Annotated in this window: 48 protein-coding genes, 2 tRNA genes and 1 pseudogene (2 of these 51 only partly in view); 27 read left to right on the plus strand and 24 right to left on the minus strand. The window is 65.3% G+C overall.

Features of this window, described 5'->3' with window-relative positions:
- From KF724_00875 to KF724_00885, 3 genes are all read right to left on the minus strand, one after another.
- Positions 1 to 1,086, minus strand: the 5' portion of a protein-coding gene (locus KF724_00875; protein MBX3354234.1) for a hypothetical protein. It extends 240 nt beyond the left edge of the window; only the first 1,086 of its 1,326 coding nucleotides appear in the window; the start codon lies at positions 1,084 to 1,086; the stop codon falls past the left edge of the window.
- 320 nt (positions 1,087 to 1,406) lie between these two features.
- Positions 1,407 to 2,330 (minus strand): phenylalanine 4-monooxygenase, encoded by a 924-nt coding sequence (locus KF724_00880; protein MBX3354235.1) that lies wholly within the window; start codon positions 2,328 to 2,330, stop codon positions 1,407 to 1,409.
- A gap of 101 nt (positions 2,331 to 2,431) precedes the next feature.
- On the minus strand, positions 2,432 to 3,058 hold the full coding sequence (locus tag KF724_00885; protein ID MBX3354236.1) for a hypothetical protein: 627 nt from the start codon (positions 3,056 to 3,058) through the stop codon (positions 2,432 to 2,434).
- Positions 3,059 to 3,099: 41 nt separating this feature from the next.
- Between KF724_00885 and KF724_00890 the strand changes: the two genes are divergently transcribed.
- The gene (locus KF724_00890) at positions 3,100 to 4,827 is read left to right on the plus strand and encodes a type I 3-dehydroquinate dehydratase (GenBank protein ID MBX3354237.1); all 1,728 of its coding nucleotides are present in this window, start codon (positions 3,100 to 3,102) and stop codon (positions 4,825 to 4,827) included.
- Positions 4,824 to 6,119: an MFS transporter gene (locus KF724_00895; GenBank protein MBX3354238.1), complete on the plus strand. Its 1,296-nt coding sequence runs from the start codon at positions 4,824 to 4,826 to the stop codon at positions 6,117 to 6,119. The genes KF724_00890 and KF724_00895 overlap by 4 nt, the downstream gene beginning before the upstream one ends.
- Before the next feature lie 4 nt (positions 6,120 to 6,123).
- Here the strand turns inward: KF724_00895 and KF724_00900 are convergent, their stop codons facing one another.
- A complete protein-coding gene (locus KF724_00900) occupies positions 6,124 to 7,515 on the minus strand; it encodes an ABC transporter permease (GenBank protein MBX3354239.1) in 1,392 nt (463 codons plus the stop codon).
- Between the two features lie 15 nt (positions 7,516 to 7,530).
- Positions 7,531 to 8,370, minus strand: a complete 840-nt coding sequence (locus KF724_00905; GenBank protein ID MBX3354240.1) for an ABC transporter ATP-binding protein — start codon at positions 8,368 to 8,370, stop codon at positions 7,531 to 7,533.
- A 243-nt stretch (positions 8,371 to 8,613) separates the two neighbouring features.
- Between KF724_00905 and aroC the strand changes: the two genes are divergently transcribed.
- Positions 8,614 to 9,723: a chorismate synthase gene (aroC, locus tag KF724_00910; GenBank protein ID MBX3354241.1), complete on the plus strand. Its 1,110-nt coding sequence runs from the start codon at positions 8,614 to 8,616 to the stop codon at positions 9,721 to 9,723.
- Positions 9,724 to 9,875: 152 nt separating this feature from the next.
- Positions 9,876 to 10,949: a hypothetical protein gene (locus tag KF724_00915; GenBank protein MBX3354242.1), complete on the plus strand. Its 1,074-nt coding sequence runs from the start codon at positions 9,876 to 9,878 to the stop codon at positions 10,947 to 10,949.
- Between the two features lie 37 nt (positions 10,950 to 10,986).
- Here KF724_00915 and KF724_00920 read toward each other — a convergent pair whose 3' ends face one another.
- From KF724_00920 to KF724_00930, 3 genes are read right to left on the minus strand one after another with little or no spacing between them, the layout of a single operon-like run.
- Positions 10,987 to 12,495, minus strand: coding sequence for a hypothetical protein (locus KF724_00920; protein ID MBX3354243.1), 1,509 nt, complete (start codon positions 12,493 to 12,495; stop codon positions 10,987 to 10,989).
- A complete protein-coding gene (locus KF724_00925; protein MBX3354244.1) occupies positions 12,492 to 13,418 on the minus strand; it encodes an ABC transporter ATP-binding protein in 927 nt (308 codons plus the stop codon). Before KF724_00925 ends, KF724_00920 begins: the two co-directional genes overlap by 4 nt.
- Positions 13,408 to 13,800, minus strand: coding sequence for a GntR family transcriptional regulator (locus KF724_00930; GenBank protein ID MBX3354245.1), 393 nt, complete (start codon positions 13,798 to 13,800; stop codon positions 13,408 to 13,410). Before KF724_00930 ends, KF724_00925 begins: the two co-directional genes overlap by 11 nt.
- A gap of 156 nt (positions 13,801 to 13,956) precedes the next feature.
- Here KF724_00930 and KF724_00935 point away from each other — a divergent pair, with 156 nt between their 5' ends.
- Together KF724_00935 and KF724_00940 are read left to right on the plus strand one after the other, a co-directional pair.
- Positions 13,957 to 15,498 carry a YdiU family protein gene (locus KF724_00935; GenBank protein ID MBX3354246.1) on the plus strand — a complete coding sequence of 514 codons (1,542 nt, stop codon included), beginning with the start codon at positions 13,957 to 13,959 and terminating at the stop codon, positions 15,496 to 15,498.
- A 599-nt stretch (positions 15,499 to 16,097) separates the two neighbouring features.
- Positions 16,098 to 16,280 (plus strand): hypothetical protein, encoded by a 183-nt coding sequence (locus KF724_00940; GenBank protein ID MBX3354247.1) that lies wholly within the window; start codon positions 16,098 to 16,100, stop codon positions 16,278 to 16,280.
- A gap of 168 nt (positions 16,281 to 16,448) precedes the next feature.
- On the opposite strand, the gene KF724_00945 is transcribed toward KF724_00940, so the two are convergent.
- Entirely contained in the window at positions 16,449 to 16,718 is a 270-nt protein-coding gene (locus KF724_00945) for a DUF2283 domain-containing protein (GenBank protein ID MBX3354248.1), read from the minus strand.
- Between the two features lie 2 nt (positions 16,719 to 16,720).
- Positions 16,721 to 16,981: a hypothetical protein gene (locus KF724_00950; GenBank protein ID MBX3354249.1), complete on the minus strand. Its 261-nt coding sequence runs from the start codon at positions 16,979 to 16,981 to the stop codon at positions 16,721 to 16,723.
- A gap of 198 nt (positions 16,982 to 17,179) precedes the next feature.
- Here KF724_00950 and KF724_00955 point away from each other — a divergent pair, with 198 nt between their 5' ends.
- Positions 17,180 to 17,452: a hypothetical protein gene (locus tag KF724_00955; protein ID MBX3354250.1), complete on the plus strand. Its 273-nt coding sequence runs from the start codon at positions 17,180 to 17,182 to the stop codon at positions 17,450 to 17,452.
- Between the two features lie 142 nt (positions 17,453 to 17,594).
- Here the strand turns inward: KF724_00955 and KF724_00960 are convergent, their stop codons facing one another.
- A complete protein-coding gene (locus KF724_00960; GenBank protein ID MBX3354251.1) occupies positions 17,595 to 18,122 on the minus strand; it encodes a DUF393 domain-containing protein in 528 nt (175 codons plus the stop codon).
- Between the two features lie 163 nt (positions 18,123 to 18,285).
- On the opposite strand from KF724_00960, the gene KF724_00965 reads away from it, so the two are divergent.
- Entirely contained in the window at positions 18,286 to 18,771 is a 486-nt protein-coding gene (locus tag KF724_00965) for a hypothetical protein (protein MBX3354252.1), read from the plus strand.
- Positions 18,772 to 18,902: 131 nt separating this feature from the next.
- On the opposite strand, the gene KF724_00970 is transcribed toward KF724_00965, so the two are convergent.
- The 5 genes from KF724_00970 to KF724_00990 all read right to left on the minus strand — a co-directional run bounded on the left by KF724_00970 (position 18,903) and on the right by KF724_00990 (position 24,454).
- On the minus strand, positions 18,903 to 19,391 hold the full coding sequence (locus tag KF724_00970; protein MBX3354253.1) for a GNAT family N-acetyltransferase: 489 nt from the start codon (positions 19,389 to 19,391) through the stop codon (positions 18,903 to 18,905).
- Between the two features lie 9 nt (positions 19,392 to 19,400).
- Positions 19,401 to 20,852, minus strand: a complete 1,452-nt coding sequence (locus KF724_00975) for a saccharopine dehydrogenase NADP-binding domain-containing protein (protein ID MBX3354254.1) — start codon at positions 20,850 to 20,852, stop codon at positions 19,401 to 19,403.
- Positions 20,853 to 20,916: 64 nt separating this feature from the next.
- Positions 20,917 to 21,483: an NADH-quinone oxidoreductase subunit C gene (locus tag KF724_00980; GenBank protein ID MBX3354255.1), complete on the minus strand. Its 567-nt coding sequence runs from the start codon at positions 21,481 to 21,483 to the stop codon at positions 20,917 to 20,919.
- On the minus strand, positions 21,480 to 22,259 hold the full coding sequence (locus KF724_00985; GenBank protein ID MBX3354256.1) for a hypothetical protein: 780 nt from the start codon (positions 22,257 to 22,259) through the stop codon (positions 21,480 to 21,482). Before KF724_00985 ends, KF724_00980 begins: the two co-directional genes overlap by 4 nt.
- A gap of 68 nt (positions 22,260 to 22,327) precedes the next feature.
- Positions 22,328 to 24,454, minus strand: coding sequence for a UbiD family decarboxylase (locus tag KF724_00990; GenBank protein ID MBX3354257.1), 2,127 nt, complete (start codon positions 24,452 to 24,454; stop codon positions 22,328 to 22,330).
- A 128-nt stretch (positions 24,455 to 24,582) separates the two neighbouring features.
- Between KF724_00990 and KF724_00995 the strand changes: the two genes are divergently transcribed.
- The 5 genes from KF724_00995 to KF724_01015 all read left to right on the plus strand — a co-directional run bounded on the left by KF724_00995 (position 24,583) and on the right by KF724_01015 (position 32,133).
- On the plus strand, positions 24,583 to 25,614 hold the full coding sequence (locus KF724_00995) for an ABC transporter ATP-binding protein (protein ID MBX3354258.1): 1,032 nt from the start codon (positions 24,583 to 24,585) through the stop codon (positions 25,612 to 25,614).
- Positions 25,611 to 26,672: an ABC transporter permease subunit gene (locus tag KF724_01000; GenBank protein ID MBX3354259.1), complete on the plus strand. Its 1,062-nt coding sequence runs from the start codon at positions 25,611 to 25,613 to the stop codon at positions 26,670 to 26,672. Before KF724_00995 ends, KF724_01000 begins: the two co-directional genes overlap by 4 nt.
- Before the next feature lie 22 nt (positions 26,673 to 26,694).
- Positions 26,695 to 27,501 (plus strand): hypothetical protein, encoded by an 807-nt coding sequence (locus KF724_01005; protein ID MBX3354260.1) that lies wholly within the window; start codon positions 26,695 to 26,697, stop codon positions 27,499 to 27,501.
- Between the two features lie 364 nt (positions 27,502 to 27,865).
- Positions 27,866 to 29,596 carry an ATP-binding protein gene (locus KF724_01010; protein ID MBX3354261.1) on the plus strand — a complete coding sequence of 577 codons (1,731 nt, stop codon included), beginning with the start codon at positions 27,866 to 27,868 and terminating at the stop codon, positions 29,594 to 29,596.
- Between the two features lie 77 nt (positions 29,597 to 29,673).
- On the plus strand, positions 29,674 to 32,133 hold the full coding sequence (locus KF724_01015) for a hypothetical protein (protein ID MBX3354262.1): 2,460 nt from the start codon (positions 29,674 to 29,676) through the stop codon (positions 32,131 to 32,133).
- 140 nt (positions 32,134 to 32,273) lie between these two features.
- Here KF724_01015 and KF724_01020 read toward each other — a convergent pair whose 3' ends face one another.
- The 4 genes from KF724_01020 to KF724_01035 all read right to left on the minus strand — a co-directional run bounded on the left by KF724_01020 (position 32,274) and on the right by KF724_01035 (position 39,485).
- Positions 32,274 to 33,080 carry a phosphoadenosine phosphosulfate reductase family protein gene (locus KF724_01020; GenBank protein MBX3354263.1) on the minus strand — a complete coding sequence of 269 codons (807 nt, stop codon included), beginning with the start codon at positions 33,078 to 33,080 and terminating at the stop codon, positions 32,274 to 32,276.
- Between the two features lie 22 nt (positions 33,081 to 33,102).
- Complete coding sequence (locus KF724_01025) at positions 33,103 to 35,988, minus strand: hypothetical protein (GenBank protein MBX3354264.1); 2,886 nt, start codon at positions 35,986 to 35,988, stop codon at positions 33,103 to 33,105.
- A 559-nt stretch (positions 35,989 to 36,547) separates the two neighbouring features.
- Positions 36,548 to 37,483, minus strand: coding sequence for a DUF4007 family protein (locus KF724_01030; protein MBX3354265.1), 936 nt, complete (start codon positions 37,481 to 37,483; stop codon positions 36,548 to 36,550).
- A gap of 586 nt (positions 37,484 to 38,069) precedes the next feature.
- Positions 38,070 to 39,485: a DUF1254 domain-containing protein gene (locus KF724_01035; protein ID MBX3354266.1), complete on the minus strand. Its 1,416-nt coding sequence runs from the start codon at positions 39,483 to 39,485 to the stop codon at positions 38,070 to 38,072.
- A 422-nt stretch (positions 39,486 to 39,907) separates the two neighbouring features.
- On the opposite strand from KF724_01035, the pseudogene KF724_01040 reads away from it, so the two are divergent.
- The 4 genes and pseudogenes from KF724_01040 (at position 39,908) to KF724_01055 (ending at position 43,376) form a co-directional block, all read left to right on the plus strand.
- Positions 39,908 to 41,109: pseudogene (locus KF724_01040) on the plus strand (IS3 family transposase).
- A gap of 290 nt (positions 41,110 to 41,399) precedes the next feature.
- Positions 41,400 to 41,651, plus strand: coding sequence for an IS66 family insertion sequence element accessory protein TnpB (gene tnpB / locus KF724_01045; GenBank protein ID MBX3354267.1), 252 nt, complete (start codon positions 41,400 to 41,402; stop codon positions 41,649 to 41,651).
- Positions 41,652 to 41,700: 49 nt separating this feature from the next.
- Positions 41,701 to 42,063, plus strand: coding sequence for a helix-turn-helix transcriptional regulator (locus KF724_01050; GenBank protein MBX3354268.1), 363 nt, complete (start codon positions 41,701 to 41,703; stop codon positions 42,061 to 42,063).
- Entirely contained in the window at positions 42,060 to 43,376 is a 1,317-nt protein-coding gene (locus KF724_01055) for a type II toxin-antitoxin system HipA family toxin (GenBank protein ID MBX3354269.1), read from the plus strand. The genes KF724_01050 and KF724_01055 overlap by 4 nt, the downstream gene beginning before the upstream one ends.
- Positions 43,377 to 43,517: 141 nt before the next feature.
- Here the strand turns inward: KF724_01055 and proC are convergent, their stop codons facing one another.
- Positions 43,518 to 44,363: a pyrroline-5-carboxylate reductase gene (gene proC / locus KF724_01060; GenBank protein ID MBX3354270.1), complete on the minus strand. Its 846-nt coding sequence runs from the start codon at positions 44,361 to 44,363 to the stop codon at positions 43,518 to 43,520.
- 77 nt (positions 44,364 to 44,440) lie between these two features.
- On the opposite strand from proC, the gene KF724_01065 reads away from it, so the two are divergent.
- The 3 genes from KF724_01065 (at position 44,441) to KF724_01075 (ending at position 47,552) form a co-directional block, all read left to right on the plus strand.
- Positions 44,441 to 45,421 carry an acetyl-CoA carboxylase carboxyltransferase subunit alpha gene (locus KF724_01065; protein MBX3354271.1) on the plus strand — a complete coding sequence of 327 codons (981 nt, stop codon included), beginning with the start codon at positions 44,441 to 44,443 and terminating at the stop codon, positions 45,419 to 45,421.
- A 254-nt stretch (positions 45,422 to 45,675) separates the two neighbouring features.
- Positions 45,676 to 46,914, plus strand: coding sequence for a TraR/DksA C4-type zinc finger protein (locus KF724_01070; GenBank protein ID MBX3354272.1), 1,239 nt, complete (start codon positions 45,676 to 45,678; stop codon positions 46,912 to 46,914).
- Positions 46,911 to 47,552, plus strand: a complete 642-nt coding sequence (locus KF724_01075) for a signal peptidase II (GenBank protein ID MBX3354273.1) — start codon at positions 46,911 to 46,913, stop codon at positions 47,550 to 47,552. Before KF724_01070 ends, KF724_01075 begins: the two co-directional genes overlap by 4 nt.
- Before the next feature lie 103 nt (positions 47,553 to 47,655).
- Here the strand turns inward: KF724_01075 and KF724_01080 are convergent, their stop codons facing one another.
- The 3 genes from KF724_01080 to KF724_01090 all read right to left on the minus strand — a co-directional run bounded on the left by KF724_01080 (position 47,656) and on the right by KF724_01090 (position 48,593).
- Positions 47,656 to 48,186, minus strand: coding sequence for a DinB family protein (locus tag KF724_01080; protein MBX3354274.1), 531 nt, complete (start codon positions 48,184 to 48,186; stop codon positions 47,656 to 47,658).
- A gap of 130 nt (positions 48,187 to 48,316) precedes the next feature.
- Positions 48,317 to 48,391, minus strand: a tRNA-Pro gene (locus KF724_01085).
- Between the two features lie 113 nt (positions 48,392 to 48,504).
- Positions 48,505 to 48,593 (minus strand) — tRNA-Ser (locus tag KF724_01090).
- 28 nt (positions 48,594 to 48,621) lie between these two features.
- Between KF724_01090 and truB the strand changes: the two genes are divergently transcribed.
- From truB to KF724_01125, 7 genes are all read left to right on the plus strand, one after another.
- Complete coding sequence (truB, locus tag KF724_01095; GenBank protein MBX3354275.1) at positions 48,622 to 49,359, plus strand: tRNA pseudouridine(55) synthase TruB; 738 nt, start codon at positions 48,622 to 48,624, stop codon at positions 49,357 to 49,359.
- A 177-nt stretch (positions 49,360 to 49,536) separates the two neighbouring features.
- Entirely contained in the window at positions 49,537 to 50,661 is a 1,125-nt protein-coding gene (locus KF724_01100; protein ID MBX3354276.1) for a bifunctional methionine sulfoxide reductase B/A protein, read from the plus strand.
- Positions 50,625 to 52,829, plus strand: a complete 2,205-nt coding sequence (locus KF724_01105) for a M28 family peptidase (protein ID MBX3354277.1) — start codon at positions 50,625 to 50,627, stop codon at positions 52,827 to 52,829. Before KF724_01100 ends, KF724_01105 begins: the two co-directional genes overlap by 37 nt.
- Positions 52,830 to 53,058: 229 nt before the next feature.
- Complete coding sequence (locus KF724_01110; protein MBX3354278.1) at positions 53,059 to 54,453, plus strand: PQQ-dependent sugar dehydrogenase; 1,395 nt, start codon at positions 53,059 to 53,061, stop codon at positions 54,451 to 54,453.
- Positions 54,454 to 54,473: 20 nt separating this feature from the next.
- Entirely contained in the window at positions 54,474 to 55,367 is an 894-nt protein-coding gene (locus KF724_01115; protein MBX3354279.1) for a cupin domain-containing protein, read from the plus strand.
- Positions 55,368 to 55,744: 377 nt separating this feature from the next.
- Positions 55,745 to 56,398, plus strand: coding sequence for a glutathione peroxidase (locus tag KF724_01120; GenBank protein MBX3354280.1), 654 nt, complete (start codon positions 55,745 to 55,747; stop codon positions 56,396 to 56,398).
- A gap of 20 nt (positions 56,399 to 56,418) precedes the next feature.
- Positions 56,419 to 57,671 carry the 5' portion of a hypothetical protein gene (locus KF724_01125; protein ID MBX3354281.1) on the plus strand. 529 nt of this gene lie beyond the right edge of the window, so the window shows 1,253 of its 1,782 coding nt (coding positions 1-1,253); the start codon lies at positions 56,419 to 56,421; its stop codon lies off the right edge, out of view.

Genomic DNA, 57,671 nt, shown 5'->3' on the forward strand with positions numbered 1-57,671 from the left:
GAGCATGATCGTGTTCATATCGCGCACGATGGCGTCGATGCGATCACGCACATCACCGGTGACCTCGGGCGATGCCAGCAACCTCGCGCCAAGCGCCTCCGCGGTCGAGGCTCGGAGCAGCCTTGGCACGATGGATCGATGGACCGATTGCATCCACGCATGCCGCGCCTCGGCCGACTCGAGAAGACCCTCGATTCGACTACCGGTGTCGAAGGCGTCTCGCGGCCATGCACCGCGCCGGCGCTTCAGCTCGGCCTTGAATGAGGCCAGGCCCCGCGACAGCTCCTCCATTGTTGTTGAGCGGAGCACTTGGGGAACACGGGTGAGCCGCAGTTGGTTGAGCTCCTCGCTCGCCACATCCACGCGCTGGACCCAGGCCAGGAGCACGGCGCGACGATCCTCCGAATGGCCGTTGGACACAGGAGGCGGCGAGAAGAGGCGCACCCTCAACGCGGAAAAGGGCCCGGAGTCACCGCCATCCGCAAGCCTGGCGGCCACCAGCTCCAAATCCACAACCGGCGCCACGAGGAAGCCGTGGGGCGGCGGAGCAAGGAAGCGTCGCCGGGCGAAGAATGCAGCGAGTGCCTCGGAAGAGTGTCGCGATGGTCCGGATGGGTCGATGCTTCGTTCCAATGATCGGAGCATCTGCTCGTCGCACTTCTCACAGGCCTCCCTGTATGCCTCCTGCGCACGAAGCTGTCTCTTGACGCTCTCAAGATTGACCATGTCGTGGTCTGTCGGCAACCCGCCTGCGGCAGCCTGCGACTCGGCCGCCGACAGCGCCGTGGCGCGGCAGCTTGCCCGCTCGTCCACGATGGAGTGGAGGGAGATCCGGTCATGCGGCGCGAGGCCGAGCGCCCACGCGAGCTCCACCGCGCCCCATCCACGCTCGCCGATCCAATCGGGGCAGTCCAGCGCCAGAGTGCGCCGAATGGAGTCCTGCGAGAGCGTCGATCGCGCCTCCGGGACGCTCGGTTCAGCCCCGCGGGAGTGGTGAACCTGAATCCCCTCGGCCGGCGTCGTGCTGACCGCTCCTGCCATCACGCTCAGTGCGGTGAGCCACTCGGCCGAATGCGTCGCGAACACTCAAACCCCCAATCATGGGCTGACGGTTCGTGTTGGAAAAGAGACAACGAACCGTCCTGGGTCGAGCCTTGTCACCGAGGACAACCGCGTAGATCCTAATCACTCCATCGGCGTTCCGAGCCGTGACGCCGAAATCACAGTGGGCAAAATCATCACGCGATGGGGGCGTTGGCAACCTTGCGCGCTTCGACACGAGCTCCTTGAGCCCACAGGCGGGCACGAGGCTTGAGGCGCCCGAGTGGCATGTCGATTGCTGACGGCGCTGGCGCCTCGCGTCGCCCAGCGCCCGGTCGGCGCTCGACGCCAGATTGTGGTGTTGCTCAGGCGCGATTGGCGGACTGACCGATCTGCACACCGACGCCGCGGCACATGCCGCCGCAGCAACCCTGCGCATGCTCATCGAGCAGGCGATCGGCATAGGTCATCATCGCGTCGCGAAGCTGCTCGAAACTGTCGAGCACATAGAGGATCGGCTGGTAGTGATCGATCTCGAACGAGGTATCGCACACGCGCTCGAGCTCGAAGGGGCGTCGATCGACTTCCTTTGACTCGAGGGCGTGACGGCTCTCGCCCGGGCTTGAGATCAAGCCGCTTCCATAGAGCTTGAGTTGCCCGCTCTCCCGGATCAGGCCGAACTCGACCGTGAACCAGAAGAGGCGTGCGAGGCGCTCGGTGTGCATCGGGTCGTTCGTCGTGAGCGCCGCCTTGCCGTAGGTCTGAAGGAAGTCAGCAAAGACCGGATCAGCATGCAGCGGCACATGGCCGAAGACATCGTGGAAGATGTCGGGCTCCGGCAGGTAGTCGATCGACTCCTTCGGGCGAATCACAATGGTCGTCGGGAACTCGCGCCGCGCGAGGCACGCGAAGAAGGCCTTGGCCGGGATGTACCCGGGCACCGCTCGGCTCTGCCATCCGGTGAGCTGGCGCAGGAAGGTGTTGATGCTCTTGGGACCTTCGAGATAGGGGATGTGATCTCGAACAAGTCGGATGCTTCGCGCACCGGAAAGGTAGACATCGCTCGCGCGCTCCGCGAGGAACTCCATCTGTCGGTCATAGAGGATGCGCCAGGTCTCCTGGTTCTCCTCGGTGTACCCCTCGTAGCGCTGATCGATGTAGACCTTCGTGATGTCGGTGTAGCCGGGTTCACCGAAGTGATTCGCGGCCTCCTGCGCGGCGTGCGCCTGCGCGTCATCGATCATGGCGGCATTCAGGCTTCCGGCGAACTTGGAGTTGGAGTCGGCCATGAGGAGGTCCTTGCGTTCAAGGGGCGTTCAATGCGAGTTCAATGTGAACGGCGAAATGTTCGGCGCGGTGCTCATGATTCGTCACCCGCGACAGGGGAATCCTACGACGAGGCGAGCGCCCGCTCCACCGATTCAGTCACCGACGCGACCGCATCGCCGCTGATACCGGACAAAGGCTCGGGAAAGGGAACCCGGACGACATCGAAGGCACGCCGGACATCGAGGCCACGGTCATCGATGCCCACGGCGACCGGCTGGCCTGCGGTGAGGTTCGCCGCCTCGCAGGCACGCTTGAGCAGCGTTCGGTCGCCCTGATTCAAACGCCGAAGGATCGCCGCTTCGTGGGTAGCCATCGGATTCGGAATGAGGAGGGCCTCGCCGTCGATGAAGTGTCCTTCGAAGCGGGCCGCGTCGATCGTCATGATGGCCCAGCGCACATCGGGAGGATCGCCGTGATAGATCCGCCAGCGATCGGCAAGGGCGCCGTGTTCGCCCTGTTCATCGAAGGCCACCAGTGAGACCATGAGGTGCAGGCTCGCTTCGTCATCATCAGGCATCTCGAGCACGGTCTCGATCGATTCGAGCATGGCCACCATCACCGGGGCCACCAGGCGCCCATCGGGCGCCACCACCACCTTGATCGCAATCGCATTGTCATCGAAGCGAATGCGACCGGAAAGGTGCGCGCGAAGGAAGGCATGCGCGCGCTCGATGACGGCGTCGGACATGGGGTCGCAGCGTACTCCACGGGGGCGATAGGATCCGCCGCGTGAATCTCGTGGCTGTCGCCATTCCAGTGGACGATGAGAGCGAGATCGAGGCAGCGCTCGCAGCGGCGCAGTCGGCGGTGACCGATGGAGCACGCTTGGTCGAGTGGCGCGTGGACGCGATGGTCGATCGCCTGCTTCCCAATGACGCCAGCGCGGCGCTCATGGCGGTCGAGCGCCTCTGCCGCGAGAGTCCGGCGCCGAGTGTGGTCACCATTCGCTCGGCTCGCGAAGGAGGTGAGTTCCGCGGCGAGGATCGCGATCGGCTCTCCCTCCTCCAGGCGATCGGCGCGAGTGATGCGCCGCCGCTCTACATCGATGTCGAGGAGGAGACCTTCGAGCGCAGCGCAAATCTGCGCCAGAAGGTCCGATTGGCGGTCGATCACGAACGGCAACCGAGGGGGCTGACCACTTCGCTCATTCTCAGCGCGCACGACTTCAACGGGCGCCCGGCGGCGCTGCAGCGGCGCCTCGCCACCATGGCGGCGGAGCCCGCCTGCGCGGTGATGAAGGTGGCGTGGCGAGCCCGATCGCTGCGCGACAACCTCGAAGCGTTCGAGCTGCTGCGAGACAGGCCTCGACCGATGGTGGCGCTCTGCATGGGCGAGTTCGGTCTGATGAGCCGAGTGCTCGCGCCGAAGTTCGGCGGGCTCTTCACCTTTGCGCGCGGCGCGACGACACCGGAAACGGCGGCCGGTCAGCCGACGGTGCGAGAGCTCTTCGAGCGATGGCGCTACGGGCGCATCGGGGCGGCGACGGAGGTCTATGGCGTCATCGGATGGCCCGTCGGGCACTCCCGTTCGCCAGATCTTCACAACGCGGGCTTCGACGCCATTGGCGCCGACGCGATCCATCTTCCGATGCCGATCGAGGGAAGTTGGGAGAGCTTCAAGGCGACGGTTGGTGCAATGATCGATCTTGCGCCCCTCGACTTCCGCGGCGCGAGCGTCACCCTGCCGCACAAGGAGCATCTGGTGCGCTTCGTGCGCGAACATGGCGGCACGCTCTGTCCCCTGAGCGAGGCGAGCGGGAGCGCGAACACGCTTCTGGTGCGACGAGCCGATGCAGGTGCGGAGCGAGCCCCGGCCGGTGACTTGTCCAAGCAGGCACGAGCAACACCTGATTCGCCGGGGCTTTCAGGGCGCCCCCATCTTGAAGCGGTGAATACCGATGCGCCGGCTGCGGTCGCAGCGCTTGAAGCGGTGCGTCCGCTGCGCGAGGCGCGCGTGGCGCTGCTCGGCGCTGGCGGCGTCGCCCGATCCGTTGCGCTCGGGTTGCTGCATGCGGGTGCCGCTGTGACGCTCTTCAACAGGAGTGCGGCGCGGGCGGAATCGCTGCTTGAGGCGCTTTCATCGGTGGCGCCCGGTGACGCGCGGTCGCGGCTCTCGATGGGCGGGACGCTCGAAGCTCTCGGCACTCGCGGGGCGGGGGAGAACTTCACCGTTGTCGTGAATTGCACGAGTGTCGGCCTCGTTGGCGGTGACGCGGCCGGAGCATCGCCCGTGCCCTCGAACTTCACCATGGGCCCGGGCATGATCGTGATGGACACCGTCTATCGGCCCCGCGAAACACCTCTCCTGCGCACAGCACGAGCCTCGGGCGCGATCGCCATTGATGGAAGCGAGATGTTCATCCGCCAGGCGGAGGCGCAGTTCCGACTCTGGACCGGGCGCGCGCCACCCGAGGGGCTCTTCCGCTCAGTGTTCGAGCGAGGCGCGAGCGAGCCATGAGTGCGCCTGAGTCATTGCGAAGTGCAGGTCGGCCCGCGATCGTCGCGCTCATCGTGCTCACCGGGCTCAACCTTCTCAACTATGTCGATCGCTATGTCATCTCCGCGCTCGTCACGCTTCTTGAGAAGCCGTTCGAAGAGGGCGGGCTGCACCTCAACGAGACGCGCATCGGACTCGTCTTCTCGGCATTCCTGATTGTCTACACGCTCACCGCGCCATTCTTCGGCGCCATGGCTGACCGCCTGCCGCGCCTTCACCTGCTCGCGATCTCCGTGGCAGTGTGGAGCCTGGTCACGGCGTCGTGCGGACTTGCGGCGGGTTTCATCTCGCTCTTGGTGCTGCGGGCCCTGACGGGCGTGGGCGAAGCGGCCTATGCGGCGATTGCGCCAGCAGTCCTCGCCGATCACTTCAAGATCGGCGTGCGCGGTCGCGTGATGGCCATCTTCAACGCGGCGATTCCCGTCGGAGCGGCGCTCGGCTTCATTCTCGGGGGGCTCGTGGGCGGGTGGTTTGGCTGGCGCGGCGCATTCCTCATCGTGGGACTTCCGGGCGTGCTGCTCGCGTTCATCATCTATGGATTGAAGGATCCGCCGCGCGGTGCGAATGACGCGCTCTCACCGGCCGAGGGGCGCTCGATGCGTCCGCCCGGCTTCCGGGCATCACTCGCGATGCTCTCGCGGCCGCGCTATGCCTTCGCTTCGCTTGGCTACGCCATGCAGACCGCGGGGTTCGGGGCCCTCGCGGTCTGGGCCCCCAAGTTCCTTGAAGCGGCGCATGGCCTCTCGCGCGAGAAGGCGTCGATGGGCTTCGGTGCCGTCATCGTCGTCACTGGACTTGGCGGCACGCTTCTCGGCGGGTTCCTTGCGGATCGCCTCTATCAGCGCACGCCTCGCGCGCACCTCCTGGTCGCTGGTGCAACGACCTTCCTTGCCGCGCCGTTCATCTTCATGGCCGGGCTCGTCGCGGGCGATGCCGCCGTGTGGGCGTGCATCGTCATGGGGAGCTTGATGCTGGTGATGTCCGTCGGCCCCATCAACTCGCACCTTGCCAACTTGCTCGGACCGAAGGAGCGCGGCACCGGCATGGCCCTCGCGATTCTTGTTCTTCACTTGCTGGGCGATGTACCGAGCGTGCCGATCATCGGCACCGTGGCGGGCGCGAGCGGATGGCCTGCGGCGATGGCTGTGACCGCCGCCTTCACCGCAGTCGGGGGCGTGATCTGGCTGCTTGGGGCGCTTCGAGAACCGGCGCAGCATGGCCCCGGCTCGCGAGCGCCGGAAGTCGTGGGCTGAGCGCTCACTCTTCCTGCCAGCGCATGCTGACGGTGCCGACAATGAAGCCGATGATGCCAAAGGCCGCGAGCACGGAGAGTGGAAGCGCCATCTCCTCGAGTGAGAAGGCGCGCCAGGTGTACCCGTCGATCGCGCGCACGGCCCACGAGAACGGACTGATCGAACTGAAGGTCTGAAGCCATCCCGGCATCAGGAAGATGGGAATGGTGCCCCCGCCGATCATCGCCAGCACCAGAACGAGCGCTCGGCCGAGCCCCTGAGCGCCACCCTCGGTGCGCGTGAGGCCCGCGAGCATCATCATGAGCCCGGCGAATCCGAGCGATGTGGTCAGCGTGGTGAGAATCATCAGTGGAACACTGCTGATCCAGATACTGAAGTAGGGCAGCGTGCCGAGCGCCAGCAGCATGCACTGGACGAGCATGCAGGCGGAGAACGCGGCGAGCGCCTTGCCGAGCAGAATCTGTCGTCGTCGGATGGGCGCCGTCCGCAGGCGAAGCAGCGTGCCGCGCGAGCGCTCCTCGGCGATCGACGCTCCGAACGCCGTCACGCAGCTCATCAGTCCCCACACCATGCCTTGTCCGAAGCTGATTTCGAAACTGGAGCGAGGTCGCTTGCGCTCATCGGTGACCTGGGAGACCTCGACGCGCAGCGGGCGCCACGCGAAGCCGGTGTCACTCTCGACAGTTGTGTCGGAGGCGTCGGTTCCAGCCGCTCCGCGAGCGTCATCGCGTGACGGGTCCGCATCGCCCTCGCCGGCTGCGGCGCCGGGTGCTTTGCCAGCCGCGCTCGCCTCCTCCAACGCTCTCGACTCGGCAAAGCGATCGAGTCCGCTGAAGACACTGGAGAGCGCCTGACGCTGCTCGCTGGGAAGTCCGGAGAGGAGAAGCGCGGCGCGCCCGACGGCGGTGGCCTCGCGCATCGCCGAGGTGTCCTGCATGAGCGAACTCAGTTGACGAAAGGCCAGCTCATTGAGTTTGCCTTCAAGCAGTCCGGCTTCCGCCGCTCGTGAAGGATCGACGACGAGGTGCAGCGTCAATCCACCTCCGGCAAAGAGCTGCATCATGCCGGTGTCGAAGCCGTTCGGGATCACCACGCAGGCCATCACGCGGCCGCGACGGACCAGCGTCTCACCATCGGCGCGGGACTCGAGGGTGGTGACGGCGACCGCCGAGTCGCGCTCGAGATCGCGGCGCAGCGCGAGCGCGCGAGGTCCGCCAGACTCATCGACAACCGCGATTGGAATGGCGCTTCCGCCTCCCGGACGCGAACCACCACCGAAAATGATTCCGAAGAAGAGCGCCACGAAGATCGGAAAGATGAAGACGAAGAACGCTGCGGTGCGATCGCGCAGAAGCAGCGAGATGTCCTTGCGAGCGATGGCGAGGATGGCTCCCATGGGGCTTGGCGACCGTCAGTCGCGCAGGCTCCTTCCTGTGAGAGCCAGAAAGACGCTCTCAAGGTCCGGTCGCTCGACGCGCACACCCGTGGCGTCGCCCTGCCCGAGCGCCGAAGCGATGACGGCGAGCGGATTCGAAGTCGTGTGCCGCTCGACCTGTTCGCCGCGCTCGACCACCACGGTCACCTGGCCGCCGAACTGCCGAAGCAGCTCATCGACCGTGCCCAGCGCGAGCACGCGCCCGTGATCGACGATCGCGACGCGATCGCAAACGCGCTGCGCTTCGTCCATGTAGTGCGTGGTGTAGACGACGGTGACACCGCTCGAGGCGAGGCGTCGGACCAGTTCGAGCAGGCTGGCGCGGCTCTGAGGATCGACGCCCGCGGTCGGTTCATCGAGGAGAACCAGTTCCGGCTCGTGGACGAGCGCGACGGCGAGATTCAGCCGTCGCTTCATCCCCCCGGAGAAGCCCTTCACACGATCACGGCCGCGCGAGGCGAGGCCGACGGTGTCGAGCAGTTCCGCGGCGCGCCGTCTCGGCGCAGCGACGCCATACAGACGACCGAAGAAGAGGAGGTTCTCCTCGGCGGTCAGATCGTCGTAGAGCGCCAGGCTCTGCGGCGCAAGCCCGAGGTGTCGCCGGGTGAGGGGTTCGCGAGGCGATCCCACGCCGTCGAGTTCAACAGTGCCTGAGTCGGGGGAGAGAAGCCCGATGCAGATCGAGATGGTCGTGCTCTTTCCCGCGCCGTTGGGGCCAAGCAAACCGAAGACCTCACCGCGGCGGACCTCGAGCGAGAGACCATCCACGGCTTGAATGGCTCCGAACCTCTTGCGAATGTCAACCAGGCGCAGCACCGCGGATCGAGTCTATGAGATTGGCTCAGAGTCAGCGTGTCGTTCGGTCGGCAGGTGTCGCGGCACCGCAGTGAACTCACTCGGCGGCTCGCGATTGATGGGCCATCTTCAAAGTCTGCGATGCCTTCCGCCGGCTCCGGCCACGGCGTGGCGGGCGGCGTCATCCGCGCGTGCCGTCTTCAGCGTTAGCATGCTGGCGTGAGGCTCTCCTATCGAACCGCAGGTGAATCGCACGGTCCGGCCATGAGCGCGCTGGTCGAGGGCATGCCGGCGGATCTCGAGATCGATGTGGCCTTCATCGACGCAGAGCTGAAGCGCCGCCAAGGCGGCTATGGGCGCGGCGGTCGTCAGCGCATCGAAGACGATCGGGTGAAGTTCCTCTCCGGCGTTCGCCTCGGGCGCACCATCGGCGCGCCGATCCTGATGCAGGTGGAGAATCGCGACAGTCGACTCGATGATCTCGAGCGCACGCCGCCAGTGCATCGCCCGCGTCCGGGTCACGCCGACCTTGCCGGGGCTATGAAGTTCGACTCCGATGATTGCCGCAACATTCTCGAGCGGGCGAGCGCGCGGGAGACGGCGGCGCGGGTGGCGGCAGGAGCGCTCGCTCGCGTGTTGCTGCGCGACTTCGGCATCGAGGCCTTCGGCTTCGTGCGAGGCGGGCTGGATGTCGTCTCCACAATCGAGGTGACACCGGAGAACTGGAAGAAGCTCCGGGAGGTTCGCGACGCGACCGAGATTGCCATGCCCGATCCGGAAGCCGCCGAGCGCTTCATGGAGCGCATTCATGCGGCGAAGGCGGCGAAGGACACGGTCGGTGGCTGGTGCGAGGTGCATCTCTTCGGCGTGCCCGCTGGGCTCGGAGGATGCGCGCAGTGGTTCGATCGCCTGGATTCGCGCCTCGCGGCCGCGGTCATGGGCATCCAAGCGTTCAAGTGCGTCGAGATCGGCCTCGGCCGCGAGTGTGCGGCGCGGCTGGGCAGCGAAGTGCATGACCCCATCACCTTCGATGCAGCGCGGCGCAGCGAGCCCCATGGCGGCTTTGTTCGACCTCGGAACAACGCCGGCGGGATCGAAGGCGGCATGACGAACGGCATGCCGATTGTCGTGAAGGGCACCATGAAGCCGATCGCCACACTCGGGAAGGGCATGCCCAGCGTCGATCTTCGCACCCATGAGGCGCAGGGCAGCGCGTATGAGCGCAGTGATGTCTGTGCCGTCGCCGCCGCCAGCGTGGTCATGGAGAATGTCGTGGCGTTCGAAGTCGCGCGAGCGTTCCTCGAGCGCTATGGCGGCGACACGATGGGCCAGCTTCGTGCGCATGTCGCGGCCGACGCGAACCGCCGCCGATAAGCGGAGCGCGGGGAGGGTTCCGAGCGGGTCGAGAGCTCTGCGGGCGGGTGCTCTCGATGGGGACGCAGAGTCGCCCCCAGGATGTGCCGATGGATGCCTCGTGCCTCGGTGCCTGATCGAGACTGCCCCCTGACTCCCAATCACCTCGGACCATGCCATCAATCTCCGCACTCCCCCTGATCGTTCTCCTGCTTGCCGGTCGGCCATACGACCCTCTTCGGCTGCCGGAGGTTGTCGTCCACCACCATGACCTTGTGGTCCAGGATGATCATCGGCGCCGCGAGATTCCGCTTCGCGTCTACCTGGCCGAGGGCGCGGCGTCGGCACCCGTCGTGCTCTTCAGCCACGGACTCGGCGGGTCATCAAGAAACAACCCCTATCTCGGCGAACATTGGGCGCGACGCGGATTCGCGGTTGTCTTCATGCAGCACCCGGGCAGTGACGAGAGCGTCTGGCGCGATGTGCCGGCGGCGCGTCGGATGGCCGCCATGCAGCGCGCCGCAAGCGCGGCGAACCTCACCCTGAGGGTCCATGATGTCTCGGCGGTGATCGATCAGCTCGATCGCTGGTCGCGCGAGGATGGTCACGCGCTCGCAGGACGGCTCGATCTCGAACGCATCGGCATGTCCGGGCACTCGTTCGGCGCGCTCACGACGCAGGCGGTCAGCGGCCAGGCTCCAGCGCTTGGTCGAAGCGCCGCCGATCACCGCATTCGGGCGGCATGTGCGATGAGCCCGAGTGCACCACGGCTTGGAGGAGACAGGGCCGCCGCGCGTGCCTTTTCCGGCGTGCGCATTCCCTGGCTGGTGATGACAGGCACGAACGATGTGTCACTCATCGGTGGAGCTGACCTCGAGTCCCGGCTTGCCGTCTTCCCCGCGCTCCCACCGGGTTCGAAGTACGAGCTCGTGCTCTTCGAGGCGGAGCACTCCGCCTTCGGCGATCGGGCCCTGCCCGGCGATCGAGGGAACCGCAACCCGAATCACCACCGCGCAATCCTGGCCATCACGACCGCCTTCTGGGAGGCGACTCTCCGCGACGACGAGCGCGCACGAGCGTGGCTCGACGCCGAGCCACCGGCGCCTGCGGCGATCGCCTCCGGCGAACTGCGTGATCGAGGATTGTCCGGGACCGCGGGCCAAGGCGGCCCGCGCACCGGGAGCGACGCCGCCGTGGTCGGGCCCTGGAGTGTGCTTGAGCCGAACGATCGTTGGCAGCGGAAGTAGAGGCCGCAGCGCTTCGACGCCGCGCGGCCGCGAATCGCTACAGGTCGCGCCGGGCGTAGAAGCGACGCAGCTCGAAGAACCACGCCGAGCGCAGCGCGAGGAACGCCACGACCGAACCTGCGACCACGACCGCCTTGCCAATGCCGTCGAGCGAGCGGGCCGACCTCCAGAAGGCGACGCACAGGATTGCTCCAAGGACCGTGGTGGCCGTGATGGTCCCGCTCGCCATCACCGTGTCGATCTCACGCGGACGCGCCGAGCCACCTCCCGTGAAGCGCGCGTCGAGCACCTGAAGGCGCCACCACCGCGCCGCGGGCATCACCAGCAGCGCCGCCATGATCGAGGCGAGGGCGTCGCGCATCGCGGGCCATGCGTCGATCGAGCCGAAGACCCGTGCCGTGGCGAGGATCAGCAGCACGACGCCGACCGCAAGACACGCCATGAGCAGCTCCTGCGCCTGTGTCACGAGCCACATGATGCGAGCAAGGCGGACGCGCGCCAAAGGTCGGGTCACCAGAAGCGGAGGCTGCAGTGGTGTGGAGAGGGCAAACATCGAGGCGAGCATGGCGATCAGGAAGGTCGTGATGACCGCGCGCGGCGTGCCCATGGGTGAACCGAGCCATGCCAGCCCGAACGGCTCCGGTGGCATGCCTCGAAGAGGCACGAGTGATCCGATCACCGAGAGCCCGAGCAGCAGCGAGAGCGTGCCGGCGATCGCGAAGGTCACCATCGGCATGACCCAGCCACCTCGTGCGAAACCTGCAATCTCATGGAGGATGGCGCGCGCCCAGTCGAGGTCACTGCGGCGGACCCCGGAGAACACAGCGGCTCCGTCACGGGGGGCGCGGCGAGATCGAAGTGCCTCCGAGGTCGAGGCGTAGAGATCCAGTCGAGCGCTGGCCGTCGGCACTCGAACGGCTGCTCCAAGGCGCGCGGCACGATCGCGCCGGGCCGTTGCTGTTCCGGTGAGTTCGACCACGGCGATCATCAGCCCCACCGCGCCGGTCGCCCAGAGCCATGGAAGCACCGAGGTGACCGTGGCCACCTCGGGCGCCAAGAGGACCAGCAGAAACACGCTCAGCAGGGGAACAGCGACGCGCACCCGCAGCGCCCAGGATGGTGGATCATTGCCGAAAATGGCAAGCGTGAACCCGAGGGCGGCCATGGTCGCGAAGAACCAGGAGCTCACCGATGTGCCTGCGGCGAGCGCCGTCCCGAATCCGGCCATCGCGCCGAAGAGAATCGCGCCGACGATGCGCAGCTCTCTCGACGCACGGTGCGGAAGGCCCGGCAGATTCCACGCGAAGGGGCAGTTTCGCAGCTCTCGGAACGATGACGCCATGAGCATGCCCACGCACGCTGGGACCAGCAGCGCGATCGCGGCATTCACGAAGAGCACGGTGCCCCCAGACTCTTCGACGGGAAACAGCCACTGTCGCAGGGGCACCAGCGCGACAAGCGCTCCGATCGGAGGAATCGCGACGACGATCAGGGACCACGCAGTGCTCCATCGTCGAAGCAGGCGCACGGACAGGATCGATGTCATCGCGACGCCTCATCGGAGATCCAGAGGTTGAACATCCGCTCGAGGCGCACTGGGCGCTCCTCCACGCTCACGCCGTAGCGCTGTTCGAATCCGGAGCGATGGCCGGCGCCGCCTTCGACGGTGAGAATCGCCTGCCGCCCATCCACTCGCGCCGTGCGGATCCACGGCTCGTCGAATCGAACGGGCAGCGCCTCCCGCGTGGCGAGGACGCGCCACTCGGCGTAGCGCTCCTGGAGCGCATCGAGTGCCTCGTCGCGAACCAGGCGGCCCCGATCGAGGCAGAGAATCCAGTCCACGGTCCTCTCGATGTCGTCAAGGATGTGCGACGAGATGATGATGGCTGGCTCGTCCTCGCGGAGCAGCTCGACCAGGAGTGATAGCAGCGCCTCGCGGCTCGGCGGATCGAGGGCCGCCGCAGGCTCATCCAGGAGCAGCACCTCGGGGCGATGGCAGACCGCGGTCACGATGGCGAGCTTCTGAACCGCACCCGGTGACATGTCGCCGATGCGCTGCCATGGATCGAGATCGAATGCCTCGACGAGCCGCTGCTCGCGACGCCGATCCCACCTCTCATAGAAGGAGCGCACGAAGTCGAGGTGCGCCCGTGTCGACATCCACGGCAGAAGGCGATTCTCCTGGTGCACCACGCCGAGGCGAGCGAGCGTCGCGTCGTCGAGCTGCGAGCTCTCCGCACCGAGCACGCTCGCCATTCCGTCGCTTGGAAGCGCGAGCCCCTGAAGGCACCGAAGGAGCGTGGTCTTGCCGCTTCCATTGCGACCAATGAGACCGACGATCCTGCCGCGAGGAATGGCGAAGCTCACACCATCAAGGGCCGTGTGGGCGTCGAAGCGCTTGGTCAGACACACGGCAGCGACGACATGAGATCGATCGTCGGCGAGCTTGGTGAGGAACTCATGTGACATCGTCATCTCCTCGGGAATGAAGGACCTTGCGATAGATCTCGATCGCCTCTTGCACGGAGAGGCCGAGTTGGTGGGCGGCGAGCACGGCAGGCCGCAACGCACGGGCGAGCTCCTGTTCCTTGGCACCGTGTTGCCGTGATGCAGGAGCACCACGCACCACGAGGGCAAGACCCGGACGGCGCTCGAGGATGCCCTCCTGTTCAAGCAGCGCGTACGCCTTGCTCACCGTCATGGGGTTGATGTCGAGTTCGGCGGCCAGATCGCGGGTGGAGGGAATCGACGCTCCCGGTGTGAGCGAGCCCGCGGCGACCTGGAAGCGGACCTGATCGCAGATCTGCCGGAACACCGGCGTTCCGCTCGCCCGATCGAGAGAAATCAGCATCTCGAGCCCTGGTGCATTACTGCAATAATACACCAATACGGTTCGATGTCAAGGGCCGATCTCGAGCCGCGTCCGGGCGGCTATTGTCGTTCCGGTTGGCCTCGATCTGGCGCCTCCGGCGCAGGACCCTCTTCGGCCTCCCCGCGCTCCCTGCCTGTGACCGCCGTACCGCCAACTCAAGCCGCACCGTCCGTCGGGGGCTGGCGCTTCGATCACTCCTATGCGCGTCTGCCGGAGTGCTTCTTCGAGCGCGTTCGGCCGAGCGCCATGCCGGAGCCTCGCGTGGTGGCCGTGAACCATGCGCTTGCCTCGGAACTGGGACTCGACTTCCGAGGCGCGCGCGAGTCGGAGCTCGCAGCGCTCTTCGCCGGTCAGGCGCTACCGCCCGGTGCAGAGCCGATCGCGCAGGCGTATGCGGGCCATCAGTTCGGTCACTTCACCATGCTCGGTGATGGTCGCGCGATTCTGCTTGGTGAACACATCGCTCCCGACGGGCGGCGCGTTGACCTTCACTTCAAGGGCTCCGGACGAACGGCCTTCTCCCGCGCAGGCGATGGTCGCGCGGTGCTTGGACCCATGCTGCGCGAGTACATCATGGGTGAGGCGATGCACGCCCTCGGTGTTCCAACCACCCGCGTACTGGCCGTGGTGACAACCGGTGAGGCGGTGCAGCGCGAGTCGCTTCGGCCGGGGGCGATGCTGCTGCGCGTGGCATCCAGCCACCTGCGTGTGGGCACTTTCGAATTTGTCGCGGCGCTCAGGCAGGAGGAGATGCTGAGACAGTTCGTCAGCTACGCGATTGAACGGCATGAACCCGAGCTTCTCGCAGAGCCATCGGAAGCTGTGCGCACGCTTGCATTCCTCCGCGCGGTCATGCTCCGGCAGGCGTCGCTGGTCGCGAAGTGGCAGCTCGTCGGGTTCGTGCACGGCGTGATGAACACCGACAACATGACCATCTCCGGCGAAACGATCGACTATGGACCGTGCGCCTTCATGGACACCTATCACCGTGACACGGTCTTCAGCTCGATCGACTCGGGAGGTCGCTACGCCTATGGGCAGCAGCCTCGCGTGGCGTTGTGGAACCTGACGCGCTTCGCGGAGACGCTCCTGTCGCTGATTGACACCGATCGACCAAAGGCGATTGAACGAGCGACCGAGTGCCTTGAGTCGTTCGCGCCGAGTTTCAGTGAGCTCTGGCTGAACGGCATGCGCGCGAAGCTCGGCCTCGAGCGCGCGGAGGCCGACGACCTTGAGCTTGTGCGCGAGCTGCTCACATGGATGGAAAGCGCTGAGGCGGACTTCACCTCGACCTTCAGTGCGCTCGCACAGCCTGGTGCGCTCGGCGAGCCGGGTGCGCTCGAAGGCGCCGGGAGTTCGTCATCAGCGAATGTGGCAGCGCTGTCCGCAGGTCCGCCGCGCGAGTGGCGCCTCAAGTGGCGCAGTCGCCTCGAGCGTGAAGGAGTGAGCGATGCGGCCCGCGTGGCGCGAATGCAATCGGTCAACCCCTCAGTGATTCCGCGGAATCATCGTGTGGAGGAAGTGCTCTCCGCCGTCGAGCTCAGCGGCGACCTCGCTCCACTGCATGCGCTCGTTGACGCGCTGCGAACACCGATGCTCCGACCGCCGCGAGACCCCCGGCTGGCCGAACCGCCGCCGCCCGACTGCGGGCCCTACCGCACCTTCTGTGGCACATGATTGATGGCTGACGCGGGCTCGCGCCAGGCTGTCGAGTGTGCGCCGATCGGAGCGGCGCTCTCCGCGAGTGAGTCATCAGGCGCGTTCTGCGACGGCGTCAGTACCGATCCAGCCGATTCCTTCAGCCGCCAAGGGCCTTGTCGACGGCCGGCGAGCGGGACACGCTTCACTGGCAGCGGTGGTTAGTCTCGCGTTCGTAGAGACCGCCGCTTCCTGGCGGCGCGGCCCGTTGCCTTCGCCGCTGAGCAACATTGTTTGGCCGAACAGTCCAGACCAAGGAACTCCTCGTGACCGAGAAACCATCCCCCGAAGAAGTGGCATGTTGGCAACGGCGTCTGGCGAGTCAAGCGAACAACCGCGCGTGGACGCTCTCAGAGCAAACGACTCGGACCGCAGCCGAAGACGAAGAGATGCTCAACGCGGCGCACGGAGCAATGTACCTTTGGCGCATCGTTGGCGATGCGAACACGCAGGCGCATGCGGCACAGTTACTCGCACACACATGCGCCATCCTGAAGCAACCCAGCGCTGCTGGACACTACTTGGGAAGGTGCTTGCCACTCTTCATGGGGGAGTCCGCCAAGCCATGGGAGACAGCCTTGGCGCATGCCGTCGCAGCGAATGTCGCATCAGCAAGCGGCAACGCTGAAGATCACGCGCGACACTACAACGAAGCCACACGACTGACCGCCGCGCTTGAGGATGCCGAAGAGCGGGCGATCATCGAAGCAACTCTGCGAGTTCTTCCTGTACCGGTGAGCTTCCGTCCGAGTACGGCCTGACGACGATGCTCAGCCGCAAAGGTCCCCGGGCCGCGTCGCCAAGAGGCCGCAGGGTGAGCGAACGCGAGCAGGCTACCCACGGCTGCCTTGGAGGCGTCGTCAGCTTGCCGGTCATTGTCGAGGCCATTGGCTGCTGAAGCATGTTGCTAGAAAGCCGTCGGCTCGCAATCACGCGGCGCGAAGGGGTGCAAACCTGGCTCGCTTGACCGGCGGCACACGCAGACTGCGAAGTACACGGTTGAACGCAGTGAAACTCACGAGTTGCGGGCTGGTGATCTCGACGCCGATGGGCTTCCCGGAGCGATTGAAATCGACGATCAGCCCTGGGCCAACAGTCCTGGTCCGCACGCTGCGATCGGAATTGCGGCGCGGCAAGTAGAAGTACGCGGCCAGAGGCCGGCCCTGGCGAAAGGTGATCTCGAAGTACGATTGCCGCATGGTCAGTCGGCTCGGTACGCAGTGATGTCGATGAGGTTTCCATCCTCAGGATCCGGCTCGATGATGATCTCCCCAGCGGCACGGGCGTGATGGGTCTCGACGGCAAATCGGCCCGGGACATCGTCGCGGCGGGAGTTTGTGGCATCCGCGAGCATCCTTCGCAGATCTAGTTCCGTGAAGCTGCCATCTCGCATCCGCCGCAGGAGGTGCGGCGTGAGCTCGAGTTCCCATTCGAACCATTCGGGCCAGGAACGGCGAATCACGATGGGGCACCTTGCGCGAAGTCACGCGTGCGACGCGCATCCTCTGGCCAAAGTCAACTGCAGGCGTTCTCACCCCTCGCTCAAGCTGAGCCCCGATGGAATGCGTAGTGAGCCTCGTCCGCAGAACCCTGTTCATTCTTGAGGACGAGGCCGACAACGCATGCCTCCACGAACACCTTCGCTCGAATATCATCGAGCATGGGTCTTGAGACGGTCGAAATCCTCTTGCATGTGGAAGACCACTTCGGCATCACCGTGCCGGGTGAAGTGGCGTCGAAGTGTGAGACTGTCGGAGACCTTCAGAGAGTCATCGTTCAGTTGCTTGTGGCCAAGGGACGACCGCGCTCCGCCGAGCTTGAGGCCGAGGCCCTTCGCGACATCGTGATGATCAGTGCCAAGGTCACAGGAAATGACCCGATCACATTCCGGCCAGAGTCTCGTTGGGTTGGAGATGTCACCAAGTACGGCTGAAGCGATTGCTGGATGAGCCTCCGTGCACAGCCACCTGGTCGAATGTGCGCTCCGGGGCGCGTCAGGGCAATCACTGAAGGGTGGGCCCGAACGCACGCTCATGCGTTCAGCCGATGGTGCGCTCTTAGGCAGACTCAGGCGATCACCTGACGGTGCGCTCAAGAGTCGCGCCCTCGACTTCATCTGCGTCGAGAAAGCGCGCGCGGAGCTCCGGTGCCGGCAGTGCGCAGTGATCGGCGGCGCCGAACCATCGCTGGCGCCTTCGCGCCACGAGGTCGTAGGCCCAGTCGCGGAGCGCCCGGGGAAGGACTCGCAGAATCGAGAGCATGGACCAAGGCGCGCCGAGCTCGCGGAGGATGGCGAAGAGCGCATCGGAGCGGACCAGCGCCTGGCCGCCCGTCACCAAGACCATGCTCTCCGGCAGGGGGTCGCGGAGCCCTGCGGCTGCGATAGCGATTGCCGCCGCACGAGAGTGAAGCGACGCGAAGCGGAAGGTGTGCCGCCGATCGCGCCGCACGACGAATCGAACGGCTCGGTGGCAGAGTGCGCACCCTCCGTCATAGAGCAGGAGAGGCGCCGAAGAAGACTCCTCGGCAGGCGCCGCACGGGCCGCGCGCTCAGCAGGCTGAGCGCGGGCTTGGTTGGAATCGGCTGGGTGACGCTCGTTCATCGACCATGTCCGAGGACGGCGCACTCAAGGGTAGGTCTCACACGGTCGCGCTGCGAGACGGCCATGCGTAGACTCGATCTCCGTGCTTCGGCGGTCGGGCTGAGCCCACGAATCGACATGGCTAGGGCCGGGCACCATCGTGCAAGGGCGAGATAGGAACGCCATGAAGGTTGTCATCCTTGGAAACGCTGGAGCGGGGAAGAGCACTCTCGCAGCACGGCTGGCCGCCGGCCGGCGCGCGGCGAGGCTTTCCTTGGACGAAGTGGCGTTCCGAAGTGGAGCGGAGAGGCGCCCGCTTCGGGAGAGCATCGACGAAGTCAAGCGCTGGATCGCCAATCACGAGCACTGGGTCATCGAAGGTTGCTACGCGGACATCATCGAACCGATTCTCGAGTCTTGCGACGAACTCATCTTTCTGAACCCGGGAGTCGATCGATGCGTTGCCCACTGCCGTTCAAGGCCATGGGAGCCGGAGAAGTTCCGAACCGCTGCGGAACAGGAGCAGCACCTTGAAGCGCTGATCGAGTGGGTTCGCTCCTATGAAGCCCGCGCGGACGAGTATGGCCTCTCCCGGCATCGCCAACTCTATGAGTCCTTCAACGGTCGGAAACGCGAGTTGATCGAGCCGAGCGCGGATGTGCAGATCTGAGATCCCGCGGACATGCAGAGGGATGCTGTGCGCTGCGCTCTTCCGAAGCGTGCTGATGCATCACGCCACGGTGAGCCGTGCAGGTGGCCAAGGCACCTTGCGGCCACCGGCCCGCAGCTCGGCGAAATGAATCAAAGATGCTTCGTGTAGAAGAGCGGCCCGCCTGCAGGATCGCCGGACTTGCCATGCGTGAAGCCCGCAGCGTGATAGACCGCCCTCGCGCGCGTGTTGCCTTCGAGCACCTCGAGCGTCACCCTCGCGCAGTCAAGCGACCGAGCCTTCGCGATGACGGCATCGAGCAGCGCCCGCGACAATCCGCGCCCGCGATGGCTTGGAATCACGGCGAGATCGTGAATGTTGATGAGCGGCTTGCCCGCAAAGGTCGAGAAGCCGATGAAGCAGGTCGCGAAACCCACCGGCCGAGCGCCGTCGAAGGCGAGAAAGACGACACTCGTCGGCAGCGCGCGAAGCCCGGGAATGAGGCGCTCGAGCACACCATCGGGGAGGGGACCGCTGTTGCCCATCGGTTCGAGCGCATACGCGGCGAGCATCTCCGTGACCGCCGCGCAGTGCTCGGGGCGATCGAGGTCCGCTTCGATGACTCGCAGGTCGTCAGGCATGGGCTGGGGTCAACTCGTTGAAGAGCGCGCGCTGCGCACGGCACCGCGTCGCGGCGAAGGTCGCGCCTTGGCCGAAGAATTCGATGACGCCTTCGATGTCACTCGTGACGCTGCGTTGGGCGAAGTCGCGGGCGATGGTTTCGACGACACCTTCGACGCCGACCCCCGTGGTGCACTTTGCAGAGACTTCGACGAGGACTTTGTCGAGACTCGTGAGGCCGCTTTGCGTGCGGTCTTGGCCGAAGTCTTCGACGCCGACCTCGACGACGCCTTCCGCCTTGCGGGCTCGCGCCCCTGGCGCACGCCCATCTGCTCCGCACGGGCCATGTAGCGCACGCCGCGCTCGGCCATGTCACGGAGGATGGCCGCGAGCACGCCGCGCCCCAGTGCCGCCTGCTCAGGTGCGAGTACGCCGCGCTCGCGCACGCGACCCGCAAGAATCAGCCGCGCCATGGAAGTCGCGGGAAATCCAGTGGTTCTCGCCATGCTCGTGAAGCCGGTCGTCGGGTCGAAGCCATCAAAGAGGTCCCAGACGAGGCGCGTCGGAGTGCCGCCCCGATGTCCCTCGACTTCGACGCGCATCACGGTCAGGTCGTGCTCGCCGGGTTCATAGGTCCACTTGGGGAACATGAGCGCCGCCACCAGATCGCGCGGCTTCAGGCGCGCCGAGCCGATCTCCACTTCCTCCTCGGAGAAGAGACCGACCGCCCGCATGACCCGCATGAGCTCGATGTGCCCGGGGTATCGAAGCGTCTTCTCCTCCATGTCGGGCACGCGGAGTGTCTTCACCAGACTGCGAAGACCATCGGTCAGGAAGGCCTCGAGCGTGCCTGCGCCGGGCAGCGTCACGAGCTCGGGTTCGGAGAGCGCTTCGCGCACCTCCACGCGACCTCCGCGCACGATGCGCGACGGGCGCGTGTACTCCTCGATGACATCGTGCGGACTGAAGGCCGCCTTGTACTCAAAGGGCCAGTGACGCTCGCGCGGCAGACCGCCCACCATGATGCGGATCCGCGTGGGCCGGGTGAGCTGCGCCGCACCCCACCCTGCGAGCATGTTGCTCATGCCGGGGGCGACTCCGCAGTCGGGCACCGCGGTGACGCCGCGCCGCTTCGCGACACGATGAAGCTCGAGGAAGTCCTCCGGCATGAAGGAGATGTCCACGCAGGAGCGGCCAGCCTCGATGACCGCGCGCAGCGTCTCGAAGCCGAAGCGGCTCGGCAGCGCGCCGATCACCAGGTCATGCTCCGCCGCGAGGCGCCCGACCACCAGGCGATCGGATGCATCGTCCTCGATCATCTGCGGCGGCAGGCCCCCGACGCGCGCGGCTCGCTCTCGGGCCCGTGCCAACGCCGCCGCGCTCCGGTCAACCACCGTCACGCGCATGCCGCGCGCGGCCGCGAGGTCGGCCGCGATCACCGAACCGACCATCCCAGCGCCAAGAACGAGGACCTTCGCCACCGTCAACCCTCCGAGGATGTTGTGCCGCGCCAGATCGCGGCAGGTCGTTGGACCCCGGCCGCCATCATGCCGAGTCGCGCGCCAACTGCTGGAAGTGTTCGCGCTCGCCGTGACCTCGCAGCGGGTAGTCCTTGCGAAGCGGGTGCGCCGGATAGTCCTTCCACATCAGGATGCGTCGCAGGTCAGGATGATTGTGGAAGCGGACGCCGAACATGTCGTAGACCTCGCGCTCCATCCACTCGGCGCCGGGCCAGAGGTCGGTCACGGTGTCCACCATCAACCCCGGATCAACCTCGATGCCGAGCGTCTCCTTCGTTGGGTCGAGACACACCTTGAGGCGAAGGCGTCGATCAAAGGCATGACTCGTCAGCAGGTAGATGACCCCGAAGCGAGCCGGCTGCGGCGCCGGGTAGTTCAAGTAGTCGACGCCCACGATGTCTGAAAGGAAGTTGTAGTCGCAGCTCGGATCGTCGCGCAGGAAGCGGGCCACATCATGGAGTCGATCGCGGGGAACGATGACCGTCGTCTGACCGCGGAACTCGGCGGCCAGAAACTTGACCTCAGCAAACGCCTTCTTAAGGAGCGGCAGCGTCGGGTGGTCGAGGACGGGTGGCGCGTGACGAAGCGTCATGGGACGGAGATGGTAGCACCCGGGGGCGCGGAATCGCGGCGAGAGCGGAGGCGCGCAGACCCCAGCCCCGGCGCTTCGGACTCGAAGCCGCCTTCGGCGCTCCAATGCAGCGTGGCGAAGGAGCCGGGCCACTGGCGAGCCCGCGCGAGGGCGGGCACGCTCAGGCCGCCGTCAGGTCCCGTCGTGGGTGCACGACTTCGAATCGTCCGAACCTCGGCGCGGAAGCGCCACTCATCGATCTGCACGAGCGCCTCACCCACGATGATTCCAGCCAGGTATCCGACCACCGCCATCTGGAGGAAGCGTCGCAGCGCCGACCACGAGGGTTCAACAAGCGGCGGCACGCGCTCTTCACCTCCGCACTCCGGACAGCGCCAGCGCGCTCCCTCGCGCCGCGTGGCAGGATTGATCCGATACCCACAGGAGGGACAGCAACCGCGCCGAAGGCGCGCCGCCGGCAACTGCTGCTGCACCCAGTTCTCAGGCAATTCCGAGAGCGGCACCAGCGGGAGCAGGAAGACGCCCATGATGATGGCCGGACCCACGGCGAGCAGCACGAAGAGCGGCGACGCGCCGAAGTTCCCCTGAAGCGCTCGAACTGCGGCGTAGACGATGGTGATGTAGATCGCCACGACCGCGACAAAGAGCACTCGATAGCCCCACAGGAGCGCGGGCGGCACGCTGCCTGGCACGGGCGTGATCACGCCGCGCGCCGCATCGGTCCAGCGCGGATCGCTCACGCCGCGCGCCGCATCGGTCCCGGGCGCACTGTCCACGCCGCGCGCCGCATCGGTCCCGGGCGCACTGTCTGGGGAAGGCGTGTCCGGGGAGTCGGCGTCCGCGCTCACGACTCTGTGCCACCCAGGCGCGCCGCGACGCGCGCCGTGATTGCGGGCTCCATCGCCAGTCGCGGTGGATAGCGTCGGACGGGATAGCCAAGACGGCCTGCGCCCGGCGACTTCCGCGTCGCATCAAACGCCACGCGGACTCCGCGGCGATAGAGGTCGCGCGCGGGGTCGGCATTGGAGGCGAGCACGAAGAAGATGTCATCGAGCGAAGTGAGATCGGTGTCGGCATCGACCACCACCACGAAGTCACCAAGGTGGGGTGCGTCGGGAGCGTGATCATCAAGCCACTGCCACCATGCGTGAATGATCGCTTCGGCGGTCGATCGATCTGCGGCGATGACCGCCAGCCGCCCCATGCCAACCTCGGGAAGCACTCCTGCCACGGCCCCGGCGAACGGCGCCGCCGCACCCGAGTGATCGCGCGGAGCATCGGGACCCGCGTGGCCCTGTGACGCTCCGCGTCCGTCGCGCAACCGCGCTCGTCCGATTTCCTCCAGCACGCTGCGCGCCTCGGCGCAGCGCGTGGCCGACGGCGCTACCGGCGCCGCGGCACCGAAGCCATGCAGGGCCTCAGAGGCGCCCGCGCCCGTCGCATCGAACCCGATCTTGCCCCCGGCACCGAGCCACGGTGCGGCGTGATCGAGAATGTCGAGCGGTCCATGAACTCCCTCGAGATCGCGCCCGAAGTGGCAGCGCGTGAAGACCTCGCGCCACACCGCCACTTCGTCGTGCACATTCACACCGTCGTTCACAACCACGATCATCTTGGTCCACGCCATCTGGCCCGCGCCCCAGATCGAGTGCATGACGCGCCGCGCCTGCATCGGATACGCCTTGCGAATCTGCACGAAAGCGCAGTTGTGAAAGCAGCCGAAGAGCGGCAGGTGGTAGTCGCGAATGTCGTGGATGATCGTGCGAAGCAGGGGGAGGAAGATGCGTTCGGTCGCCTTGCCGAGGTAGTAGTCCTCCTGCGGTGGCGGGCCGACGACCGTCGCGGGAATGACGGCATCGCGCGCATGCGTGACGGCGGTGACCTCCACAATCGGATAGCGATCAGGCAGTGAGTAGAAGCCGGTGTGATCGCCGAAGGGACCTTCGAAGACCGCACCGTCACCGATCGGTTCGCCGCTCTCGGGCTCCCAACCTGGCAGACCGCAGCGCGGATCGACCCATCCCTCGATCACGAGTTCGCTGTTGGCGGGCACTCGCAGCGGCACGGTCCTGGCCGCCACCATGGGAATGCCGCGCCCATTCAGGAATCCGCACATGAGCAGTTCGCTGATGCCGGGTGGAAGCGGGGCGGTGGCGCCGTAGGTCATCACGCTCTCACCGCCGAAGCAGATGGCGATCGGCATGCGCTCGCCCAATGCCCGCCAGCTCCGCCAGTGCGAGGCTCCGTCGTGATGCATGTGCCAGTGCATCGCGAGCCGCGTCGCGTCGAGCAACTGCGAGCGGTACATGCCGATGTTGTGGCTGGCCGGCCGCTCTGCACCGCGGTCGCCGGCATGGATCGTGTGCATGCCCGCCAGCGTGATGAAGCGCCCCTGGCCCGCCGCCGTGCCGGAGCGCTCGGCGTCGATCGGGTAGCCCATCGCGAGCGGGTCGCCATCGTGCGGCCAGCACTTGATAATGGGAATGCGCCGCAGGTCCACTTCGCCGCGCGAAGTGAGCTTGACGACCTGCTGGCAGCGGCCGCTCCGGACCCTGCGCGGTGGCACGCGCAGCAGCGGAAGGAAGCGCCGCGCGGCGGCAATCACCTCGCCGAGCGAGCGCGGTGGAGTCGGCTGCACGAGCGCCGCGATTCGATCGGCGATCGCCTCGAGTCCGCGCGCGTGGTTCGACACCCCCAGCGCCATCTCCATGCGCCGGTAGCTCCCGAAGACATTCATACAGAGGGGGAAGTCGCACCCCTCGACCTGCTCAAACAGGAGCGCCTGTCCGCCAAGCGCGGCGCGACTCGGATCGAAGCTCGCGGCGCTCGGACTCGCCGACGGCGCCTTGCGCAAGGCCATGCGCTGCGACCACTCCGATGCTTCAAGCAGCGGCGACACCGGCTGGCGGACGCGCAGAAGCTCCCCATGCTGCTCAAGTTCATTCAGGAAAGCACGCAGGTTCGGGCGCACGGTTGGAATCCTATGGAGTCCTCTGGCAACACGGGCGCGCGACGCTCGACGGCGCTGCGCTCTGATCGGCCGCAGCTCGCGGCTCTTCATCACACGATGAAGCGGCACCGCGGTTAGCATTCGACGCCATGAGCGAGCTCGCTCTGGACCTTCGTTCGGTTTCGAAGACCTATCGGGGTCGGGTTCACGCATTGCGGGAAGTCGCCCTGGCGGTCCCGCGCGGCAGTGTGTTCGGCCTCCTGGGACCCAACGGCGCAGGGAAGAGCACGCTCGTCAAGATTCTGACCACGGTGGTCCATCCCACGCGGGTAGAGGGCGCCCTGCTGGGCGAGCCGATCGGCCGCAAGTCCGTGCTGGCGCGGGTTGGCTACCTGCCGGAGCACCATCGGTTTCCGCCGTACCTCACGGGCCGCCAGCTCGTGGAGCACTTTGGTGCCATGGCCAGGGTGCCAAGGTCCCTGCGCCGCCGCCGCGCCGCGGAGCTCCTTGAAGTCGTCGGCATGCGCGACTGGGCTGACCGTCGGACGACCACCTACAGCAAGGGCATGCAGCAGCGCACCGGCATCGCGATGGCGCTCGTCAACGATCCGGCGTTCGTGATCCTCGACGAGCCCACGGACGGGGTCGACCCCGTGGGTCGCCGCGAGATCCGCGAGCTGCTTCAGCGCATGCGCGACGAAGGGCGCACGGTGTTCCTGAACAGCCACCTGCTGGGCGAAGTTGAGATGGTCTGCGATCGCGTGGCCATCATGCTTCAGGGGCGCGTGGTGCGTGACGGCACCATCGAGTCGCTCACCGCGGCGTCGCGCCGCTACGAGGTTCACTTTTCTCGCCTTGAGATCACCTCGCTCGAGCAGGGCGAGCGGGCGCATGCGGTCGAGGTGATCGGAGAGTTGAGGCGCCTCGCGCTTCCACAGGGGAGCGCCGAGGAGGTGCAGCCGATCATCGATGCACTTCGGCAACGCGGGGCCATCATCACGGCCGTGCGCGAAGTGCGCGATTCGCTGGAAGAGATGTTCGTTCGCGCCGTCAGCGATCCCACCACCGGGGCAGCGCCGCCACCCGGGGCGTCACTCGGGGCGTCACCCGGGGCGTCACCCGCGCCACCACCCGCGCCACCACCCGGGGCGTCACCCGGAGCGAGGACCTCCCGCCCATGACGCAGACCTTCGCCATTCTGCTCGATGCCTACCGGGAGCTCAATCACCGGCGCCTCTTCTGGATTGCGCTTGGGCTCTCGGGGCTTGTGGTGGCCGCGATGGCTGCCGTCGGAATCAACGATCAGGGGCTGGTGCTGCTGGTCTGGACCGTGGAGGTTCCTGGTCTGAACAGCTCGGTACTTCCGCCTCACATCTTCTACAAGTCGATCTTCGCGGCGCTCGGAGTGGGCATCTGGCTCACATGGGTGGCCACGATTCTCGCGCTCATCACCACCGCCGGCATCATTCCCGACCTGGTGGCGAGCGGCTCCATCGACCTCGCGGTCTCGAAGCCCATCAGCCGCGCCAGACTCTTCATGACCAAGTTCGTGGGTGGTCTTCTCTTCAGCACGCTGCAGGTGACGATCTTCACGGCAGCGAGCTTCTTTGTCATTGGTGTGCGAGGCGGGGTCTGGGAGCCGTGGCTCTTCCTGGCCATTCCTCTGGTGGTCCTTTTCTACAGCTACCTCTATTCGTTCTGTGCACTCATTGGCGTGCTCACCCGAAGCACGGTGGCCAGTCTTCTCATCACGATTCTCTTCTGGGCCATCTGCGGACTTCTCTGGATCGCCTTCACGGGCATCAACACGGGAAGGATTGCCAACGAGCTCAACATCGCCTCCATCGAGCGCATCAAGGAGGAGCGCGTGCGCGATCGAGGTGACCGCGCCGACCTGTCGCGCCTGGACAGCGACCTTGAGCGAGCGCTCTCATGGCAGCCCTTCTGGGAGCGCGCGAGCGGCCTCTCGCTCTGGGCGGTCACGCCGCTGCCGAAGACGGCTGCAACGATCGACCTGCTTCAGCTCCGGCTGGTGAGGATGGCCGATCTTCCCGAGTCGCCGGAAGCGAGTCAGCCGAGTCCCTTCGCCGGTGGACGCGTGAAACAGCGCGACCTTGAGCGTGCGATCGAGTCGTGGCAGCGCGAGTTCACGCCGACCTGGGTTGTGGGCACGAGCCTGGCGTTCGAGGCGGTGATCCTCTTCCTGGCCTGCTGGATCTTCGCGCGAAGGGATTACTGAGCGGGCGGTCGAGGGAGTCGATATGGCCTTGGCGGTACCTGCACCGCGCGTCGAGGCCGAGCCACAAGCGGGCACGGGACCGGGCGGGACCGGGCCGGGTGGGAGCGGGTCTTCCAACTGCCTGCTCTACGGCACGCTCGTCACGATGTCCGACGGTCGGCGCGTGCCGATCGAGATGCTCGCACCGGGCGATCTCGTCGCGTCGCTCGTCGTTCCGGGCCTGAAGACCGACGTGCCGTTCGGTCGCCAGTACGAGTGGATGTCGACCTGGGGTCTCGCAGGCGCGAGCCTCAAGCCCGCGCGCCTCGCCAGCGTGCAGCTCGGTGAGCACGACGGCTTCTTCCTCGTCAACGGCCGGATCAAGGCGACGTTCGAGCACCCGTTCCTGATCCGCCGCGAGCACGAGGGCCAGGAGGCATGGGGCTTCTGCGCTGCGGAACTGCTCCGCGTCGGCGACATCCTGATCACCCACCAACCCGGGGCGACAGGCGACGGCCTTGCCGAGGAGCCGATCGTCACCATCGAGCGGATCGCCGGTCGAGTGCGAACCGTCGCGCTGTGTGTGCCCGGCACGAACACCTTCCTCGCCGATGGCGCGTGGACGCACAACACCTTCGGTCCGTCGATCCTGACCCAGACGTCGGGCAGCAGCTCCAGCAGCAGCGGCAGTTCGAGTGGCAGCAAGTCCAGCGGGTCGAGCTTCTCGTCCTCGTCGTCGAACTCGTTCATCTTCACCGCGGGGAGCAGCAGCAACGCGCTCACCACGACCACGGGCAGCGGGCACTCCGGCAGCGAAACCCCAAGTTTCGGAGAAACGGCCGAGGGCTGATGCGAGCCGACTGACACAGGCGCCGTCCCAGCCTGTGGCGGGGGGAGGGGCGGCAGGAGCGGACTCGACGATGACCGTTGAGCGCTCTCGCCCACCGGGGGGTTGACAGCCCCATCGGACACGACTATCGTCGCAGTTGGATCGGTTCCTCGTCCTCGGCTGACCGCATGGCGGCCGGGGCAAGGCGGGTCGAGCCGGTTGTGTTGCCCTCTCGCCGAAGGGCTCCGATCCGACAATTGAATAGTCCATGAGTAGGCGTTGTTACGCTGGCGGTTGTCATCGCGCACCGCTCCGCCGGCTCTACGATGAAGGTGTGGCATGGCATCCCTCCGGCCAGAGTGCCGGGGACAAGGAGACCCAAACGATGGTGTCAAATCAGAGCAGCAGTGTCGCGTCCTCCCCAGTTCCGCTCATCGCGGCCGACAAGGCCCTCCTCTCGCTCCGATCGTCGGGACACGACTATTGCAGCGCCGTTGGCGAGGTCGTCGACAACAGCCTGCAGGCGAACGCGAACACAGTCCGCGTCCGCGTCTTCACCACGAAGAAGAAGATCGGCAAGAACAAGAAGGCTACCGAAGTCGTGGAGCGGATCGCCGTGGGCGACGACGGCGACGGCATGGACTTCGACACGCTCCACAACTGTTTGAAGCTCGGCTTCTCGACGCGCTACAACGACAGGACAGGAATGGGGCGGTTCGGCGTCGGCGCCAAGATGGGTGGAATCTCGCAGGCGAAGCGCATCGACGTGTGGAGCCGTCAGACTGCAGCGGATCGGTGGCTGCATACTTACATCGATCTCGATGAGGTGGAAGCCGGCGAGATGCAGCACATCCCCGCCCCCGAGGCCAGTTCGGAACTCCCGGAGGGGTGTGACGATCTGCCCGGCGACCACGGCACTCTGGTCGTGTGGTCCAAGCCCGATCGCATCGAAGAGAGCGAGTCCGGCGGCGGCCGGCGCGCCGATACGGTCCGCACGGACATGGTTCGCTACATCGCGAGGACGTTCCGAAAGTTCCTCGACAGCGGAAGGGTGATCGAGTTCGACGGCGACCTCGTGTACCCGCACGACCCGCTCTACCTCATGACGACCACCCGGTTCCACCAGGACGGTCAGTCCGACCCGGTATCGGTGGTTCGGGTGAGCGAGACGATCGAATTCCCCGTCCCCAGCGACCCGTCCCGTACCTCGTCAGTTGAGGTGACTCTCACTCTTCTGCCGAAGGAGTTCCGCCAGGATCGTGGTACTGGTGGCAATGAGTTCGCCAAGGAACGGCGCGTCCCGGAGAATGAAGGCGTGTCGATCCTCCGGGCCGAGCGCGAGATCTTCAACGGCTATCTCCCGGGCGTGCAGCCTTCTCTGGAAGGCCGCCCGATCGATCGGTTCATCGGCAAGGAGATTCGGTTCGAGCCCGAACTCGACGAGTGCTTCCATGTCCGGAACGTCAAGAAGGGTGCCGAGCCGATCGAGGGCCTGCGCGACAAGCTCCGCGACGTCATCCACAAGTCGATCGGGACTTTGCGGCAGGAGATCCGCCAGCACTTCGACGAGGTAGAGAAGCAGCGCCTTCAAGACGAGGGCCTTCACGCCGAGGCCGAGCGTGTGGCCGCGGAGACGCAGCGTACCGCACGGAAGCCGAAGGCCGGCAAGAACACGACGCCCGAGGAGCGCGAGAAGGAGATCGACAAGGCGGCGGAGTCGATCACAAAGGAAGTGCCCGAGGAGCAGCGCCCCGCGAAGAAGGCACAGGCAAAGGCAAAGATCGAGCACCAGCCGATCACCCTCCTCCCGGAGTCGTGGCCCGGGAGCGAGTTCATCGAGGTCAAGCACCTGGGCTCCAATGCCATCGTCCGCCTGAATATGCGGCACCCCTTCTACACGGACGTCTACGCCAAGCTCATCAGCATGGAGAAGGACGACGGCGATGAACAGACGAAGGAATTGGCTCGTCTCATCCGCAACGGGATTGACCTCTTGGTGGTCGGCTACGCCCGCGCTGAGGGTCAGTACGAGGACCCGGGCGTCTTCGATAGTCTGCGCACCAACTGGGGCCTCGAACTTCGCGATCTGATCCAGCACTGGCGCAAGAAGCAGTGAAGCAATCCGCCGGGGCGGCACCTCTCGGAGTGCCGCCCCGGTCACCTTATGGTTGGATCAGTGCGGACAGCCGACCGATGTCACAGACTGAGCATCAACTTCAGGCATTGTTTCAGGAGCTATACACAGCGGGCACTGAATCCGCCGTCGATGCCGTCATCGAAAAGCACGCTGCACTGTTCGTCAGCCCTGACAGTTGGCGGTCGCTGGGCGGCATCGACAACAACTTCGGGGTGGTTGAGAACCAGCAATCATCTCCGATCGCCTCGTTGATCGAGAAACTAACCAACTCTATTGACGCGATCCTGATGCGCCGTTGTCAGGAAGAGCACATCGAGCCGAAGTCGCCTCACGCTCCACGCAGCATGCAGCAGGCGGTCAAGCAGTTCTTTCCCGACCATACGCTGTGGGACTATGCGGGGAACGAACGCCGCCAGCAGGCCCAGCGAGTCCAGATCCTCGCCGACGGGCCCAGACGTGACACGTCGCTGATCATCTATGACGATGGCGAGGGTCAACATCCGAACGACTTCGAAAGTACATTCCTCTCGTTGCTAAGAGGCAACAAGAACGACATCCACTTCGTTCAGGGCAAGTACAACATGGGAGGAAGCGGCGCCATCGCCTTCTGCGGCCGCAAGCGCTATCAACTCATCGGCTCTCGTCGCTACGATCGGAGCGGCCCCTTTGGCTTCACGCTTGTCCGCAAGCACCCGCTGACCGACGAGGAGCGCGAGAGGTACAAGAGCACCTGGTACGAATACCTGGTCGTTGACGGCGCGATTCCGGCCTTCGCGATCGACGAGGTCGACCTCGGGCTGCACAAGCGCTCCTTCACAACGGGCACCGTGATCAAGTTGTATTCATACCAGTTGCCGACGGGAATCTCCGAGATTGCTCGCGACCTGAATCAGAGTGTCAACGAGTACCTGTTTGAGCCGGCGCTGCCTATCTACACGATTGAACGTGCATCGCGATATCCACATGCGCAGCTTGAACGGCACCTATATGGCTTGAAGCGACGCCTCGAGCAGGAGGACAGCTCCTACGTCGAGGACCATTTCTCCATCGAATCCGTCGATGACATCGGCGCACTCAGAGTGACCTGCTACGTGTTTCGCGCTCGAGTCGCCGGCAAGAGCGCGAAGGAGACGAGGGAGAGCATCACCAGGGAGTTCTTCAAGAACGGCATGTCCGTACTGTTCTCCGTGAACGGCCAGGTCCATGGGCACTTTACATCGGAGTTCATCACGCGCACCCTGAAGATGAACCTACTCAAGAACTACCTGCTCATCCATGTCGATTGCACCGGCCTCGTTCCGGAGTTCCGCAACGAGTTGACAATGGCGTCGCGCGACCGGCTCAAGAGCGGAGGCGAGCTGCATCGGCTCCGCGATGAGTTAGGCTCGATGCTCCGGCAGAGCAAGCTCGCCGACATCAACAAGCGGCGCAAGGAACTGCTAGACCTCGACAGCTCGCAAGCGGATGACCTCGTCCGATCGTTTGCGGAGAACCTGCCGCTCGATTCGGCGATGACCCACCTGCTCGACCAGGTCTTCAAGCTCAATCGCGCCGATCCGCGGGCCAAGAAGGACGACGAGAAGAGGCGCAAGCCGAAGAAGCAGGCTCAGGAACAGAATGACAGGTTCGAGCCCAAGCGGTTCCCGACCTTCTTCAAGCTTCAGGCGAGCAACAACGGAGAGACGCCAGCGATCAACATTCCCAAAGGCGCTGAACGCACGATCCTGTTCTCCACCGACGTGGAGAACATGTACTTCGATCGAGTGCATGACCCGGGCGAACTGCAGATCGCGTTGCTCGATCAGGCGGAGAACGAATCCGATGGCGGGACAGGCCAGGGCAAGGGCCGCGCGTTGTCGACAGTCTTGAACGTTCGCAAGTCCAGTCCGAGCGACGGAACGATCAAAGTGCACATGTCGCCTACCGAACAGACGCCGGTTGGTGAGTCGGTCAAGGTGAGGGCGACACTGACAAGTCCGGGTGGAGACCTCGAAGAGGCGTTTTGGGTGAAGATCCGCGATCCGGAACGGCCGCCGAAGAAGCAGCCCAAGCCTCAGGATGAAGCGAGATCCCTTGGCCTGCCAGACTACAAATTGTTGGCGCGAGAGCCGACTCAGCCCGGATGGCTGTCGTGGGAACAAGCCAATGAGATGGGGGCGGACGTTGACTTCGGCACAGTGATGCATCCCGTGGCGGAGGGAGACACGCTGAACGCGATCCTGATCAACATGGATAGTTCCGTGTGGATGGAGTTCCGGACCAGTCTAGGAACCTCACCATCACCGGAGCAGCTGGATGTCGCTCAGCGTCGATACATCGCATCAGTGTACTTCCACACGCTGTTCCTCTACATGATCATGAAATCCCGGGGCTACCAGGTGCAGCGCGGACGGGGCGATGGAGAACCAGAGGAGGTCGGAGTCGAGGATTACCTGAAGGACCTGTTCCAGAGTTGTTACGCCGACTTCCTGATGCGATTCAACATGAGTGCACTTGTCGAGGCTCTGGGCGACTGAAGACGTGCCGATACGCGGCAATCGGCGCATGGCCACCTGATGATGTGAACATGACTGGCGAGCGTGACTTGACTGACAGGGCAACATGAGTCGAGATTGGAAGACGACATAGAGGGAGATCTACGGGCCACCCTGCGTCCTCAGACGTGGCAGAATGAACATGGCAATGGGTCGGCCTCGTCGTCGTCCTGACCCAGGATGTGCAACAGCTTCTTCGAGTCAGCCGTGCGAACCGACTGGCGTCGCTCGTCCAGCTTCCGTTTGATCTCTGCCTGGCGCGCCGGGTCTTCAATGGCGGCAAGCGCCTCTCGCTCTGACCAGGTATAACCCAGTCCGTCCTTCGCGTCCGGCTTTTCGTATGACTTGGCGAGTTCGAACAGCTCTGGATGATTCTCCTTCAGGCCGAGCCACTCATGGCGCTGTTGGTAGAAGCAGAAGTAACAGCCCGACCGAGTCCTCCAGGAGTAGTATGCTGGAAAGCTGATGCCACTCTCTTCGAGAATGCGATGAATGTCTGCAAGATTGAAGCCAGCCTCGATGAACGGATATACAGGGTGGATGTTCGGCTTGGTCGGTCGATAGCCACCCCTGTCCTCATCGGCGCGGATGCCGATGTACATGTAGACCTCATCCTCACCGATGTACCGTTCAAACGGCCGGATCTTAAGCACCTTGGTGCACCATCGCATGCGGGCGGAGGGTAGATAGCCTCCGTAGACGCGGAGCCAGTGATCGAAGCCGTGCTCAGAGCGCAGGCGCGTGATCGGCTTCCCAAGGTAGGCCTCGAGCTTATCGAGGTACTCGTACGTCTCCGGCAGCTCCTTGTCCGTGTCCGAGAAGACGTACTCGACATCGGTCAACCGGTCCCGCATGTAGATGGCTAGCGCGGTACTGTCCTTGCCGCCGGAGAGCGAAATGATGTGCCGAGGGGGGTTGGGGTCGCTCATGGTCGTCTTCCTGCTGATCCCATCACGACTCGCGCCGGAGGCGCCGCTGTAACGCCTCGCAAAGTACGGCGACCGCGACGCTTTCGTCTGTGGCCGCGGCGAGTGCCTCCTCTACGACGCGCGCCAGTGTATCGGCCTGCTTGGCGGCCCGCTTGCCGAGGTGGACCGTGTGATCGAGTTGTCCGAAGTCGGTGCCGGTCAGCGAGATGCGGATGGATGACTGCTCCGGTCCCGCGGGCCGATCCCCAATGGTCGCTTCGAGGAGCGTGAATCGGCGGGTGAACTGCCCCAGGCGGACGAGATACCGGGCCTGATCCTCGTCCCGCCACTTCTCAACGGGACGCTCGGCCACGAATCCGGCGACGCCCTCGATCCAGCGATCCGGCTCGGAGTGCGGCGAGAGGATTCGGTCTAGGAACATCTTCATGTCCCGCTCGACGGCAAACTGCGCCAAGCGTTCCGCCCGGGACCGGGTCTGAAGGACGACCGACTCCGAGTTGTCCGAGACTCCGAACGCCTCGCCAAAGGCCGCCAGGATCGAGGCGATGAGCGAAGGGTACACCGAGCGAAGCTCAGTGAAGGATTCCTTAAGCGCATCCCTATAGCGTCGTATATCCGCATCGCGCCCGCGTTGGGTCGACGAGAAGGCCTCCAAGCCGCATGCTTTGGGGAGATCGGAGAAGAGCAGCACATCCGGCTCGGTCGCCTTCTGAAGGGCCGTCCGAATCGCCATGGCAGTGGCAGACACATTTGCCGTGGCCGCGGAATAGTCGGGAAGGGAAGCAATGAAGCGCAGCATCGGGCGCGCGACGTTAAGGATCTGCGCCTTGCCTGGCCGCTTGGCCGAACCGGACCCCACGACCCGTTCGAGCTCCTCAAACACCTTGCTCCGCACGCCCGTGATCTGCCACCGGCGGATCGTGAATCGCTCGGGGGCCTTGATCAATCGCTCGAAAATCGCCGTGCTCAACTGCGGACGGAACGCCCCATCTTCGTAGAGCGCCACGTCAGACTCCCGCGCGAGCAGTACGGCACAGAGTAGGATCGGGATGACCCCATCGCGCAAGCCGAACGGAGGGCGTCGAAGTAGTCCGAAGAGATCGCCGACGGTTGCACCCGCCATGGCTTCGTCGAGGAATCGATCGATTGCCTGATACGCCGGGAGGGCGGAGGACGATGCCGGCGGAGGACGGAAGGCAAGCTGGCCTGACTGATCCTTCCGGTGCAGCGAGAGCCCCTCTTTGCTCAGAATGGAGCGGTAGATGCTGCGCTCCGGCGGATCGCGGTCGAGGCCGAGATCCTGCTCCGCGCCGTTCTCGATCATGCGCTTTAGCAGAACCGCGCGTGCTGCGGCCGCGGCGCTGGAGAGTTCGCGTCGGTTGACGATCTCGTTGTCGATCTTTGGGCACTGATGGAAGATCTGATCGCAGATCCTCGAGATCAGCTCGTTGAGTTGGCGCCCAGATTGGACTTCCACTGCTGTGCCTTTGTTGATCCAGCGCCCTCCGGTCCGGCCGCCCTCGGATAGCATCCGGTCGATGAGCATGTCAAGCGAACGCTCCATGTCGAGTCGCCTGGCGCTCAGTTCGCGGCGGGCAGCGGCGTCGTTATCGAGTTCCGGAGTGTTCCGGCTGACCCAATCGATCGCCCCAAGTTCAAGCGCGATCTCAAAGAGGCGATCCTGTGGCGGGAGAATGAGAAAGAGCGTTCGTGCATCGAACCTGAGCAGCGCGTCCTTCGCAGGTGTCTGAGTACGTCCACGCGAGGGCAGAACGATCACAATCCGGCCATCGAGTTCCGCCGGTTCCTCTGCCAGCGAGTCCAACTCGTCCGTATGCGCAAACTCCACGGCGAAGAATCGCAGAGTCCCGTGATCGAAGGCATGCCGGCGAGCGAGCAGCGGCCTAGCCCGATGGTGGCGGCGCAGTAGCGCCGCAACGGCCGTCGTCTTGCCGATTCGACCGCGGCCTTCGTCGAGGCGAGCCTCGACGTCAACGTCGCTGCCCTCCCAGATCGTGTAGCTGTCGTTGTACCTGCGGTGCACGACCAGAGATCGACGCTCGAGCTCGGCGAGTGCGGTATCGATCTCGTCGGCGGAGAGGCGCTCGTCGAGGGCGTAGGCGAGGACCGCTCGGGTCGGCCGCAACGGGTACCACCGAGAGGCGATATTGAGCAGGCCAATGGTCCGGAGGACCAGCACGGCTCTTGTCGACAGATTCGGGCTCCTCGCTTCGGCTTCTAGAGTCTCCGCCCATCGCTTCGCATCGGTCGTATGGAGCAAGCCGTTGCCGATGGCTGTCGTCAAGTAGCCGTAGAGATCGGCGACGTCGTAGAGCCGGTGATCATCCTTCGGCTGCGCGTGAACGAAAGCACGCAGCGCCGCGGGATCGTCGGAGGCCAAGAAGCTGAACGCCGACCGCTCATTCTGGCCGACTTTTCGGAAAAGCGGTCCGAGCAAGGTCGCCGTGAGCGGGTGCAGCGGTGCGGCGGCTTCGAGGAGCGTCAGCCCCGCGGCCATTTCGAGACCAGGCGGTGCGAGTTCGTGCTCCCACAGCCGGGCGGCCCGCTTCTTCAGGTGATCGGCGGCGACCTTGTCGACTCGAATGCCCTCGTTCGTCCGAGTGCGGTCCCAAGCCATCGAGACAAACCGCAACAGTTGGCTGGGCGGCTCGTCGAACACGATGTCCTCGAATCGGCCCCTAATTTTCTCCCACTCCGCCCTGTCGGTGGGCGGCAGGCCCATGGAATAGCCGCGAAAGTCCTGGTGCAGCACGCCGATGAGGAACAGTCGACCGTCACTGCGCACGGCGAATTCGGCAAGCTGTTGCAGCAAGAAGACATCGGAGCGCTGAGGGTTGGCCGCGGCGTACTCGAGGAGCTTCCCAAGTTCGTCAATGATGAGGAGCATGCCTCGCGGGCCGCCGCGTCCCTCGCAAATCGCCTCCACAGCCTGCTGAACGCTGGCGATTACCGCCGATCCGAGGATCGCTCCGCCTGCTTCGGCACGCTTCCAGAGCCCTCTCAGGCGGCGAACGGCCTTATGCGAGCTCGGTAGAGAATGGGAGGCCTCGTGAAGCATGACCCGGACTATGGCGGTTGGCAGGGGCTCACCCGAGCCGGAAATGGTGATGGGCCGTAGGCCAACGCGATGCCGGTCCGTGGGCGCGAGTGATCTCGCGAGCCGCTCGTCAGCGCTACGCAACCGGCTGAGAAAGTCCGCAGTTAGGGGGTCTTTGGCGGGAGCGAGCAAGTGAGAGAGAAAGACACAGAAGGCGGACTTGCCCGTTCCGTACGGCCCGGTGAGCGTCCAAGCACCGCCGGCGCCTGCAATGACGCTTGCCGAAACGCGAGCGATGGCGCGCAAGGCGTTGGGAGTGACGACGTAGTGGTCCATGACGGCCTTGTTGCCGCGATCGTTGTCTATTCTCAGCGCACGGACGTGAACCACTGGCTTTGGCGTCGTTGAACTACGAGGCATTGGCAATCTCCCGAGAATTGGCGTAGTAGTTCCGGAGGATCGACAATGGCTCGGTCACTTTCCGGCGGAACACTTGACGCAAGCCAGCGGTGTAGTCGAACGCGTAGTTGCCGGAGGTGGCGTCGTATAGCTGTTCAAGGTATTCAACGAGCGCGTTCTCGGAGAGCTTGAACACCTGCCCGGGGCTTCCGTCCGCGTACGCGAGTTGCTCAAACGAGAGGGAATCAGCGGTCCCGGACCAGAATGAGGCAACCGCGAAGGCGACGATCCCGACTGGTAGGGTCGGCCGAGCGCTCCGATCGAGCACGAGGCGGTCCGACTTTGGCTCTCGATACAGCAGCCCGAGATCGACGAGTGGCGAGTCGTATGTGTCCTCTTGTGAGATCTTCCGGTCCGCTTCGGCGGATGTGTACGACCGCACAAGGCACTTCACGTCGCGCTCGATCGTGTTTCTACTCAGCTTCTTCGCGCCGGCTTCCTCCCCCACGCGCCAGAGGGCGTCGACGACTTCATCCACCGTAAAAGATGGTTCGCGAAGTCCGTTGAAGACGTAAAGCCATGTCGTAGGAGATCGCCGCGCGTGTGCGCACAACTGCCAATGGATGAGCCACGACGTGGCGGGATCCTCCATGTAGGGATCCTCGCCGTCGTCACCGAACACGAGTGTGCCGAGCTCTGTGGCCCCGTACTGACCGCCACGCCGATCGTTCCCGATTGGTTCAATGAGACCCGCGCGGTACGCCCAATGCCGCATCGAGCGCACCATGTTCTTTCCTACGCCGAGCTGCACGACTGCATCAGGTTTGTTGAAGATCGCCGGGTCGTGCGTGCAGTTTCGCACTGCCTTGGTCGGCCACGCGAAGCGGAGCGGAAAGCTCTCGTGGCCGGAGAACGCGATCGACTGGATGGACGGGTGGGCGTTCATCCAGGCAGAATAGCGCCGTGGCCCCCATGCTGCAAGTCGGGCGGGCCGGGTGAAGTCCCGATGGCCGAGAGTAGCCCATTACCTTGCGACCGGGTCGGACCACCAAAGTCCCGCGCGCGCGGGCCGCTTCAGGCTCGAGTATGGGTTGTCACCCTGTCAGAATCCGAACACGCTCCGGATTCGCGGGGCGGAAGTGACCGCCGCTGCTACACCGCAAGTACCGAACACAAAGCCACTTGGCCCGCCGGCTCCGCGCTGCCGGGGGTGAGCCGAGGGGGCTTTGGGGGGCCGGCGGCGAGGCCCCCCGATCTCGTCCCCCCGCAGGGTCAACACACACGGAAGCCTGAAGCCCCGTCCGCGGCTTCACAATACCTCCGGTGCCCGATTCACCCCCCCCAAGCAGTCTCCCGGGCCGTGCCCATCGTTCCGAAGAGGGTTCCTCTCGGGGAGGTGATTCACGCCGCAAGTGTGGAGCCCACGCGCGATCTAGCAAGCGATGCGTGGAAACTACTTGGTCGTGCGCTTACGAACCTCCCGAGTCGCCCACCGTGCTTGCGCGGGCATCTCGTGTCCCGCGTGACTCGCCTCACTTCACCGGCGTCAGCGCCGGCGGCTGCCACGATCCCGTGATGGCCTCGGACTTCGGCCAGTAGAGACGCATTGCCACATAGATCGGGCCGTCCGGGGCAGGAAGCCAGTTCGACTCCTTGTCCTTTCCGGGGGAGTCCTTCTGGACATAGATGGTGAGCGAACCGTCAGCATTCGTCTTCATGCCGGGCAGCATGGGCGAATTGATGAGGTAGCGATTGATGGGGTTGTTGATGAGCAGCTGCGTCTTGGCGTCGTACATGGTGACCGACCAGAACGCATGCACCGGGGGAAGCTGCCCCTTGGGGAAGGTCAGCGTGTACCGGTTCTTGCTGCAATCAGGCTTGTTCCCTTCGCTGTCGGTGGAGAGAAGCGGGTAGAGCGCCTCCACCTCGTCGTTGCCGTAGATGCCGGCCATGGCTGCGGCCGCGCGGAGCGTCCAGTCGCCCTTGTAGAAGGCGCGGTCGCCCTGCGCGCCGCCCACGCGCCAACCGTTCTCGTTCTTCCCGAGCGTCGCCACCTTCTGCTTGATCTTCTCCATGCCGCTCTTCATGCCCGCGATCACCGCCTGCTTCTGCTCCGGCGTAAGCGACTCCAGCGGGAATGGCTTTCCGGCCTCGATGCCGATCCTGGAGAAGCGCTCGCGCAGCGGCTTCTCCACCGACGCCGTCCCCGTGGCGGGGCAGAACTGGAGGATGAAGCCCAGGAACGCGAACGGGTCGGCCTCGGCCGACGCCTTATCGATCTTCATCCACTGGATGTCAGGGGCCTTCGCCGGAGCGGGCTTGCCTTGAAACGCCGAGAGCGTCTGGACCTTGTAGCCGGCCTGCACCTTCTTCACATTGTCGATGTCATCCGGCCCGAAGAGCTGCGTGCGGTAGAGCACCAGCGAGAAGTCCGTCTCGCTGCGGAAGACCTTGTCGATGCCCATCGGTGTCTCACCCGTCCAGCTCGGCCCTGCGATCATGTAGGTCCCCGCGCCGTTGCCGGTGGCGCGGCTGCCGATGTAGCCGTAGTTGCAGCTGTACAGGTCCGCCAGCATCACGGAGTAGTAACGGCCCTTATCCACTTCCGGCACGCTCAGAACGAGGGGCTCCGCCCGCAGATCGGCCCACACGAACGAGTACGGGGTGTCGCTGTTGGGAGTGACCACCGCCGTGTCCTTTGGCGTGTACACGCGCGCCGTGTTGAAGATCTGATTGAAGGGCGCCTTGAACTGGTCGGACTTAGTATCGACGGCGTACTCGTACATGATGCCGTAGCCCATCACCATGGGGAATCCGTAGATGAGGGCCTCCTCGGCGATCTGCTGAGTCTCGTCCTTCGTCGTCTTGACTTGGGCGTGGCACGGGGCGACACAGAGTCCAGCAACGGCGAGGGTGGTCAACGCAAGCTTGTGAATGAACAGATTCATGGGGTGTTTTTTCCAATTGGATGACTTGAGGGGCCGACAGCCTATGCGCCGATCGGCCTGCCGTCCAGCGGCTGCTGGCCGATGTCGACGCCGGGCTCATCCACCGCGGGGCATGGCCTTGATTGATGCTGAGCGGGAGTTGCGGGTGATTGAAGAAGTCAGGGGACGGACCGAGAGATCGAAGGGCGGGCGGCACGAGTGAGACGGGCCAGAGGCACGGCAAGTCCTGCTCCGACAAGGGGCGCAATGATGTACACCCAGAGGTCCGCCATGTGACCGGTGGGTAGGTGCTCGATCTCCTTGGACACACGATTGGGGCTTCGAAGGAGAATGCCCCGATGCCACGACACCACCGCAGATCCTCACCGGACGCGAAGCGAGGGCGCAGCCCGACCGCAGCGTCAGGCGAGCGCGCCGACAAGGGCCGATGGAGCTCGCGTCGAAAGGCCGAGCTCGTCCTGCGCCTGCTGAAGGGCGAAGCGCTCGACACGCTCTCACGCGAAGTCGGCGTCTCGACCGCACGGCTCTCCCAATGGCGCGATGACTTCCTCGCCGCCGGACAGTCCGGTCTCCAGAGCCGAGAGTCGGACGAGCGCGACACGCTCATCCACGATCTCAAGGCCAAGCTTGGCGACCAGACCATGACGATCGAGCTCCTGGAGCGCAAGATCGAGCACCTGGAGGACGGTCTCCGCCCTCCGCCGCGGAGGCTCTCGTCATGAGCGAGGCCAGCTCTCCCTCCGCGAATCGTCCCTACGGCCTCGCTCGCGTCTGCCGAGTCTGGAAGCTCCCGCGCTCGACCGCGCAGCTCCTCCGCCGACGGCAGAGTCAACAGACGCCACCCGTCGCGCCGGCTCGCCGCGGCCCACGCCGCGCGCTCACCGACGAACAGATCCTCGCCGCCATCCGCACTGCGCTCCAGGAATCGCCATGGGTCGGAGAGGGCCACCGCAAGGTCTGGGCCTATCTCCGCCACGCAGGCATCCGCACTCGACGCGAGCGCGTGCTCCGGATCATGCGCGAGCACGATCTGCTCGCGCCGTCGCGCCGAGGAGCGCCGCCCGGCCCGCGCACTCACGACGGCTCGATCATCACCGATCGTCCCGACTCGATGTGGGGCATCGACGCCACCGGCACGCTCACGCTCGAGGGACAGGCCATGATCTTCATCCTCATCGATCACTGCACCGGAGAGTGCCTGGGCATTTACGCCGCACGCCGAGGAACCCGCTTCGAAGCGCTCGAAGTCGTCCGGCAGGCCGTTCGCTTCTCCTTCGGCGCCTTCGCCAAGGACATCGCCGCTCCGGCCGGGCTCAGGCTCCGTCACGATCATGGCAGCCAGTTCGTCTCGAACGCATTCCAGGAGGAGATCGCCTTCCTCGGCATCGAGTCGAGCCCGTCCTTCGTGCGAAGCCCCCAAGGCAACGGCTGTGCTGAACGCTTCATCCGCACCCTCAAGGAGCAACTCCTCTGGCTCAGGCGATTCGACACCGTCGACGAGCTCGTCCGTGCTCTCCATGACTTCCGCCGCAACTACAACGACCGCTGGATCTTGCAACGGCACGACTACCTCACGCCAACGCAGGTCCGCGCCAAGCTTCTGCCTCTTCATCAAGCCGCTTGAACCCCAACCCAATACCCCAATCCTCTTGTCCCAGAAACCAGGGCCGCTACACGAGCATGCTCAGTGCTTGCTCAAGGTCGATCGCGCAATCGGGCGGGCTGCTGCGTGCGGCTCGATCGCGGTTGTCGCGCTCGGGCTGGTTCTTGTCCTCGGTCGTGCGGGCATCCATGCAAGGTGGGAGTGGGGGCCCTTGATGGCACTAGGGTTGATGTCCGGATCGGTGTCTCTCGCTCTCTTCCTCTCGTTGAGTCGGAGATGTCGGCTAGCACAGTCTTCAACTCGCGACTACATTGGGTGCGACTAGAGCGGATCGCCTCAAGATCCTCTACTGGGATCGCGACGGCTACGCGCTCTGGTACAAGCGGCTCGAGGCGGGCACCTTCCGTCTGCCTCGCGCCGACGAAGCCGCATCGATCGAGCTGCGCGCGAGCGAGCTGGCGATGCTGCTCGACGGCGTCGACCTGCGGAGCCTGAAGCGCTCTGCGGTCTTGTCCCCGCGACGCCACCAAATAAAAGTGCCAAAACTGTCTTCTTGTGGCTAGTTTGACGATATAGTTGCCATAAGAGTCACTTATGGCAAAGATCCGTGACATGACGGATGCAGCGGTCCTGACGGAGCTTGGGGATCGCCTCTCACGGCTCCGTCTCCAGCGCAACCTCACTCAGGCGCAGCTGGCCCGCGAGGCGGGAGTTTCCAAGCGCACCCTGATCCGCCTGGAGAGCGGCGAGTCGAGTCAGGTCACCAACCTCATCCGCGTGGTCCGCGCGCTGGGCTTGCTCGGCAATCTCGACGCGTTCGTTCCGCCGCCCCTCCCAAGCCCCATCGCGCAACTGCGCTCGCGAGCCAGGGAACGCCGTCGCGCGTCGCCCGCGACGAAGAAGAGAGGGCCGCCAACCAAGTGGACATGGGGAGACGATTCGTCAAAGGCGGTGAGGGGGAGCGGAGAGCCGTGAGCACAGTTGCCGAGGTCCGCCTTTGGGGAAGTTCGATCGGCGCGGTGTCCGTGAACGGGCCCGGGGAGATCGCGACCTTCGAGTACTCCGCCGACTTTCGGCGGAGCGGGATCGAGGTCGCGCCGTTGATGATGCCGCTCGACCAGCAGATCTACAGCTTTCCCGACCTGCCCAAGGAGTCGTTTCACGGGCTGCCGGGAATGCTCGCCGATGCGCTGCCCGACACATTCGGCAGCGCCGTGATCGACGCGTGGCTCGCCGCGAAGGGGCGACTGCCGCAGGACATCGACGCAGTCGAGCGCCTGTGCTACACCGGGACACGCGGGACCGGGGCGCTGGAGTTCAAGCCCGCTCACGGGCCACAAAGCCGCAAGTCGACCGTGCTGGAAGTGGACTCGCTGGTGACACTCGCCTCCGATGTGCTCAGCAACCGAGAGAACCTCCAGGCGTCATTCGCCGACCCGCACAAGGAACACGCCCTGCGCGAGATTCTCCGCGTCGGTGCATCCGCAGGCGGTGCCCGCGCCAAGGCCGTCATCGCCTGGAACCCCGCCACGAATGAGGTTCGCTCGGGTCAGGTCAAGGCCCCGAGCGGCTTCGAGTACTGGCTGATGAAGTTCGATGGTGTCACCAACAACAAGGACCGCGACCTCGACGACCCGCAGGGGTTCGGCGCGATCGAGTACGCCTACTCGCTCATGGCCAAGGACGCGGGCATCCGGATGTCTGAGTGCCGACTCTTCGAGGAGAATGGACGGCGCCACTTCATGACTCGGCGCTTCGACCGGCTCGACGACGGTGAGAAGCTCCACATGCAGTCGCTGGGTGCGATGGCGCACTTCGACTTCAACAACCCGTCTTCGCACTCCTACGAGCAGGCCCTTGCCGTCATCCGCCGACTCGGCCTGCCGATGGACGCCGTCGAAGAGCAGTTCCGGCGGATGGTCTTCAATGTGATCGCTCGCAACCAGGACGATCATGTCAAGAACATCGCCTTCCTCATGGACAAGCGCGGGAGTTGGTCGCTCTCGCCGGCCTTCGATGTCATGTATGCATACAACCCGTCGGGCACATGGACCGCGCGCCATCAGATGAGCCTGGCGGGCAAGCGAGAGGGCTTCACGCTCGAAGACCTCAAGGCGGTGGCGGACACGGCTTCGATGAAGCGTGGCCGCGCTGAAACGATCGCTCGCGAGGTCGCGACCGCGGTCTCGCGGTGGAGGGAGTTTGCGTCCACGGCCGAGGTCGCTCCCAGGCAGATCGACATGATCGCCGGCGTGCACCGGCTCGATCTAGTTCGTGCCATGGCCTAGACGCCTTTGGCTCGAATCACGCCCGCTGCTCGTCCGTGGGTTCCAAGCCTTCCTTGGTCGTTGGAAACCCCGCTCGGGCGCTCCATGCATCGCAGGTCTCGCGATGACGCAATGTCACGCATGCGGGTTTCGAGACCACTTCTAAGTCCTCGGCCCATGCCCGAGTTCCCTTGCGCGGGCTGCGGCGGCAAGGATCGCCTCCACCATCGCCTGTGGAACGCCCCGCTCCATCCAAAGGGCGGTGGCTGCCTCCGTTGTTCCGCCGCGGCTGGTGACCTCGGCGCGGATCTCAGCCGGTGGTCGCCCCCGATCGCGGAGCAGGGCGACGGCGCCATCGAGCGTGCCGACCACCAGCGTCCGCGCGGTCTCTTCGTCGAAGCCAAGGTCGTGCGCGGCAGCGAGCATCGACTCGGCCAGCAGGAAGAGGTACGCCGGCCCCGATCCGCTCACGGCCGTGACGGCATCGAGCATCGACTCGGGAACGAAGACCACCTCGCCCACGGACCGAAAGAGCGTCGCGGCAAAGGAGTCGTCGGCAGCCGCACCGGGAGCGCTCGACTCTGCGGCAATCGCAGTCACGCCGCGACCGACGGTGGCTGGAAGGTTCGGCATGGCGCGAATCACGCGAGCCGCGCCATCCCGATGACCCAGGAGCGTGCCGATCTTCGCGCGCGTCCACCCGCTCATGACCGAGATCACCTCGCGCACGCGATCGTCGCCGGTCCTTCGTCCGTCAGAGGCCAGGGTCCGCGCAAGTGCATCAAACGACTGCGGCTTCACCGCCAGCAGCAGGCGCTCGGCTGAGAGCGCCTCGGTGGGTTCGCCGCTCACCATGATCCCGAGTTCCGCCGCGCGGGAGCGCGCCTCGGGAAGCGGATCGATGCCGATCACGCACTCCGGCCGGAGAAGTCCCCGATGCACGGCGCCGCTCACGATGGCCAGCCCCATGTTGCCGCATCCCAGAAGCGCCAAGGTCGTGTGGCTCACCACAGCAGTATGGCTTCCCGGCTGCGGCGGCGTCTCATGATTCTCGGCTCGGGGGTGGGCTGATACGATCTCTGCCGATGTCCCGCAGCGCGTACGCAGGCTCCTACGCCCTCGATTTCGAGCAGCCGATCCTCGAACTGGAGCGGCAGATCGAGGCGCTCCGCACGCAGCCGAACGCCGAGCGCCTCGCCCCCGAGGTGCAGACCCTCGAACAGGCGCGGCAGGCGCTCATCACCAAGACCTTCGAATCGCTCACCCCGTGGCAGCGAGTGCGCGTGGCTCGACACCCGGGCCGCCCGCAGACGCTCGACTATGTGGAGATGATCTGCCGGGAGTGGGTGGAACTGCATGGCGACCGTCACTACGGCGACGACCCGGCCATCGTGACCGGGTTCGCGCGCATCGGCACCATGAAGGTGCTGCTCGTGGGTCACCACAAGGGGCGATCGACCGAGGAGCGGCTCCGCTGCCACTTCGGCTGCGCGCATCCCGAGGGCTACCGCAAGGCGCTTCTGAAGATGCGCCTGGCGGAGAAGTTCCGTCTGCCCATCGTCACGCTCATCGACACGCCCGGCGCCTACCCCGGCATCGGCAGCGAGCAGCGCGGGCAGGCCGAGGCGATTGCCGTCAACCTTCGTGAGATGAGCCGACTCCGCACTCCGGTGGTGTGCGTGGTGATCGGCGAAGGCGGCTCCGGCGGCGCTCTCGGCATCGCCGTGGGCGACCGCGTCGCGATGCTTCAGCACGCGTGGTACTCGGTCATCAGTCCGGAGGGTTGTGCGGCGATTCTCTGGAAGCAGGCGAACGAACAGACCAACTCGCGGGCCGCGGAAGCCCTCGCGCTGACCGCGGAGGACAACCTTCGGAACGGCCTGATCGACGCGGTGATCCCGGAGCCAGCGGGCGGCGCTCATCGCGATCCGAAGGCGATGGCCGATCGACTTCAATCGTGGATCGTCGACTCGCTCCGCGAGCTACAACGAATCAGCCCCGACACGCTGGTTCGCCTGCGCTATGAGAAGTTCCGGAACATTGGTTCGGTGACGACGGGACGCTGAACAACGCGAGTGTGAGGTGGCGGGACCACCGGTGCCGGGGCCTGCATTCCCGCGGACCGTCGCCGCATGGCTGCCCTTGGCCGCCTTGACGGGAAGCGCCCATGCTGGATATCGTCCGCGTCCGATTCGCCTGCCCGAGAACGGGTTCCGGCGCCTGCCGGGCCCCAATCCTGAGAACCTCCGCACAGCGCTGCAAGAAGCGGAGACGAAACGACTTGCGGAGATCGGGTTCAGTGAGCAACACACGAGATCGAATGAGCAAGGCGCCAGCCGCCTCCCGTGGCGGTTCACCATCTGGCTCGGCCAGCGGGAAGTCATCGACGAAGTCGAAGTCGCCCGCCGCGCGGAACTCCGCCGCAAGCAAGTCGGTTGCGGCCCGGGTGTCGCCGAAGCAATCCGCCAAGGCCGCGTCAAAGTCCGACGCCAAGGGCACCAAGAGCACTCGGGGCTCCCAGAACACCTCGGGCGCGAAGAGCACCAAGGGCGCTCAGTCCACTCAATCGGCCCACGCCGCCAAGGGCGCGAAGAGCGCCAAGGGCGAATCGAGCGCGAAGTCCCGGCCCGCGGAGTCCGCGAAGACCGCGTCCTCCGCAAAGTCTGCGGCGTCGGCGAAGTCTGCGGCGTCGGCGAAGTCTTCGCTCAAGAAGGGCGCAGCCGTCGCCAAGGGCAAGACGCCACCCGCCAAGGGCGCCGTTCCAGCGAAGCCCGCAGCGTCCTCGCGTCCGGGCCTTCGGTTCGGTTCGCGCGACAAGCCGTTGTCTCCACTCTCGCTCACGCCACCTCCTCCGCCGCCGCCCACCAAGAGCCCGTCGCGCGGCAAGGGCATCACCATCATCGAGCCGAAGCGACAGGCCATGAAGGCGGCGCAGGAAGCGGAGAAGGCATCGAAGGGCAAGAGCAAGTCATCGCCCAAGCTTGATCTCGCGAACGCCCGTTCCGTTGCGGCGGTGGCGATCAGTGCCAAGGCCGACGCGCATGGATATGTCGTCGTCAACGGCCGTCGCGTGCGTGTGATCTCAACCAAGGCCACAGGCGGCAAGCGGAAGAAGGTGAAGCCACCGCCCGCGCCCGCACAGGCGTCACCGCGCGCAAGCGAGGCGGTGATCCAGGCGATGAAGACGAAACTTCCAACGAAGGACCTGGAGCACTACCAGGAGATTCTTCTGCGCCATCGGCGCGAGCTGGTGGGCCGCGTGACCGGGCTCGAGGATGAAGCGCTCCGCTCCAGCGGCGGCAACCTTTCGAACATGCCGTTGCACCCGGCGGACATCGGTACCGACACCTTCGATCAGGATTTTGCACTTGGCATGGCGGCCAGCGACCGCCAACTGCTCATGGAGATCGACGAGGCGCTCGAGCGCATTGCGCAACGCACCTATGGTGTCTGCCAGATGACTGGCAAGCCCATTCCGAAGGCGCGCCTCGATGCGAAACCGTGGGCCAAGTACACGGTCGAGGCGGCGCGGCTGGTTGAGAGCGGCGCGGTGCGATGACGCCACGCACGACCGTGCCGGCCTGGCGAAGCCCCGCCGCGTGGGCCACGCTGCTGATCGTCTTTGCAGCGGTGCTGTCAATTGACCTGTGGACGAAGGCGTGGTCCTTTCGCACGGTCGCCGGTCGTCCAGTCGAACTCACCTATGAAGTGGCGAGCCAGCCGGCGTATCGACCGCCCTTTCACGAGCCGGTTCACGCGCTTCCATTCGATCTGCTCGACTTCACGCTGGTGGTGAATCACGGCGCCGTCTTCGGCCTCGGACAGCATCGGCGGGGGATCTTCGTGGTCTTCACGGTGGTCGCCGTGACCGTGGCGCTCTGGGTCTTCGGCTGGTGGACGAACTCGCGCTCGCGACTTGCGCACATCGGCATTGGACTTGTGCTCGCTGGCGGCATCGGCAATCTCTATGACCGCCTCGTCTATGGCGCCGTGCGCGACTTCCTTCACATGCTGCCGCGCTGGAACCTGCCATTCGGCATTCGATGGCCGGGCGGAAGCACCGAGGTCTTTCCCTGGGTCTTCAACATTGCCGATGTCTCGCTGCTGGTGGGCATGGGGTTGCTCCTGATTGCCGCGCGCGACAGTGATCGTGAACTCACGAAGGCCAGGCAGGCAACGCCGCCACGAGCGGATTGAGTTCGCACGGGCCGTCCCCCAGGGCGGTTTCGCGCACGCGGCCAGCCGTTCTGCAAGGTGGAACGGCGCCTCATGGTCGCGCGCGGCGACCGCGATGTCGCGATCAGCCCTGCTCGTCGCCCGAGGGTCCGTAGATGGCTGGAACCGGCACGCCGACGAGTCGGAAGTACACGCTCAGAATTGCACGGTGGTGGATCGAGTGGCTGATGACCCAGGTGCGATAGGCGACCGCGCGAGGCATTTCGAGCAGCACAGTGCCGTTATCCCGCAACTGCCACGCGTCCATGACTGAGTCGTCCTTCACCGATGCGATCGCCTTCTTCGCCTCGGCGACATTGCGATCGAAGAGGTCGAGAATGTCCGCGCGGGTCGAGAGCTTGGGCGTCGCGTAGGGCGCCTCGCCGGGCGGGTTCATGTCGACGAACGACTCGGTGAGGATGTTCGACGCCCACCCGGGGATCTCGGCGAGGTGACAGGCGTTCCAGCCGATCGAGTTGGACTTCGGGTGAGCCTTCCAGTCGAGCTTGTCCTCGGGCAGTCGCTCGAGCAGCTTGCGAGTGGTGGCCATCTCGTGCTCGAACTCGGGCAGGTTCATCTGGGCGAAGCTGGAGCGTGTTGCGTTGGTGGTCGTCATGGTGGGTGCTTTCAGGGGCGGCGGGCACAGGGTGCGCGTGACGGAGCGATGAAATCTGAGTGAACCGAAGGAGCTGAAACGGCTGAAAGACAGAAAGCCGCCCGGACCTGCGGGCGGCTCCCTGTGTGAATCGGGCTGGCGGGATTTGAACCCACGACCTCTTGACCCCCAGTCAAGCGCGCTAGCCAAACTGCGCCACAGCCCGTCGATCGAGCGGGGAAGTGTAGCACCTGCCCTTGGTTCACGCGATCACGGCAGTTCATGCGGCGCCGCGCGATGGTGCGCAATCCTGCGCAACCGCGGGTGATTGCAGGACAACGGACAGGGTGGGATTCGAACCCACGATACGGGTTTCCCCGTATACAGCATTTCCAATGCTGCTCCTTCAACCGCTCGGACACCTGTCCCGGGCCGGGTAGTGTAGCCGAGGCCCCCATGGCCGATGTTCCCCCGCTCCAAGGTGTCATCGTGATCGACAAGCCCGTCGGCCCCACCAGCATGCGCGTGGTGGAACGAGTCCGTCGGGCAGCGGGGGGCGCCCGCTGCGGACACGCCGGCACGCTCGATCCGTTGGCCTCGGGCGTGCTGGTTGTGGCGCTCGGCCGCGCGACGCGACAGATCGAAGCGCTCATGGCCGGGCCGAAGCGCTATGAGACCGAGGTCGATCTCTCAGCAACCACCGCAACACTCGACAGCGAGGGTGAACTTCAGCCGGTGCGCGTGGAGTGCGAACCGTCGCGCGATGATCTCGAACGGGCGCTCGCGACCATGCGAGGCACCTTCGCTCAGCGACCGCCCGCTTTCAGTGCGGTGAAGATCGGTGGTCGTCGCGCCTACGCCCTTGCCCGGCGCGGCGCGGCCGAGGAGCCTCCGCCGCGCTCGGTCACGGTGCACGAGCTCGAGATTGATGACTTCCGCTACCCGCTTGTTCGGCTCCGCATCCGTTGCGACAAGGGCTTCTATGTGCGGAGCCTCGCGCGCGACCTGGGACTGGCGCTGGGTACGGGTGGCTACTGCCGATCCATCCGGAGGACGGCGGTCGAGCCCTACACGCTTTCGGACGCTCTCCCCCTCGATGAACTCCCTGAACGCCTTGGCCCGGAGCACCTTCTCTCCTGCGTTCCAGGGTCAGGGGGGCATCCGGGCGAAACGGCGGGCGAAGACGGTGGTTGAAGGACCCCGGAGGAGCGCGACTTCATGCCACATAGCTCACCACACGACTCTCCCAACAGTTCGCCGCCCGGTTCACCTCACGGCGAATCTCGAAACGCACGCAGCGATCAGAGCACGGACCGTTCGGCGGTCTCGCGTCAGGGCGCGACCGTGGCTTCACAGAGGAACCGAGCTTTCGTGCTCGGCTCCCTGATCATGGCGGCAGCGTGCGCTGCGATCATCTCCATGATTGCCGTGGCTTGGCCTGATCAGGACGCACCCGCCGCGCCGACCAAGGATTCCACCACCATGACGCCGAACACATCCTCGCCTGCTGCGCCGAGCGAGCGCCTCTTCTCAGGGTCAGGCCACGACATCACGCCGCTCTCGAAGGAGCGCGTCGCGGAGCTTGCGGCCGCGCTCTCGCCCGAGGCCTACAAGGTCACGCAGAATCACGGCACGGAACCGCCGGGCTCCTGCGGCATCATCCTCGACAACAAGAAGGATGGAACATACTGCTGCATCGTGTGCGGGCTGCCGCTCTTCTCAAGCGGGCACAAGTTCAACTCGGGCACCGGATGGCCGAGCTTCTTCACGCCGGTCGACGCGAAGCACATCGGCTATGTTCGCGACACCTCCTACGGCATGGATCGACTTGAAGTGGTCTGCGTGCGCTGCAATGCTCACCTCGGTCATGTCTTCAACGACGGTCCTCGCGACAAGACCGGCCTGCGATACTGCATCAACGGAGTCGCGCTTCAATTCCACGAGAAGGGTCAACCCATGCCGAAGGAGAGCCTGCCTGCCATGACGCCTGCCGTCGCCTACTTTGCAGGCGGCTGCTTCTGGGGCATCGAGCATGTCTTTGAGAAGTGCCCCGGGGTCATCGATGCCGAGAGCGGCTACATGAACGGCCACACCGAGAACCCCACCTATGAGCAGGTCTGCTCGAAGAAGACGGGGCACGCCGAAGCCGTGAAGGTGGTCTTCGATCCATCGCGCGTGACCTATCGGCTACTGCTTGAGGGCTTCTTCCTGATGCACGATCCGACGCAGCTCAATCGACAGGGCCCCGATGTCGGCGATCAATATCGCAGTGGCGTGTTCACCGTGGATGAGGCGCAACTCGCCGAAGCGAAGGCCTTCGTCGCTGAACTCGCCAAGAGCGGTCGCTTCAAGGCACCGATCGTCACGGTGGTCGAGCCTGCGAAGACCTTCTACAAGGCGGAGCCGTACCACCAGGACTATGTCTTCCGCACGGGCCGCGCCTGCCATGTGAGCAATCCTTGGAGCACGGTGTTCGGGACGGCGGCCGCGCATTGAACGGCGCGCTGCCGCGCCTGCGCCGGTGGTGCAGCGTTGTCGTGCTTGGGGCGCCGCTCTTCGGCCCGCCGTTGGTCGCGGCATCGCTGCTCGAACCGCCTGATGCGGCGAGTGATCGGGCACGCGGCCAAGGGGAACGCGAGCGACGCCACGCGATGATCTCGCCGGAATCGCTGCGAGCATTCCACGAGCTCTTCGGGAGCGAACCTCATGTGGCGGGCACACCGGGCGATGCCCGGCAGATCGAGCGCCTTCGCGTTGCCTTTGAAGAGATGGGTCTCGCCGCGCGGGTGGAGCCATTCTGGGCGCTGCTGCCCCAACCCATTGACGCGAAACTCGAGATCGTTGCGACCGCACCCGACGATCAGCGCCCCACCAGCGGACCCTCGGCGCCGGGAGCTCCCGATGTCGATGCTCCGCGAGCGCGGCGCGGTGTGGTGGCGCTCCCGCTGCAAGAGGCGAATCTCCTTGATGATCCCGCGACGGCGCACCCCGATCTCACCTGGGGCTGGAATGCCTACAGCGGTTCCGGCGAGGTGACATCGGGCGTCGTCTTCGCACACCTCGGCCGTGAGGAGGACTTTGCGCGGCTTCGCGAACTTGGCATCGATCCGGCCGGGAAGATCGCGCTCATCCGATATGGTGGCCTCTTTCGCGGGCTGAAGGTGCGCAACGCGGAGAAGGCGGGCGCGGCCGCAGTGCTGCTTTACTCCGATCCCGCCGATGCCAGCCGTTCGCGCGGCGCAGCGCTTCCCGAGGATGGCTGGGGCGACGACCTCTGCATCCAGCGCGGCAGCGTGCTCTCTCTTCACCAGCCGGGTGATCCGCTCACGCCCTTTGGTCCCGCCACGCGCGACGCCCAGCGCCAGAGTCTCGATGAAGTCGATCTTCCGCGCATTCCCGTTCAACCGATCGGCGCGGCGGCGGCGACGGAGATCATCGCGCGGATGCGCGGCGCTGAGATTGCCATCGGCGATCCTTGGCAGGGCGGCATTCCCGCGCCGTATCGATTCGAGGGCGGCGATGAGCTCCGGTTGCGCCTGCGGGTCGAGCAGGATCGCGAGATTCGAGAGAGCGCGAATGTCATCGGAGTCCTTCCCGGTTCCCGCTGGCCGGAGCAGGTTGTCATTGTCGGCTGTCACCACGATGCGTGGGGCTTCGGCGCCGCCGATCCGCTCGCTGGCACGATCGTGCAGATGGAGACGGCGCGCATCCTCGCGGAGCGCGCCCGGCAGGGGGAGCGGCCTTTGCGGACGGTTCTCTTCGCGGCGTGGGGTGCCGAGGAGTTCGGAATCATCGGCAGCGTGGAGTGGGTCGAGGCGCATCGCGAGGCGATCGCGCAATACGGCGTGGCGTACTTGAACCTGGATATGGCGGCGATGGGACTCAACCTCGCCGCCTCCGCGTCGCCCGCGCTGCTCGCGGTCGTCAGCGATGCGACGGAGGTGAAGCGGGTGGGAGACCCCGGTGGCGGCAGCGATCATGTCGGCTTCATCCACCACTTGGCGGTGCCGGTGATCGGACTCTCCGCGCACGGTGCTCCGGCGGACATGTATCACAGCAATTACGACACGGTCGAGTGGTATCGCCGCGCGGTCGGCGACGACTACGCAAGCGCCGCTCTGGTCACTCGCGCCACCCTCGATCTCGTGGAGCGCCTCGCCTATCAGCCGCTCTTGCCCATGCGCGCGGGCCAGATCGGGCATCGGGTCTCCGCGTGGGCGTCGGCTCTCTTGGAGCGAGTTGGCGACGACCCGCAGCGCGCGGCGCTCGGGGCGATTCTCCACCGAGGTGAAGCACTGGTCACACTTGCCGCGCCGTCGGATCGCTGGCTCGATGCGCAGCGTGCGCTTGGCGATGCTCATGGCCTTGATCCGCAACTGACCGACGAGGTCAACACCCTCCTGATGGCACTCGAGCGGGCATGGTTTGACCCGGCCGGTCTTCCGGGGCGACCGTGGACCCGCAATCTTGCGCTTGCTACCGATCGCTCGTCGGGCTATCGATCGGAGCCGCTGCCGCTCATGGCCGAAGCGATCCGAACGGGAGACTCGCAGGCGCTCGCCGATGCCGTGGAACGAACGGCCGATGCCCTCGATCGAATCGCAGTGATCTTGCAGGAGCTCGATGGCGTGATCGAGGATGCGCGACCTTCGCCGCGACCCTGAGCGAAAGGTCCCGTCCCCTGGCGTGTACAGCGCTCGTCGCAGGGGGATATCGGACAGGCCTGTTCATGGGACTTGAAGTGTTCAAAGTGCGAACAGTCGACCGGGTTCGGGGCGGCATGGGCCGATGAAGCGGCTATATTTCACCCGACCCCCGCCGATTGAACGATCGGACTTTCGAACGCGGTCCCGCCGCGCTCATCGAATCACACCCCGTCTGCGAGAGAAACTCATGCTGCATCGCCCCGCGCTGATCGCTGTTGCCGTCTTTGCGACCACCACTGCCTTCACCACGGCCATGGCCCAGACTCCGCCAGCCGTGGCGACAACGAACATTGTCGGGACAGGTCTGAACAGACCCGTTGGCCTTGCCCACGCGCCCGGCGACAAGTGCCGCCTCTTCGTGATCGAGAAGCAGGGGCTTATCAAGATCATCGACATCTCCGGCGGGACCCCGTCGGTGACAGGCACCTTCCTCAACATCGACGCGAAGATCATCAACCCGACCAGCAATGGCGATGAGCGCGGCCTTCTGGGGCTGGCATTCCACCCCGACTACTGGACCAACGGCTACTTCTTTGTCAACTACATCAACAACAGCGGCAACACCGTCATCGAGCGCTACCAAGTGTCCGCCGATCCCAATGTCGCGAACGCCGCCAGCGGCTTGATTGTCATGACGATCTCGCAGCCGTTCAGCAACCACAACGGCGGCTGGATCGACTTTGGGCCCGACGGCAAGCTCTACATCGCGACCGGCGACGGCGGAAGCGGCAACGACCCCAACAACGCCGGACAGAACCTGAATACGCGCCTCGGCAAGATCCTTCGCATCGAGCCGAATGTGGCCGGCAGCTCGCCGCCCTTCTTTGTTCCATCGGACAATCCGCTCGTCTCCGTTCCTGGTGACTCGACCATCTGGCACTGGGGCCTGCGCAATCCGTGGCGCAACAGCTTCGATCGACTGACCGGTGACCTTTGGATTGCCGATGTCGGCCAAGGCGCTCGCGAGGAGATCAACTTCGCGCCCGAGGGAGTCCCCGGACTGAACTTCGGATGGCGCTGCATGGAGGGATTCCTGTGCACCGGCCTGACCGGCTGCACCTGCAATGCCCCCTCGTTGACGAAGCCGATTCGTGACTATCCGCACACCAGCGGCCCAAGCGGCGGCTTCTCCGTCACGGGCGGCTATGTCTACCGCGGCCCCGCGATGCCCGGTCTCCAGGGCTACTACTTCCACAGCGACTACCAGGTCGCGAACACCTGGCGCATGCTCTACGACCCCGTGTCGGGCACCATTTCGAATCTCGCGAACATCAACGCGCAGGTCAACACTTCGCTTCAGGGCACGGCGGTCAACACGATTGCGTCCTATGGCGAGGATGCCCGCGGCGAGCTCTACCTGGTGAAGCAGGGCAGCACCACCGCGGGTGGTGTCTTCAAGATCATCCCGCAGTCCGGCGAAGTCGTCTGGAATCCCGGTGACCTCAACCATGACGGAGTGGTCGATGGCGCCGATCTTGCGATCGTCCTCGGCAGTTGGGGATCGATCGGCGGTGACACGAACTGTGACTTCACCACGGACGGCTCGGACATCGCGAATGTCCTCGGCAACTGGACGCCCTGATCTTTCGAACCGAGAACCTGATGTCGACCGAGCCGCTCGGTGAATTCGCACGCGAAGTCGCCGAGCGGCTTTCTCTTGCGCCTCACCCCGAAGGAGGGTGGTATCGGGAGACGCATCGCGCCGCAGGCTCGCCTCGTGGTTCGATGACCGCCATCCTCTACCTGCTCGATGCTGGCATGGTGGCGCGCTGGCATCGGATTGATGCTTCGGAGGCGTGGTGCTGGCACGCGGGAGGAACGCTCGACCTCGAGATCTTCGAGCCCGGTGCGGAGAGGCGGCGCGTGCGCCTCGGACCCGGTACCGCTCGCGATGTTGCGCGCGCTGAGCCGGGCAGTGGCTTCCAAGCGGTGGTGCCGCCCTATGCGTGGCAACGGGCCTCGGCCGGACCTCACTGGGTGCTGGCGGGGTGCGTGGTTGCACCGGCCTTCAACTTCGGTGGATTCGAACTTGCTCCCGAAGGCTGGTCGCCGGAGCAGGCGGATCCTCGCTTCGATCCGCTGCTTGCGAAGGCGATTGCCGACCTCAACGCGGAGAGCGGCAGCATTCACCTGACGCTCGATGACGGCCTGCTGCATCTCATCTGTTCGCGCGGCATTCCTGCGCCCGTGCAGTCATTGGTCCGACATGTTCCCGTGGGCAAGGGCATGGCGGGACTTGCCGTCGAGCGACGCGGACCGGTGACCGCGTGCAACATTCAGACCGACACTTCGGGTGATGTTCGCCCCGGTGCCAAGGCGACCGGTCTTGAGGGTGCCATCGTCGTGCCGATCTTCGATGATCACGATGGCGTCGTCGGCGCGCTCGGAGTCGCCAACCGCGCGGCGAGGACCTTCACACCGCAGGAGACGGTCCGTCTCATCGACCATGGGCGCGCGATCGCCCGCGCGCGTCTCGGCATCAAGGCCCAGGGGTGACGCGAAGCGATCGCCCGCGTGCGATCTGAGATCAAGGCCCAGGGGTGACGCGAAGCGTCGGAGGCGATCCGTGCTGGATCGTCGATCGTCGGCTGGTACGACACCCGCGTCACCAGTCACGCGAGGCGCAGGAGTCAGACGGGCTTGGAAGTCGGGCAGCACGGCGAGGCCGAGCGTCGCACTCCTCGCAGGTCTGTCCGCTCGACCCGATCTCCGCGAGCCTGTCCGGCACTGAATGGCTGGCGGCAGTGGCCGCCGTGGCCGCGAACGCCGCAGCCTTCCCCTGCCAGGGCCGCGGAATCGGAAGGTGAACCCGGTCGAGATCCCGGCGGTTCCAATCTGCACCTACGCTGGAGCGATCGAACGAGGAGGTTCCTGTGACCATGAAGAGCAACATGCAGGTGTGGCGGACGACGCGATCACTGGTGCTGGCATGCGCCCTGGCGGCACTGAGCGGCAGCGCGGTCGCATCGATGAGAGCGGATGACTCGAAGGCCCCCGCAGCGGCGTCGCCACCGAAGGCCGAGAAGGAGGACCTGCTCACCGTGAAAATCAATTCGCTTGAAGGCGAGGCGGTCGACCTTGAGCAGTACCGCGGCAAGGTGCTGCTCATTGTGAATGTCGCCAGCAAGTGCGGCTACACCCCGCAGTACGCCAAGCTCGAGCGCCTTCACCAGCGCTTCAAGGACAAGGGGCTTGTTGTCATCGGCGTGCCGAGCAACGATTTCGGCGGTCAGGAGCCTGGCTCGTCCACTGAGATCCGCGACTTCTGTACGCGAAGCTACTCGATCACCTTCCCACTCATGGAGAAGTCGCAGACGAAGAAGGGCGATGGTCAGAGCGAGCTCTATCGCGTGCTCGAATCGAAAACGGGCAAGCTGCCCACATGGAACTTCGGCAAGTACCTCGTCTCCCGGAGTGGCGAGGCCGTCAGCTTCCATGGCTCATCGGTCGACCCCGAGTCCGATGAGATGGTGAAGGCCGTCGAATCGCTGCTGGCGGAAGCCGAACCGAAGACGAAGCCATCGTGATGATGACCTCAAGCGAACACATGAGCCCTCGCGTTCCGGTCGGCCCGACAGCACGACCTCGGTGGATGACGGCATGGACCGTGGCTGCGGCGGTGCTGCTCGCCCCAGGCACCCATGCCGGCGACCCGATCAAGGTCGACATGGCGCTTGACCTGGTTCCTCCGGACGCGCTTGGTGTCATCGTGCTCGCCGATCCCCGCGCGTCATCAGATGACATCGCCCAGTGCATCGCCCGCATGGATCGCCCGGAGGCGCTGCTGCTCGGGCGGCCCATCGACACGCTGAAGGCGCAGCTCGGCATTGGTGCGGGGCTCGATGATGCCGCACCGGTCGTCGCGTGGTGGCAGCCGCTTGGCGGTGCGGGCGACCTCGATGCACCGGTCGTGGTTCTGGGCACACTTGACCCCACGCAGTTCCTCGAAGCGAACTTCACCGAGGCGCGCGACATTGCACCCGACGCGTGGCGGCGCGAGGAGACGGTGGTTTACGCAAAGAGCGTGGATCGACTGGTGCTGCTGAGCCCCGACGCCGACACCGTGCGCAAGTGGACACACACGCCGGGGTTCGCGACGCTCCTCCAGAACCGTCTCGGCGAGTCGGCGATGCGCCTGGCGAGGAGCGGTGATCTCTTTGCCTGGGCCGGTCCAAGGGCGCTGACGCAGATGCGCACTCGCTTGATGGAGCAGGCGATGCTGCAAGCGGGCGATCGAAGCGCCGAAGTCGAGCGCCTCGCGCGCATCGCCGAAGGCATGAGTGATGCCTTGGTCGTCGTTGACATCGATCCGTTGGGGCTCTCCATCCGAACGCTCTCGATCTTCGAGCCCGAGAGCGCCATCGGCGCGCTCACGCGCGGCGGAGTTGCGGGCGGCAAAGGTGTCGATCGGCTTCCCGGGCAGCCGGGCGACACGCTCTTCGCGATGGCTGTCGATCTTCGCGGGCTTGGCGGAGGTGGGCCTTTGCTCGAAGTCGCGCGCCTGATCGGCATCGATCCCTTCATTCCCACCTGGGCGGTGGAGCACAAGGATTTGGTCGATCGCGTCCAGGTTGGCTTCTATCGCAGCCGACTCGGATACTCCGCGGGCATCTTCAATGACTCCGCCGTCTTCATCGAGACGAAGGATCCGGAGCGCGTGCGCGGGTTGATCCGACAGTGGATCGAGTCGATGACGGGCCCCGACCCGATCACCGGCGTCTCACGAACACCGTCGTGGGAGGAGGCTCGTGCGCTGCGGTCGGGAGAGACCGTCACCGCCTTTGAAGTGGCGGAAGATGA

It is taken from the genome of Phycisphaeraceae bacterium, from assembly GCA_019636735.1.
Classification (GTDB): Bacteria; Planctomycetota; Phycisphaerae; order Phycisphaerales; family SM1A02; genus VGXK01.

What these genes read in the sequence shown, in the direction of transcription:
- KF724_00880 (MBX3354235.1), bottom strand. Translation starts at nt 2,330, where the DNA reads ATGGCCGACTCCAACTCCAAGTTCGCCGGAAGCCTGAATGCCGCCATG.
- KF724_00885 (MBX3354236.1), bottom strand. Translation starts at nt 3,058, where the DNA reads ATGTCCGACGCCGTCATCGAGCGCGCGCATGCCTTCCTTCGCGCGCAC.
- KF724_00895 (MBX3354238.1), top strand. Translation starts at nt 4,824, where the DNA reads ATGAGTGCGCCTGAGTCATTGCGAAGTGCAGGTCGGCCCGCGATCGTC.
- KF724_00900 (MBX3354239.1), bottom strand. Translation starts at nt 7,515, where the DNA reads ATGGGAGCCATCCTCGCCATCGCTCGCAAGGACATCTCGCTGCTTCTG.
- aroC (MBX3354241.1), top strand. Translation starts at nt 8,614, where the DNA reads ATGAGCGCGCTGGTCGAGGGCATGCCGGCGGATCTCGAGATCGATGTG.
- KF724_00915 (MBX3354242.1), top strand. Translation starts at nt 9,876, where the DNA reads ATGCCATCAATCTCCGCACTCCCCCTGATCGTTCTCCTGCTTGCCGGT.
- KF724_00920 (MBX3354243.1), bottom strand. Translation starts at nt 12,495, where the DNA reads ATGACATCGATCCTGTCCGTGCGCCTGCTTCGACGATGGAGCACTGCG.
- KF724_00925 (MBX3354244.1), bottom strand. Translation starts at nt 13,418, where the DNA reads ATGTCACATGAGTTCCTCACCAAGCTCGCCGACGATCGATCTCATGTC.
- KF724_00930 (MBX3354245.1), bottom strand. Translation starts at nt 13,800, where the DNA reads ATGCTGATTTCTCTCGATCGGGCGAGCGGAACGCCGGTGTTCCGGCAG.
- KF724_00945 (MBX3354248.1), bottom strand. Translation starts at nt 16,718, where the DNA reads ATGCGGCAATCGTACTTCGAGATCACCTTTCGCCAGGGCCGGCCTCTG.
- KF724_00955 (MBX3354250.1), top strand. Translation starts at nt 17,180, where the DNA reads ATGGGTCTTGAGACGGTCGAAATCCTCTTGCATGTGGAAGACCACTTC.
- KF724_00960 (MBX3354251.1), bottom strand. Translation starts at nt 18,122, where the DNA reads ATGAACGAGCGTCACCCAGCCGATTCCAACCAAGCCCGCGCTCAGCCT.
- KF724_00965 (MBX3354252.1), top strand. Translation starts at nt 18,286, where the DNA reads ATGAAGGTTGTCATCCTTGGAAACGCTGGAGCGGGGAAGAGCACTCTC.
- KF724_00970 (MBX3354253.1), bottom strand. Translation starts at nt 19,391, where the DNA reads ATGCCTGACGACCTGCGAGTCATCGAAGCGGACCTCGATCGCCCCGAG.
- KF724_00980 (MBX3354255.1), bottom strand. Translation starts at nt 21,483, where the DNA reads ATGACGCTTCGTCACGCGCCACCCGTCCTCGACCACCCGACGCTGCCG.
- KF724_00995 (MBX3354258.1), top strand. Translation starts at nt 24,583, where the DNA reads ATGAGCGAGCTCGCTCTGGACCTTCGTTCGGTTTCGAAGACCTATCGG.
- KF724_01000 (MBX3354259.1), top strand. Translation starts at nt 25,611, where the DNA reads ATGACGCAGACCTTCGCCATTCTGCTCGATGCCTACCGGGAGCTCAAT.
- KF724_01005 (MBX3354260.1), top strand. Translation starts at nt 26,695, where the DNA reads ATGGCCTTGGCGGTACCTGCACCGCGCGTCGAGGCCGAGCCACAAGCG.
- KF724_01010 (MBX3354261.1), top strand. Translation starts at nt 27,866, where the DNA reads ATGGTGTCAAATCAGAGCAGCAGTGTCGCGTCCTCCCCAGTTCCGCTC.
- KF724_01015 (MBX3354262.1), top strand. Translation starts at nt 29,674, where the DNA reads ATGTCACAGACTGAGCATCAACTTCAGGCATTGTTTCAGGAGCTATAC.
- KF724_01020 (MBX3354263.1), bottom strand. Translation starts at nt 33,080, where the DNA reads ATGAGCGACCCCAACCCCCCTCGGCACATCATTTCGCTCTCCGGCGGC.
- KF724_01025 (MBX3354264.1), bottom strand. Translation starts at nt 35,988, where the DNA reads ATGCTCCTCATCATTGACGAACTTGGGAAGCTCCTCGAGTACGCCGCG.
- KF724_01030 (MBX3354265.1), bottom strand. Translation starts at nt 37,483, where the DNA reads ATGAACGCCCACCCGTCCATCCAGTCGATCGCGTTCTCCGGCCACGAG.
- KF724_01035 (MBX3354266.1), bottom strand. Translation starts at nt 39,485, where the DNA reads ATGAATCTGTTCATTCACAAGCTTGCGTTGACCACCCTCGCCGTTGCT.
- KF724_01050 (MBX3354268.1), top strand. Translation starts at nt 41,701, where the DNA reads ATGACGGATGCAGCGGTCCTGACGGAGCTTGGGGATCGCCTCTCACGG.
- KF724_01065 (MBX3354271.1), top strand. Translation starts at nt 44,441, where the DNA reads ATGTCCCGCAGCGCGTACGCAGGCTCCTACGCCCTCGATTTCGAGCAG.
- KF724_01070 (MBX3354272.1), top strand. Translation starts at nt 45,676, where the DNA reads ATGAGCAAGGCGCCAGCCGCCTCCCGTGGCGGTTCACCATCTGGCTCG.
- KF724_01075 (MBX3354273.1), top strand. Translation starts at nt 46,911, where the DNA reads ATGACGCCACGCACGACCGTGCCGGCCTGGCGAAGCCCCGCCGCGTGG.
- KF724_01080 (MBX3354274.1), bottom strand. Translation starts at nt 48,186, where the DNA reads ATGACGACCACCAACGCAACACGCTCCAGCTTCGCCCAGATGAACCTG.
- truB (MBX3354275.1), top strand. Translation starts at nt 48,622, where the DNA reads ATGGCCGATGTTCCCCCGCTCCAAGGTGTCATCGTGATCGACAAGCCC.
- KF724_01110 (MBX3354278.1), top strand. Translation starts at nt 53,059, where the DNA reads ATGCTGCATCGCCCCGCGCTGATCGCTGTTGCCGTCTTTGCGACCACC.
- KF724_01115 (MBX3354279.1), top strand. Translation starts at nt 54,474, where the DNA reads ATGTCGACCGAGCCGCTCGGTGAATTCGCACGCGAAGTCGCCGAGCGG.